This window comes from Gordonia sp. NPDC127522 (assembly GCF_042672305.1).
GTDB lineage: Bacteria > Actinomycetota > Actinomycetes > Mycobacteriales > Mycobacteriaceae > Gordonia > Gordonia hongkongensis.
Window position 1 is genome coordinate 401,721 of record NZ_JBHXVK010000003.1, and the last position, 57,671, is coordinate 459,391.

The 57,671-nt window shown below is 68.7% G+C and carries 52 protein-coding genes, 1 pseudogene and 1 riboswitch (2 of these 54 cut by a window edge); of the genes and pseudogenes, 46 read left to right on the forward strand and 7 right to left on the reverse strand.

Features of this window, described 5'->3' with window-relative positions:
* The 12 genes from ACFVHY_RS09410 to aroB form a co-directional block, all read left to right on the forward strand.
* Positions 1-2,309, forward strand: partial view of a circularly permuted type 2 ATP-grasp protein gene (locus tag ACFVHY_RS09410; protein ID WP_390271158.1) — the 3' portion only. Its footprint begins 427 nt before the window's first position; 2,309 of the gene's 2,736 nt are visible here — the last part of the coding sequence; the start codon falls outside the window, past its left edge; its stop codon occupies positions 2,307-2,309.
* Positions 2,306-3,211 (forward strand): transglutaminase N-terminal domain-containing protein, encoded by a 906-nt coding sequence (locus ACFVHY_RS09415; protein ID WP_390271161.1) that lies wholly within the window; start codon positions 2,306-2,308, stop codon positions 3,209-3,211. The genes ACFVHY_RS09410 and ACFVHY_RS09415 overlap by 4 nt, the downstream gene beginning before the upstream one ends.
* A gap of 148 nt (positions 3,212-3,359) precedes the next feature.
* Positions 3,360-4,553 carry a hypothetical protein gene (locus tag ACFVHY_RS09420; RefSeq protein WP_390271164.1) on the forward strand — a complete coding sequence of 398 codons (1,194 nt, stop codon included), beginning with the start codon at positions 3,360-3,362 and terminating at the stop codon, positions 4,551-4,553.
* A 7-nt stretch (positions 4,554-4,560) separates the two neighbouring features.
* On the forward strand, positions 4,561-5,946 hold the full coding sequence (locus tag ACFVHY_RS09425) for a replication-associated recombination protein A (protein ID WP_390271167.1): 1,386 nt from the start codon (positions 4,561-4,563) through the stop codon (positions 5,944-5,946).
* A 138-nt stretch (positions 5,947-6,084) separates the two neighbouring features.
* Positions 6,085-8,760 carry an alanine--tRNA ligase gene (gene alaS / locus ACFVHY_RS09430; protein ID WP_390271170.1) on the forward strand — a complete coding sequence of 892 codons (2,676 nt, stop codon included), beginning with the start codon at positions 6,085-6,087 and terminating at the stop codon, positions 8,758-8,760.
* Positions 8,760-9,221: a Holliday junction resolvase RuvX gene (gene ruvX, locus ACFVHY_RS09435; protein WP_390271173.1), complete on the forward strand. Its 462-nt coding sequence runs from the start codon at positions 8,760-8,762 to the stop codon at positions 9,219-9,221. Before alaS ends, ruvX begins: the two co-directional genes overlap by 1 nt.
* Positions 9,208-11,103 (forward strand): endolytic transglycosylase MltG, encoded by a 1,896-nt coding sequence (gene mltG / locus ACFVHY_RS09440; RefSeq protein ID WP_390271176.1) that lies wholly within the window; start codon positions 9,208-9,210, stop codon positions 11,101-11,103. The genes ruvX and mltG overlap by 14 nt, the downstream gene beginning before the upstream one ends.
* Before the next feature lie 14 nt (positions 11,104-11,117).
* Positions 11,118-11,987: a shikimate dehydrogenase gene (locus ACFVHY_RS09445; protein WP_390271179.1), complete on the forward strand. Its 870-nt coding sequence runs from the start codon at positions 11,118-11,120 to the stop codon at positions 11,985-11,987.
* 89 nt (positions 11,988-12,076) lie between these two features.
* Positions 12,077-12,481, forward strand: coding sequence for a prepilin peptidase (locus ACFVHY_RS09450; RefSeq protein ID WP_390271182.1), 405 nt, complete (start codon positions 12,077-12,079; stop codon positions 12,479-12,481).
* A 51-nt stretch (positions 12,482-12,532) separates the two neighbouring features.
* A complete protein-coding gene (aroC, locus tag ACFVHY_RS09455; RefSeq protein WP_390271185.1) occupies positions 12,533-13,741 on the forward strand; it encodes a chorismate synthase in 1,209 nt (402 codons plus the stop codon).
* Positions 13,738-14,295: a shikimate kinase gene (locus ACFVHY_RS09460; protein WP_390271188.1), complete on the forward strand. Its 558-nt coding sequence runs from the start codon at positions 13,738-13,740 to the stop codon at positions 14,293-14,295. Before aroC ends, ACFVHY_RS09460 begins: the two co-directional genes overlap by 4 nt.
* Before the next feature lie 17 nt (positions 14,296-14,312).
* Entirely contained in the window at positions 14,313-15,437 is a 1,125-nt protein-coding gene (gene aroB / locus ACFVHY_RS09465) for a 3-dehydroquinate synthase (RefSeq protein ID WP_390271191.1), read from the forward strand.
* 279 nt (positions 15,438-15,716) lie between these two features.
* On the opposite strand, the gene ACFVHY_RS09470 is transcribed toward aroB, so the two are convergent.
* Positions 15,717-16,247, reverse strand: a complete 531-nt coding sequence (locus tag ACFVHY_RS09470; RefSeq protein ID WP_390271194.1) for a B-4DMT family transporter — start codon at positions 16,245-16,247, stop codon at positions 15,717-15,719.
* A gap of 114 nt (positions 16,248-16,361) precedes the next feature.
* Between ACFVHY_RS09470 and ACFVHY_RS09475 the strand changes: the two genes are divergently transcribed.
* The 10 genes from ACFVHY_RS09475 to pyrF all read left to right on the forward strand — a co-directional run bounded on the left by ACFVHY_RS09475 (position 16,362) and on the right by pyrF (position 27,497).
* On the forward strand, positions 16,362-17,471 hold the full coding sequence (locus ACFVHY_RS09475; protein ID WP_390271197.1) for a M24 family metallopeptidase: 1,110 nt from the start codon (positions 16,362-16,364) through the stop codon (positions 17,469-17,471).
* Between the two features lie 21 nt (positions 17,472-17,492).
* Positions 17,493-18,056 carry an elongation factor P gene (efp, locus tag ACFVHY_RS09480; protein ID WP_058250342.1) on the forward strand — a complete coding sequence of 188 codons (564 nt, stop codon included), beginning with the start codon at positions 17,493-17,495 and terminating at the stop codon, positions 18,054-18,056.
* Between the two features lie 3 nt (positions 18,057-18,059).
* The gene (nusB, locus tag ACFVHY_RS09485; protein WP_390271200.1) at positions 18,060-18,545 is read left to right on the forward strand and encodes a transcription antitermination factor NusB; all 486 of its coding nucleotides are present in this window, start codon (positions 18,060-18,062) and stop codon (positions 18,543-18,545) included.
* A gap of 118 nt (positions 18,546-18,663) precedes the next feature.
* Positions 18,664-19,248: a bifunctional pyr operon transcriptional regulator/uracil phosphoribosyltransferase PyrR gene (gene pyrR / locus ACFVHY_RS09490; protein WP_390271203.1), complete on the forward strand. Its 585-nt coding sequence runs from the start codon at positions 18,664-18,666 to the stop codon at positions 19,246-19,248.
* Positions 19,248-20,198 (forward strand): aspartate carbamoyltransferase catalytic subunit, encoded by a 951-nt coding sequence (locus ACFVHY_RS09495; protein ID WP_390271509.1) that lies wholly within the window; start codon positions 19,248-19,250, stop codon positions 20,196-20,198. The genes pyrR and ACFVHY_RS09495 overlap by 1 nt, the downstream gene beginning before the upstream one ends.
* 31 nt (positions 20,199-20,229) lie before the next feature.
* Complete coding sequence (locus tag ACFVHY_RS09500) at positions 20,230-21,537, forward strand: dihydroorotase (protein WP_390271206.1); 1,308 nt, start codon at positions 20,230-20,232, stop codon at positions 21,535-21,537.
* A complete protein-coding gene (locus ACFVHY_RS09505) occupies positions 21,534-22,169 on the forward strand; it encodes a hypothetical protein (RefSeq protein ID WP_390271209.1) in 636 nt (211 codons plus the stop codon). Before ACFVHY_RS09500 ends, ACFVHY_RS09505 begins: the two co-directional genes overlap by 4 nt.
* Positions 22,166-23,335: a glutamine-hydrolyzing carbamoyl-phosphate synthase small subunit gene (carA, locus tag ACFVHY_RS09510; RefSeq protein WP_390271212.1), complete on the forward strand. Its 1,170-nt coding sequence runs from the start codon at positions 22,166-22,168 to the stop codon at positions 23,333-23,335. The genes ACFVHY_RS09505 and carA overlap by 4 nt, the downstream gene beginning before the upstream one ends.
* Positions 23,335-26,670, forward strand: coding sequence for a carbamoyl-phosphate synthase large subunit (carB, locus tag ACFVHY_RS09515; RefSeq protein WP_390271215.1), 3,336 nt, complete (start codon positions 23,335-23,337; stop codon positions 26,668-26,670). The genes carA and carB overlap by 1 nt, the downstream gene beginning before the upstream one ends.
* Positions 26,667-27,497: an orotidine-5'-phosphate decarboxylase gene (pyrF, locus tag ACFVHY_RS09520; protein WP_390271218.1), complete on the forward strand. Its 831-nt coding sequence runs from the start codon at positions 26,667-26,669 to the stop codon at positions 27,495-27,497. The genes carB and pyrF overlap by 4 nt, the downstream gene beginning before the upstream one ends.
* Positions 27,498-27,579: 82 nt before the next feature.
* Here pyrF and ACFVHY_RS09525 read toward each other — a convergent pair whose 3' ends face one another.
* The 3 genes from ACFVHY_RS09525 to ACFVHY_RS09535 are packed head-to-tail and all read right to left on the reverse strand — an operon-like array spanning position 27,580 to position 29,677.
* Positions 27,580-28,095, reverse strand: coding sequence for a hypothetical protein (locus tag ACFVHY_RS09525; RefSeq protein WP_390271220.1), 516 nt, complete (start codon positions 28,093-28,095; stop codon positions 27,580-27,582).
* Positions 28,096-28,147: 52 nt separating this feature from the next.
* Entirely contained in the window at positions 28,148-29,365 is a 1,218-nt protein-coding gene (locus ACFVHY_RS09530) for a DUF6973 domain-containing protein (RefSeq protein ID WP_390271223.1), read from the reverse strand.
* Positions 29,366-29,368: 3 nt separating this feature from the next.
* Complete coding sequence (locus ACFVHY_RS09535; protein WP_390271226.1) at positions 29,369-29,677, reverse strand: type VII secretion target; 309 nt, start codon at positions 29,675-29,677, stop codon at positions 29,369-29,371.
* Positions 29,678-30,229: 552 nt separating this feature from the next.
* Here ACFVHY_RS09535 and mihF point away from each other — a divergent pair.
* From mihF to ACFVHY_RS09575, 8 genes are all read left to right on the forward strand, one after another.
* Positions 30,230-30,544, forward strand: coding sequence for an integration host factor, actinobacterial type (gene mihF, locus ACFVHY_RS09540; RefSeq protein ID WP_004021989.1), 315 nt, complete (start codon positions 30,230-30,232; stop codon positions 30,542-30,544).
* A 40-nt stretch (positions 30,545-30,584) separates the two neighbouring features.
* Complete coding sequence (gene gmk, locus ACFVHY_RS09545; protein WP_390271230.1) at positions 30,585-31,214, forward strand: guanylate kinase; 630 nt, start codon at positions 30,585-30,587, stop codon at positions 31,212-31,214.
* 41 nt (positions 31,215-31,255) lie between these two features.
* Positions 31,256-31,555 (forward strand): DNA-directed RNA polymerase subunit omega, encoded by a 300-nt coding sequence (gene rpoZ, locus ACFVHY_RS09550; RefSeq protein ID WP_004021987.1) that lies wholly within the window; start codon positions 31,256-31,258, stop codon positions 31,553-31,555.
* A 12-nt stretch (positions 31,556-31,567) separates the two neighbouring features.
* Positions 31,568-32,839, forward strand: coding sequence for a bifunctional phosphopantothenoylcysteine decarboxylase/phosphopantothenate--cysteine ligase CoaBC (coaBC, locus tag ACFVHY_RS09555; RefSeq protein ID WP_390271511.1), 1,272 nt, complete (start codon positions 31,568-31,570; stop codon positions 32,837-32,839).
* 86 nt (positions 32,840-32,925) lie between these two features.
* Complete coding sequence (gene metK / locus ACFVHY_RS09560) at positions 32,926-34,134, forward strand: methionine adenosyltransferase (protein WP_165630127.1); 1,209 nt, start codon at positions 32,926-32,928, stop codon at positions 34,132-34,134.
* A 64-nt stretch (positions 34,135-34,198) separates the two neighbouring features.
* Entirely contained in the window at positions 34,199-36,175 is a 1,977-nt protein-coding gene (locus ACFVHY_RS09565) for a primosomal protein N' (protein WP_390271233.1), read from the forward strand.
* On the forward strand, positions 36,176-37,135 hold the full coding sequence (gene fmt / locus ACFVHY_RS09570) for a methionyl-tRNA formyltransferase (RefSeq protein ID WP_390271236.1): 960 nt from the start codon (positions 36,176-36,178) through the stop codon (positions 37,133-37,135).
* On the forward strand, positions 37,132-38,505 hold the full coding sequence (locus ACFVHY_RS09575; RefSeq protein WP_390271240.1) for an RsmB/NOP family class I SAM-dependent RNA methyltransferase: 1,374 nt from the start codon (positions 37,132-37,134) through the stop codon (positions 38,503-38,505). Before fmt ends, ACFVHY_RS09575 begins: the two co-directional genes overlap by 4 nt.
* A gap of 69 nt (positions 38,506-38,574) precedes the next feature.
* Here the strand turns inward: ACFVHY_RS09575 and ACFVHY_RS09580 are convergent, their stop codons facing one another.
* From ACFVHY_RS09580 to ACFVHY_RS09590, 3 genes are all read right to left on the reverse strand, one after another.
* The gene (locus tag ACFVHY_RS09580; protein WP_390271243.1) at positions 38,575-38,973 is read right to left on the reverse strand and encodes a dihydrofolate reductase family protein; all 399 of its coding nucleotides are present in this window, start codon (positions 38,971-38,973) and stop codon (positions 38,575-38,577) included.
* A 165-nt stretch (positions 38,974-39,138) separates the two neighbouring features.
* Positions 39,139-39,618, reverse strand: coding sequence for an SRPBCC domain-containing protein (locus ACFVHY_RS09585; protein ID WP_390271246.1), 480 nt, complete (start codon positions 39,616-39,618; stop codon positions 39,139-39,141).
* Complete coding sequence (locus tag ACFVHY_RS09590; protein WP_390271249.1) at positions 39,615-39,950, reverse strand: ArsR/SmtB family transcription factor; 336 nt, start codon at positions 39,948-39,950, stop codon at positions 39,615-39,617. The genes ACFVHY_RS09585 and ACFVHY_RS09590 overlap by 4 nt, the downstream gene beginning before the upstream one ends.
* 189 nt (positions 39,951-40,139) lie before the next feature.
* On the opposite strand from ACFVHY_RS09590, the pseudogene ACFVHY_RS09595 reads away from it, so the two are divergent.
* The 16 genes and pseudogenes from ACFVHY_RS09595 to tpiA form a co-directional block, all read left to right on the forward strand.
* Positions 40,140-41,401: pseudogene (locus ACFVHY_RS09595) on the forward strand (DUF222 domain-containing protein).
* Between the two features lie 95 nt (positions 41,402-41,496).
* A complete protein-coding gene (locus ACFVHY_RS09600; protein ID WP_390271252.1) occupies positions 41,497-41,805 on the forward strand; it encodes a hypothetical protein in 309 nt (102 codons plus the stop codon).
* On the forward strand, positions 41,805-44,306 hold the full coding sequence (locus ACFVHY_RS09605; RefSeq protein WP_390271255.1) for a hypothetical protein: 2,502 nt from the start codon (positions 41,805-41,807) through the stop codon (positions 44,304-44,306). The genes ACFVHY_RS09600 and ACFVHY_RS09605 overlap by 1 nt, the downstream gene beginning before the upstream one ends.
* A gap of 843 nt (positions 44,307-45,149) precedes the next feature.
* Positions 45,150-45,854: a ribulose-phosphate 3-epimerase gene (gene rpe, locus ACFVHY_RS09610; RefSeq protein WP_390271258.1), complete on the forward strand. Its 705-nt coding sequence runs from the start codon at positions 45,150-45,152 to the stop codon at positions 45,852-45,854.
* Positions 45,855-45,858: 4 nt separating this feature from the next.
* Complete coding sequence (gene ribD, locus ACFVHY_RS09615) at positions 45,859-46,884, forward strand: bifunctional diaminohydroxyphosphoribosylaminopyrimidine deaminase/5-amino-6-(5-phosphoribosylamino)uracil reductase RibD (RefSeq protein WP_390271261.1); 1,026 nt, start codon at positions 45,859-45,861, stop codon at positions 46,882-46,884.
* An 82-nt stretch (positions 46,885-46,966) separates the two neighbouring features.
* Positions 46,967-47,123: riboswitch (FMN riboswitch) on the forward strand.
* A gap of 44 nt (positions 47,124-47,167) precedes the next feature.
* Positions 47,168-47,806: a riboflavin synthase gene (locus ACFVHY_RS09620; protein WP_390271264.1), complete on the forward strand. Its 639-nt coding sequence runs from the start codon at positions 47,168-47,170 to the stop codon at positions 47,804-47,806.
* A gap of 20 nt (positions 47,807-47,826) precedes the next feature.
* Positions 47,827-49,152 carry a bifunctional 3,4-dihydroxy-2-butanone-4-phosphate synthase/GTP cyclohydrolase II gene (locus ACFVHY_RS09625; protein WP_390271268.1) on the forward strand — a complete coding sequence of 442 codons (1,326 nt, stop codon included), beginning with the start codon at positions 47,827-47,829 and terminating at the stop codon, positions 49,150-49,152.
* A complete protein-coding gene (gene ribH, locus ACFVHY_RS09630) occupies positions 49,149-49,661 on the forward strand; it encodes a 6,7-dimethyl-8-ribityllumazine synthase (protein WP_390271271.1) in 513 nt (170 codons plus the stop codon). Before ACFVHY_RS09625 ends, ribH begins: the two co-directional genes overlap by 4 nt.
* Entirely contained in the window at positions 49,658-50,146 is a 489-nt protein-coding gene (locus ACFVHY_RS09635) for a PH domain-containing protein (protein WP_390271274.1), read from the forward strand. Before ribH ends, ACFVHY_RS09635 begins: the two co-directional genes overlap by 4 nt.
* 10 nt (positions 50,147-50,156) lie before the next feature.
* Positions 50,157-52,214 (forward strand): excinuclease ABC subunit UvrC, encoded by a 2,058-nt coding sequence (gene uvrC, locus ACFVHY_RS09640; protein ID WP_390271277.1) that lies wholly within the window; start codon positions 50,157-50,159, stop codon positions 52,212-52,214.
* Positions 52,207-53,139: an RNase adapter RapZ gene (rapZ, locus tag ACFVHY_RS09645; RefSeq protein ID WP_390271280.1), complete on the forward strand. Its 933-nt coding sequence runs from the start codon at positions 52,207-52,209 to the stop codon at positions 53,137-53,139. The genes uvrC and rapZ overlap by 8 nt, the downstream gene beginning before the upstream one ends.
* Entirely contained in the window at positions 53,136-54,164 is a 1,029-nt protein-coding gene (gene yvcK, locus ACFVHY_RS09650; RefSeq protein ID WP_390271283.1) for a uridine diphosphate-N-acetylglucosamine-binding protein YvcK, read from the forward strand. Before rapZ ends, yvcK begins: the two co-directional genes overlap by 4 nt.
* A gap of 73 nt (positions 54,165-54,237) precedes the next feature.
* Positions 54,238-55,215, forward strand: coding sequence for a DNA-binding protein WhiA (gene whiA, locus ACFVHY_RS09655; RefSeq protein WP_174316851.1), 978 nt, complete (start codon positions 54,238-54,240; stop codon positions 55,213-55,215).
* Between the two features lie 159 nt (positions 55,216-55,374).
* A complete protein-coding gene (gene gap, locus ACFVHY_RS09660; protein ID WP_058250365.1) occupies positions 55,375-56,394 on the forward strand; it encodes a type I glyceraldehyde-3-phosphate dehydrogenase in 1,020 nt (339 codons plus the stop codon).
* A 33-nt stretch (positions 56,395-56,427) separates the two neighbouring features.
* Positions 56,428-57,639, forward strand: a complete 1,212-nt coding sequence (locus ACFVHY_RS09665) for a phosphoglycerate kinase (RefSeq protein ID WP_390271286.1) — start codon at positions 56,428-56,430, stop codon at positions 57,637-57,639.
* Positions 57,639-57,671, forward strand: the 5' portion of a protein-coding gene (gene tpiA, locus ACFVHY_RS09670) for a triose-phosphate isomerase (protein ID WP_390271289.1). It continues 792 nt past the right edge of the window; the window shows 33 of its 825 coding nt (coding positions 1-33); the start codon lies at positions 57,639-57,641; its stop codon lies beyond the right edge, outside the window. The genes ACFVHY_RS09665 and tpiA overlap by 1 nt, the downstream gene beginning before the upstream one ends.

Sequence of the window (57,671 nt, forward strand, 5' to 3'; positions counted from 1 at the left end):
CGATCGCGGCCGGACTCGTCGCGCCCGAGATGGTCTTCGGCCATCCCGGTTACATCCGCAAGGCCGCCCGACTGGAGGTCGCCGGGCCGCATGCGCTGTTCCTGCACGCGGTCGACATCTCGCGCACCGCCGACGGCCGGTTCGTCGCCTACCGGGACCGCACCCAGGCGCCGTCGGGGATCGGTTACGCGATCGTCGGGCGGCGGCTGATGTCGAAGACCTTCCCGCAGCTGTTCCAGGCGTGCGCACCCCGACCGATGACCACCTTCGCCGGCACGATGCGGCTGGCACTCACCGAGTACGCGCCGCCCGGGGTCGACGACCCGACGGTGGCGGTCCTCAGCCCCGGCAGCATGTCCGAGACCGCCTTCGATCAGGCCTATCTCGCGTCGGTGCTCGGCTTCCCCCTCGTCGAGGGCGCCGACCTCACCGTCCGGGACGGCGCGGTCTACATGCGCTCGCTGGGTCGCTACAAGCGGGTGGACGTGCTGCTGCGACGGGTCGACGCCGCCTACTCCGATCCGCTGGACCTGCGGACGGACTCCCAGCTCGGCGTCGCCGGGCTGGTCGAGGCGATCTCGCGCGGCACGGTGACGGTCCTCAACACCCTCGGCTCGGGGGTGCTGGAGAACCCGGCGCTGCACACCGTGCTGGAACGTCTCGCGCCCGTCCTGCTCGACGAGGACCTGCGGCTGGGTTCGGTCACCACGTACTGGGCCGGAGATCCGCTGCAGCGCAGCCTGATCCGTGATCGACTGGCCGCCCTGGTCCTGACGAACACGAGTACGGGGGAGGAGTTCATCGGCCCGTTGCTCGCCGCGACCGATCGCGCCGACCTCGCCGCCCGGATCGAGGCCCAGACGTGGCAGTGGGTGGCCCGCGAGCTCGAGGCGTTCTCGGTGGCCCCGACGATCACCCCCGGCAGCGGTTCCGGTGGACCGATCGCGACGCTGCGGGCGGCGCCGGTGTCGGTGCGCGCGTTCAGCGTGGCGCAGGGCGCCGGGTACGCGGTCATGCCGGGCGGCCTCGGGGCCGTCCTCGCCGACGGCGTCGCCGGCGCCGCCCACCACGTGGTGGCCGCCAAGGACGTCTGGGTCACCAGCACCGAGGTGGGCGGGCATGTGTCGCGGCGGTCGGAGACGCGCGGCGAGCCGGCCGGTGAGGTCGTCGCGGGCACGTCGGCGGGTCGCCCGGTGACCCGGGAGTACTCCGACGTCGCGGCCGCGGCCAGTCCGCGCGTCCTTGCGGACCTGTTCTGGCTGGGCCGCTACGGGGAGCGGACCGAGCTCGTGACCCGCCTGGCCAAGGTGTCCCGCGAGCGTTATCAGGACTTCCAGTACCGGCCGTGGATGTCGGGCACGCCGGCGGTACCGCTGCTGTTGCACGCGGTCGCCACGGTGACGGGCACCGCGCGCTACCTGGACACCGCCGACCTGCTGTTGCCGGGTTCGGACCGGCCGCCGTCACCCGATCAGGTCAACGAGGCGATCGAGAAGATCGCCGACCTGACCGTGTCGCGATCGGTGCCCGGGACCATCGCCTACTCGGTCGACCGGCTGATCAGCACGGTCCGGGCGGTCCGGGACCAGATGTCCACGAGCACCTGGATGGTGCTCGCGCCGGTCGAACGGATCATGGCGAGCACGACCCGGCTGGTCCTCCGGTCGCGCGCGGACGCCGGGGCGGGCGACGCCGCGCTGGACCTCGGACCCGATCTGGCCCGCGCCCACGACGAGATCCTGCACGGCGTCCTGGCGCTGACCGGGCTGCAGGCCGAGTCGATGGTGCACGACCCGGCCTGGATGTTCATGGACGTCGGCCGACGCATCGAACGGGCCGTCACCCTCGCCGACCTCACGCTCGCGATGTTCGCCGACGCGCAGGACACCGACGTCGAGCAGGCGCTGCTGGAGTCCTACCTGGTGGCCAACGAATCGTCGGTCATCTATCGGCGCCGCAACCGCGGGCTGTATCAGGCGGCCAGTGTCGCCGAGCTGCTGCTGTTCGACCCGACCAATCCGCGATCGATGATCTTCTGCCTCGACAAGATGAACGCCGACCTGTCGTCCGTCCCGGAGACCCTGCGGTCGGCCGGCGCCGAACGGGCCGTGCAGGACATGATCGCGGAGCTGCGCCGCGGCGACCCCGCCGACCTCGTGCGGGTCGACGCCGACCGGAGGCGCCCGGAACTCGTCGAACTGATGACGACCCTGCGCACCGGGGCGCGTGAACTCTCCGATCTGCTCACCCGGACCCGCTTCGCCACCCCGCGCCAGGCGCGACCGATCTGGGCCGGTGGGGAATCGTGAGCACGCGCGTCTACCGCGTGCTGCACCGGACGAGCTACACCTACGACGACGACGTGTCGTCCTCGTACGGGCGCTGCCATCTGACCCCACGCGACCTGCCCGGCCAGCGCGTGCACTCGACGTCGGTCGAGATCGAGCCCGAACCCGACGACCGGTCGACGGGGCTCGACGTCTACGGCAACCACGACAGCTATTTCCATGTCCGGACCGCGCACCGCGAGCTGACCGTGACCGCGCGGTCGGTCGTCGAGGTGGACCCCGTGGACCCGGGCGTTCTCCTCAGTCCGGCGGCCCGGGGTCCCTGGGAACAGGCGCGACCGTGCATGGTCGACGGGCGGGACAGCGCCCTGGCCGCCGAGTTCGTCCTCGATCTCGACCCGCCGGAGATCACCCCCGCGGTGCGCGACTATGCCGCCGGCATCTTCACCCCCGGTCGGCCGCTGGCGGAGGCGGTCATCGATCTGACGTCGCGGATCTTCACCGACTTCACCTACCGGTCCGGGTCGACGGCCATCACCACCCGGGTCGACACCGTCCTGCAGCGTCGCGAGGGCGTCTGCCAGGACTTCGCCCGGATCGCGATCGCCTGTCTGCGGTCACAGGGTCTCGCCGCGCGGTACGAGTCGGGGTATCTCGCGACCGAGCCGCCGCCCGGCAAGGAAAAGGTCTTCGGTGCCGACGCCAGTCACGCCTGGGCGGCCGTCTGGATGCCCGACGGCCGCTGGCTGTCGTTCGATCCGACCAACGACAAGCTGGTCGACGAACGCCACGTCACGCTGGCGTGGGGGCGGGATTACGACGACGTCCCGCCTCTTCGAGGGGTCATCTACACCGATTCCACGAAGAGCCGGATCGACGTGTCGGTCGACGTCCGGCCGACAGATGACCTCACCGCGGGCTGAACCGGGCACATCGGACTCGCTTGCTCGGTAAGTCGCTGTGCCACAGTGTTTTCGGCGCGCGTTTTTCGGGTTATACCGGTAACGACGTGGTACAGATGGACGAACGCGCTGTTGCGGCAACGTTGCAACGGGTAGGTTGGTTGGCGACATGACGGTCATTACGGAAAGCCGCATCACCAGCGTGGTGCGGGCGGCAGAGGCGCTGCTGTCACACCGCGCCGGATCAGCAGTGGTTCTCGACGATCCCGAGGACCTCGGCGGCAGCGGACGCACCACGGTCGTGCGGGTCCGGGTCGCCCAGAACCCCCTCAGCCTGGACCGCTCACTGGTGATCAAGGCCCTTCCCGAACACGAGGACCCACAGGCCTTCCACCGGGAGATCGCGTCGTACAAGTACGCGACCGCACTCCCGAACGAATCGCGTCCGGGGCCGCAACTCATCGCCTCCGACACCGATCTCCGCATCATGGTGCTCTCCGACCTCGGCCACGGCCGGACGATGCTCGAGTACCTGGCCGGCGTCGACCCGGTCGAGACCTCCCGTGCTGTCAGCGCCTGGGGCCAGGCACTCGGCCGGATGCACGCGGCGACGGTCGGCGGCGAGGGCGACTTCCTCGCGCTGCTGCGGCGCGGACCGTCGGGGATGCAGGGACGCGACATCCTGCGCGACGAGGCGTTGCGGTCGATCGACTCGGTGGTCGGGCACGCGGCCGCACTCGACGTCGAGGTCCCCGAGCAGGTGGTGGAGTCGTTGCGTACCGCGGCGACGCTGTTCGACGAGGGCGATCACCGCGCATTCAGTCCGTCTGATGTCGGGCCCGAGAACATCCTGCTCAACGACGACGGCGTGCAGTTCATGGACTACGAGTGGGGCGGCTTCCGCGACGCCACCCTCGACATCGCCTACGCGCTCGTGACCATCACCGCGCAGCTTCCGCCCCGGACCACTGCTCGGGCCACCGACCTCGAGGTCTCGATGGTCGACGCCTGGCGCTCGGAGGTGCACTCGATCTGGCCGGCGCTCGCCCACGAGCGGGAGATGCAGCGCAAGGTGTTGCTCGCCCGTCAGCTGTGGGTGTGGCTGTCGACGGTGTGGATGCTGCCGAGCGACCCGCTGGCTCCCACCGGCCCGGACGCGGACGTCGAGGCGCCCGACTTCGAGCCGGCCGACGTCACTGCCGCCGGCTTCACGCATGACTGGGCGTTGCACACGAACGACCCCCGCGTGATCGTCAGCCGCTGGACCGACCTCGCCGCCGCCGCGGGACGCGCGGGCGACGAGGAGATCGCGGTGTTCGCGACCGCGATGGGCGTCGCGCTGCAACGCATCTGGCGGGCCTGACACGCTCGTGGACGGACTGTTCGACCCACCCGACGATCCTCGGGCCGGCTCCGACGGGCATGGCAACGCCGGTGGTCTCACCGCGCCGCCGGCCCCGACCGCGCCCCTGGCGGTGCGCATGCGGCCGCAGACCCTCGACGAGATCGTCGGACAGCAGCACCTACTCGGCACCGGTTCGCCGCTCCGCAGACTGATCAGTGGCTCGGGCGCGGCGTCGGTGCTGCTCTACGGGCCGCCCGGAACCGGCAAGACCACCATGGCCTCGCTCATCGCGCGCGCCACCGGCGGCCGGTTCGAGGCCCTGTCCGCGCTGTCGGCGGGGGTCAAGGAGGTGCGCGCGGTCATCGACGTGGCCCGGCGCCGGCTCATCGGTGACGGCAAGAACGGCGGTCAGCAGACGGTCCTGTTCATCGACGAGGTCCATCGGTTCTCGAAGACCCAGCAGGACGCGTTGCTCGACGCCGTGGAGAACCGAATCGTGCTGCTCGTCGCGGCCACCACCGAGAACCCGTCGTTCTCGGTGGTCGCGCCGCTGTTGTCGCGGTCGCTGGTCCTGCAGCTGCGGTCGCTGACCGACGCCGACATCCGGGAGGTGCTGACCCGTGCGGTCGCCGACCCGCGTGGGCTCGACGGCAAGGTCGAGGTGACCGACGCCGCCTACGACCACCTCGTCGCGGTGTCCGGTGGGGACGCGCGCCGGGCGCTGACCGCGCTGGAGGCCAGCGCCGACGCCACCGACCGAATCGACCTCGCCGACGTGGAGACCGCGATCGACCGCGCCGCCGTCCGGTACGACCGGGACGGCGACCAGCACTACGACGTGACGAGTGCGTTCATCAAATCCATCCGGGGCTCCGACGTCGACGCCGCCGTCCACTACCTCGCCCGCATGATCGCGGCGGGGGAGGACCCGCGGTTCATCGCGCGGCGCCTCATGATCCACGCCAGCGAGGACATCGGCATGGCCGACCCGACGGCCCTGCAGACCGCGGTCGCGGCCGCTCAGGTCGTGAACCTCGTCGGGATGCCGGAGGCCAAACTGGCGCTCACACAGGCCACCATCCACCTCGCGACGGCACCGAAGTCGGCGGGCGTGGTGTCGGCGATCGGCGCGGCCCTCGCCGATGTCGGGGCGGGCAAGGCCGGCGCGGTTCCGGCCCATCTGCGTGACAGTCACTATCCCGGGGCCAAAAAGCTCGGTAGCGGTGTCGCATACCGCTATCCGCACGACGATCCCGACGGGGTTGTGCCACAACAGTATCCGCCCGACGATCTGGTCGGCCGGGACTACTATGTGCCGACCGACCACGGCCTGGAACGCGAAATCGGGCCGCGGGTCGCGAAGTTGCGATCGATCGTGCGTGGCGCGGTATCGCGGCGCCGGTCGCGCTGACCGTCCGTGTGGGCGTTTCCCCAGTGCAGAGTCCCTGCGCCCCCGGCGACTCGCCGACGGTAGGCTGGGATGTCGCGACAAACAACGGCCGCTACCACCGAACGGCTGGGACCACCAACGGCTAGGACGAAACCCACAGTGCAGACGCATGACATCCGGAAGCGCTTTCTGGACCACTTCATCAAAGCCGGGCACACCGAGGTGCCGAGCGCTTCGCTGCTCCTCGACGACCCCAATCTGTTGTTCGTCAATGCCGGCATGGTCCCGTTCAAGCCGTTCTTCCTGGGTGAGCAGACGCCGCCGTACTCGCGGGCGACCAGCGTGCAGAAGTGCGTCCGCACCCTCGACATCGACGAGGTCGGCATCACCACCCGCCACAACACCTTCTTCCAGATGGCGGGCAACTTCTCCTTCGGCGACTACTTCAAGCGTGAGGCCATCACCTTCGCCTGGACGCTGCTGACCAACAGCGTCGACGACGGCGGTTTCGGTATCGACCCGCAGAAGCTGTGGCCGACGGTCTATCTCGACGACGACGAGGCCGAGGCCATCTGGCGCGACGAGATCGGCGTGCCGGCCGAGCGCATCCAGCGACGGGGCATGAAGGACAACTACTGGTCGATGGGCGTCCCGGGCCCCTGTGGGCCGTGCTCGGAGATCTTCTACGACCGCGGACCCGAATACGGCGTCGAGGGCGGGCCGGAGGCCGACGAGGACCGCTACATCGAGATCTGGAATCTCGTCTTCATGCAGAACGTCCGCGGTCCCGGGGGCGGCAAGGACAACTACGAGATCCTGGGCCCGCTGCCCAAGCAGAACATCGACACCGGTATGGGCGTCGAGCGCGTGGCCTGCATCCTGCAGGGCGTCGACAACGTGTACGAGACCGACCTGTGCAAGCCGATCATCGACCTCGCCGCGGAACTGTCCGGACGTGCATACGGCGCCGGTTCGCATGCCGACGACGTCCGGTTCCGCGTCGTCGCCGACCACGCGCGGACCTCCGCGATGCTGATCGGCGACGGCGTCCTGCCCGGCAACGACGGCCGCGGGTACGTCCTGCGCCGCCTGCTCCGCCGGGTCGTCCGGTCGATGCGGTTACTCGGTACCGCCGACAGCCAGCCCACCATGGGCACGATCATCGGCAAGGTCATCGACCTGATGTCCCCGTCGTACCCCGAGCTGGAGACGCAGCGCCGGCACATCGTCGACGTGGCCGTGGGTGAGGAGACCTCCTTCTCCAAGACCCTGGCCGCGGGGTCGAAGCTGTTCGCCGACGCGGCGAGCGCCACCAAGAGTGCGTCGCGTACGACCATCACCGGTTCCGATGCCTTCACGCTGCACGACACCTATGGCTTCCCGATCGACCTCACCCTGGAGATGGCCGCCGAGGCCGGTCTCTCGGTGGATCAGGAGGGCTTCACCGCCCTGATGGCCGAGCAGAAGCAACGCGCCAAGGCCGACGCGACCGCCCGCAAGACCGGGCACGCCGACCTGAGCGTCTACCGGGACTTCCTCGATCGCGGGCCGACCGAGTTCACCGGCTTCGACGAGCTGGTGTCGGAGGCGCGGGTGCTCGGCCTCGTCGCCGACGGCGCACGCCTGCCGGCGGCGTCGGCCGGCCAGGAACTGACGGTCGTCCTCGACCGCACCCCGCTCTACGCCGAATCCGGTGGCCAGATGGCCGACGTCGGCACCATCACGACCGGGTCGGGAGTGCGCATGTCGGTCACCGACGTGCAGAAGGTCGGCAAGTCGGTGTGGCTGCACAAGGTCCGCATCGACGAGGGGGAGATCGAGGAGGGCGACGAGGTCCTCGCAGCGGTCGACACCGCGTGGCGTCACGGCGCCACGCAGGGCCACTCCGGTACCCACATGGTCCACGCCGCGCTGCGCGAGGTCCTCGGCCCCGGCGCGACGCAGGCCGGTTCGCTGAACCGTCCCGGTTATCTGCGCTTCGACTTCAACGCCAGCGGCCCGGTGACCGAGGCCCAGCGACGCGAGATCGAGGAGATCAGCAACGCTGCGGTCGAGGCGAACTATCAGGTCAACACGTTCGAGACGGGTCTGTCCGAGGCCAAGGCGATGGGCGCGATGGCGCTCTTCGGCGAGAACTACGGTGACGTCGTCCGCGTGGTGGAGATCGGCGGGCCGTTCTCCATGGAGCTGTGCGGCGGCACGCACGTGGCGTCGTCGTCGCAGATCGGACCCATCACGCTGATCGGGGAGTCCTCGGTCGGGTCGGGTGTCCGGCGCGTCGAGGCCTACGTCGGCATGGACTCGTTCCGGTTCCTGTCGAAGGAGCGTGCGCTGCTGGCCGGCCTGGCGTCGTCGCTCAAGGTGCCCTCGGAAGAGGTGCCCGGCCGCGTCGAGCAGCTCGTGACCAAGCTGCGTGACGCGGAGAAGGAACTCGAGCGGGTACGTGCCGAGGCGGCCCGGGCCGCAGTGTCCGGTCTCCTCGACACGGCGACGACCGTCGGTGCCACCCTCGTCGTCGAGGGACGGGTGCCGGGCCTCGACGCCAACGGGTTGCGCTCGGTGGTGACCGACCTCCGCGGCCGGGTCGCCGACCGCCAGGCGGTGATCGCGCTGTTCTCGCCGAGCGTTGACGGACCGGATGCCAAGGTGCCGTTCGTGATCGCCACCACGGCGGCTGCCCGGGACGCCGGGATCAAGGCCGGTGACCTCGTCAAGGAGGTCGCGCCGTTGGTGGGCGGTCGTGGCGGTGGCAAGCCGGACCTGGCCCAGGGCGCGGGCACCGATCCCGCGGGGATCGACGCGGCACTGACGCGAATCCGCGAGTTCGTCGCCTGATGCCGGATCCGCACACCCGGGCCGACGGTCACCAACGGACCCGCGGGCGACTCCTCGGGATCGACGTCGGGAGCGTCCGGATCGGCGTCGCCGTGTGCGACCCCGACGGCATCCTCGCCACGCCCGTCGAGACGGTGCGCCGAACACCCTCGCGCACAGACGATCTCGACCGGATCGCGGCGCTGGTCGCGGAGTACGAGGCCGTCGGCGTGGTCGTCGGGCTGCCGAAGACGCTCAAGAACACTGCGGGCGCCGCGGCCGAGACCGCGCAGGATTTCGGGGACCGTCTCGCGACCCGGATCGACCCGGTGGCCGTGCACTGGCACGACGAACGTTTCACGACGGTGACCGCACAGCAGGCACTGCACGCCAGCGGCCGGACGGTGAAGTCCTCGCGCGCGGTGATCGACCAGGCCGCGGCGGTCGCTATTCTGCAGGGGTGGTTGGATGCGCGACGGTGAGTCAGGGGAGCCTCCGGTGACCGATGATCGGCGTCGCACCCGGCACCGAGACGGCCAGGGACGCCGTGCCGAGGGCATGGATCCCGAACGTCTGCGGTACTTCACGCAGTCGGCCGACGGGTCGCCCCACACGCGGCACCGCCGCCGTCGTGCCGGTGGCGAGAATGCCGAACCGGCTCCCCGGCGGCCGGCCCCGCCGCCCGTCCCGCCCGCCGAACAGGCGCGGCCGGTGTCCGGCACGCCCGGCCCTCGCGCGACGCCGGTCCGCATCCCGCCGGGGCAGCCGCCCACCCCGCCGCCGCCGGTGGCACCACCGCGGCCCGTTCCGCCGCAGCCCGGTCCGCCGCAGCCCGGTCCATCAACGGCTGCCGGGGGTCCGGTCGAGGACGACGTCGACACCGACTTCACCATGGCCCGTCCGGCCGCTCCGGCGCCTCCGGCCCGAGGTCCTCGCCCCGACGAGTTTCGTTCTTTCCCGGACGATCACGCCGCGGAGGAGTTCACCGCTGCCGACTACGAGCCGGCGGGTCACGCGGCGGAACGCCACGACGCCGAGCTGTACGACACCGGGCGCTACGAGGCGCCGGGCATTGCGCGCCCGATCCGCGACGACGATCGCGTCGCCCGACGAGACCGGCGGTTCGACGAGCACGACGAGCACGACGACTGGTGGCCCGGCGCCGACGACACCGAGCCCGACCAGCAACAGCGCCGAACGCCGCGCCGCAAGCGCAGCCGGGGCAAGCGCCGTGCTGTCCTCGCCGTCGCGATCGTCTTCATGCTCGCGCTGATCACCGGGGTCGGCTACTACGGTGTGCGCGCCACCGGCCTGCTCGAGTCGCGCAAGGACTACACCAACGCCGCCGGTTCCGGCGATGTCGTCGTCGACATCCCGGACAACTCCACGCTCGCCGACTTCGGCCGCATCCTCGTCGACGCCGACGTGGTGGGCAGCGTGCGGGCGTTCGTCGACGCCGCCGGTGGACAGCCGATGTCCGGCGGCCTCTACAAGATGCGCACCCAGATCCCGGCCACCACGGCCGTGGAGATGCTGACCGCCGACGGCGCCGTGCACCGCGTCGGGCGGGTGGTGATCCCGCCGGGGCTGCAGCTCGATTCGAAGACCGGTATTGACGGCAAGGTCACCCCGGGCATCTTCCAGCTCATCGAGAACGCCACGTCGTTCTCGTTCAACGGGCAGCAGGAGGGGGTGACGGTCGCCGACCTCGAGAAGGCCGCCGCCGAGACCACCCCGGCCGAGCTCGGTGTGCCCGCGTGGGCCGAGCAGAACGTCGCCGAGATGACGGGCGATCACCGCCGGATCGAGGGGCTCATCGCGCCGACCACCTGGGAGCGCATCGAACCCGATCACACCGCCACGCAGATCCTGCGGGAGATGATCTCCAGCAGCGCGACGATGTTCGAACAATGGGGACTGCTCGACCGCAACAACTCCGGACTCGAGCCGTACGACACCCTGATCGCGGCGTCGATCGTCGAGCGCGAGGTCCGGCATGTCGAGGATGCGCCGAAGGTGGCGCGGGTCATCCGCAACCGCCTCGACCGCGACCAGCTGCTGCAGATGGACTCGACGCAGAACTACACCGCCGACATCACGAACATCGATGTCCACGGCGAGGCGTACAAGAACGACAACGAGTGGAACACCTACCGGTACAAGGGGTTGCCGCCCACGCCCATCGCGGCGGTCGGCGTGCCCGCCCTGGAGGCGATGCTCGACCCGGCACCGGGCGGATGGCTGTACTTCGTCACCGTCGACACCGCCGGGACCACGTTGTTCGCGAACACCTTCGAAGATCACATCCGCAACCGCCAGGTCGCCTGCCGCAACAAGCTGGTGGCCACCGGCTGCAGCCAGTGAGCAGCGGACCCGCCATGAACACCGTGCCCGCCGACGTTCGCTCACCGCACGGTGACCACCGTCGGGCCGCGGTTCTGGGGTCGCCGATCACGCACTCGCGCTCGCCGCGTGTCCATCTGGCCGCCTACCGGGCACTCGGGCTGGTCGACTGGCGGTACGACCGGATCGAGTGCACCGCCGACCGTCTGCCCGAGATCGTCTCGGGAGCCGACGCCGACTTCATCGGGTTCTCGGTCACCATGCCCAACAAACGCGCTGCCCTCGAGTTCGCCACCGAACGCACCGAACGCGCCGAACTGGTCGGGTCGGCGAACACCCTGGTGCGCGTGGCGACCGGCTGGCGCGCGGACTGCACCGACATCGACGGCGTGTCGGGAGCGCTCACCGACCTCGCGGTCGACGCGGACCTCGCCGCCGGGACCTCGCCGGTCGCCGTGGTCGTCGGAGCGGGTGGCACGGCACTTCCGACCATCATGGCGCTCGCCGAGACGGGCATCACCGACGTCACGGTGGTCGCCCGCGACGCCGGCCGGGCCGCGCCCGTCCTCGAACTGTGTGAGCGGTTGGGGGTGAACGGAGACGTCGTGCCCTTCGAACCCGCCGAGGCGCTGGCCCGCCGGTGCCGCGAGTCCGCGGTCGTCGTGTCGACGGTGCCGGCCGACGCGGCCGCGGTCCTGACGCCCGCCGTGGCGCGGGCACGCAAGGTCGTGGACGTGATCTACGACCCCTGGCCGACTCGGCTCGCGTCCGCGGTCGGCGCGGCCGGCGGAACCGTGGTCGGTGGTCTGGTCATGCTCGTCAACCAGGCTTTCCGACAGGTCGAGCAGTTCACCGGGCTGCCCGCACCCCGCGACGTGATGGTCGCGGCCCTCACCGCCGACTGATTCCGGCGGAGCTCCGACTCCGTCCACAGGACGTGCCGGTTGTGGACGCGCGAAGGGTGCCGGTCGATCACCCCCGACATGCTCGACCGATGGCCGAGTGCGTGATTTTGATCTGGCTGTCGGTCATCGCGGTGACCGACGCCGACACCTGCCGGATCCCGAACGTGCTCGTCTGGCCCGGTATCTGCGGTGCGATGGGCGCGTGCGCAGCCCACCCCGGCGCGGCGGTGGCCGCGCTCGTCGCCGCGGCCCCGTACGCGCTCGCCTTCGGGATGCGATGGTGCGGCGGAGGGGACGTCAAGCTCGCCATCGCGTGCGGTGCGCTCGCCGTACGGTGGGACGCCGCGGTGCTCGTGGTGGCGCTCGCCTCGGTCATCGCGGTGGGCACGGTGATCGGGCATCGCGTCGGTCGCCGCGGCCCCGCGGGCCGCGGGTCGCATCCGCACGGACCCGCGCTCGTCGCCGCCACGATCGTCGTCGCCGGTCTGTTGTGACGCGTGCGACGCGTGGTTCGGCGGCGCCGCCGTCGGACCGGGCTCGGCAGCATGGAACAATCGGTCACTGTGTTGCGCTGGATAACTGCCGGAGAATCCCACGGTCCCGCCCTGGTCGCCATCGTCGAGGGCATGGTGGCCGGTGTCGAGGTCACCTCGTCCGACATCGCCGGGCAACTGGCACGCCGCCGGCTCGGCTACGGCCGCGGTGCGCGGATGAAGTTCGAGGCCGACCAGGTCACCGTGCTCGGCGGGGTTCGCCACGGCCAGACCATGGGCGGCCCGGTCGCGATCGAGATCGGCAACACCGAGTGGCCCAAGTGGGAGACGGTCATGGCGGCCGACCCCGTGGATGCGGCCGAACTCGAGGGGAGCGCCCGAAACGCACCGCTGACGCGTCCTCGCCCGGGGCACGCCGACTACTCCGGCATGCTCAAGTACGGCTTCGACGACGCCCGTCCGGTGCTGGAGCGCGCGAGCGCCCGGGAGACCGCCGCGCGTGTCGCCGCGGGCACGGTCGCCCGCAACTTCCTCCGCCAGGTACTGGGCGTCGAGGTCATCTCCCATGTCATCTCCATCGGCGCGAGCGATCCCTACGTCGGGCCGCCGCCGCGGATCTCCGATCTGGAGGCGATCGACGCCAGCCCGGTCCGCGCCTTCGACGAGGCTGCCGAGAAATCCATGATCGCCGAGATCGAGGCGGCGAAGAAGGATGGCGACACCCTCGGCGGTGTGGTCGAGATCGTCGCCACGGGGGTGCCCGTCGGCCTCGGTTCGCACGTGAGCGGCGACACCCGCCTGGACGCCAAGCTGGCGGCCGCCCTGATGGGCATCCAGGCGATCAAGGGTGTGGAGGTCGGCGACGGCTTCACCACCGCCCGCCGGCGTGGCAGTGAGGCCCACGACGAGATGGTGCCCGGTGCCGACGGCGTCCTGCGATCGACCAACCGCGCGGGCGGACTCGAGGGCGGCATGACCAACGGCGAGGACCTGCGCGTCCGCATCGCGATGAAGCCGATCTCGACGGTGCCGCGTGCCCTGTCCACGATCGACATGTCGACCGGGGAGACGGCCAGCGCCATCCATCAGCGTTCCGACGTCTGTGCCGTGCCCGCGGCGGGCGTCGTCGCCGAGGCGATGGTCGCGCTCGTCGTGGCCCAGGCCGCTCTCGAGAAGTTCGGCGGCGACTCGGTGACCGAGACCGGCGCGAACCTCGCCGCCTACCGGGCTGCCGTCGACGCGCGTCCGCCCCGGGCATGACCCAGCCCCCGGTACCCCCGACCCCGACGCGTCCGACGACCGGTCGCCGCCCGGCGGCCGTACTGATCGGTTTCATGGGAGCCGGGAAGTCCACCGTCGGTCGCATGCTCGCCGACCGGCTCGGCGTCGACTTCATCGACACCGACATCGAACTCGTCCGACGCACCGGCCGCAGTATCCCGGAGATCTTCGAATCCGACGGTCTCGAGGGATTCCGGACGATCGAGGCGAACGTCGTCACCGATGTCCTGGACAACCACGGTGGGGTGGTGTCGCTCGGCGGCGGCGCGGTGACGACCGCCGGGATCCGCGAGGCATTGGCCGACCAGCGCGTCGTGTACCTGCGGGTGTCGCCCGAGCGCGGGTACGACCGCGTGTCGGGTACCGACCGTCCGCTCCTGGCGACGGCCGACCCCGCCGCTCGGTACGCCGAACTGCTCGCCGAGCGGACGCCCGTCTACGAGGCGGTGTGCACCTTCGACGTCGACGCCGACCCCGACCCCGACGCGGTGGCCGACGCCGTGGTCGTCCAACTCGCCCGTGAACTGATGTGAGGAAGCCGAGTATCACCGTGAACGAACAGGCAGCGAACGAACCCATCGCCATCCGGGTCAACGCCGGCGCACCGTACGACGTGACCATCGGCCGGGGACTCCTCGGTGAGGTGGCCGCGGCCGCGCAGGGCGCCGACCGCATCGCGATCCTGTATCAGCCGCCGCTGGCCAAGACCGCCGAACAGATCCGAGAGTATCTGGCGGACAAGGGGTTCGACGCCCATCGCGTCGAGATCCCCGACGCCGAGGCCGGCAAAGACCTGTCGGTCGCGTCGTTCTGCTGGGAGGTGTTCGGCCGGATCGGCCTCAAACGCAACGACAAGGTCATCAGCCTCGGCGGGGGAGCCGCCACCGACCTCGCCGGGTTCGTCGCGGCGACCTGGATGCGCGGCATCGGGGTCATCCACATCCCGACGACCCTGCTGGCGATGGTCGACGCCGCCGTGGGCGGCAAGACCGGCATCAACACCGAGGCGGGCAAGAACCTCGTCGGTTCGTTCCACGAACCCGACGCCGTCCTGATCGACACCGGCACGCTGGAGACCGTCCCGCGCAACGAGATCGTCGCCGGACTCGCCGAGGTTATCAAGACCGGGTTCATCGCCGATCCGACGATCCTCGACATCATCGAGGCCGACCCGGAGGCCGCTCTCGATCCGACGTCGCCGGTACTGCCCGACCTCATCCGGCGCTCGGTGCAGGTCAAGGCCGACGTGGTGTCGGCCGACCTGAAGGAGTCGTCGCTGCGCGAGATCCTCAACTACGGGCACACTCTCGGCCACGCGATCGAGCGCCGCGAGCGCTACCGCTGGCGTCACGGCGCGGCGGTGTCGGTGGGTCTCGTGTTCGCTGCCGAACTCTCGCGCCTGGCCGGCCGCCTCGACGACGCCACGGCGGATCGGCACAAGGCGATCCTGGATCTCGTGGGGCTGCCGACGACCTATGACCCGGATGCGTTCGCCGATCTCCTGCAAGGGATGGCGGGGGACAAGAAGAACCGTTCCGGCGTACTGCGTTTCGTCGTGCTCGACGGACTCGCCAAGCCGGGCCGGCTCGAAGGTCCCGACCCCGGTCTGATCGCCGCTGCCTACTCGGCGGTGGCGGGCGGCTCAGCGGAGAAGAGCACGTCGATCATGCTCTGAACCGGAGTCCTGGATGAAATCACTGCTTCCCAATCCGAAAAGCCCATAACCCCTGCTCCCTGAGGTGCGAGGAGCGCAAGCCGTCGGGACGAGCAAGCGACGGAGGAGCGCGTCGAGGTCGACGAGCCTCGAAGGGTCTTGGCGAGACGAGTTGCGAAGACCCTTCGTGACGCGCCCTCCGCAAGCTCCGGGCGCTCCTCAGGGAGCAGGGGCAGGTCGTTCTTTCGGATCAGGGGACTGAGCATTCGGCCACTCGCACGCGCGGTTCTTTCCTGAGCCTCAGCGAATGCGCTGGGTCGGCGCGTCGGCGTCGGCCTCGGTCCCGCCGTCGTGGCGATGCGAACGATCCTCGTGCACCGACCAGTCGTCGTCGGCTGCGCCCTTGTTCTGGTCGCGCCGGACGAGGAACCGGCCGATCGCCGCGCCGACGAAGGCCGGGACGAAGACGAGCAGTGCGGTGAACGACGCCCCGGCGATGAGCTCGATGAACAGGCTGGCCTGCCCGATGCCGGCCAGGACGACTGTGCCGAGGATCCAGGAGATCAGCCCGGCGAGGACGCCGGCGAGGACACCGGCTTGTAGCCAGCGCACGGTCAGATCCTCGTAGTCGTCGGGATCCGGGTTGGCGCGGGCGTCGCGGATGCCGTCGTAACCACCCCACACCAGGGCGATGAGCACGACGACCGCGATCGCGATGGTGCGCCAGATCGTCGAGTTCAGCGGCGCCTGCACCACGGCGAATCCCAGCAAGACGCGGGCGAGGACGTGAACCGCGGTCATCGTCAGACCGCGCACCAACCACGAAGACATGCGCGTCATCTTACGCACGGGGGTGGTGACAGCGGACACACCTGGTCGAAGTGGCCGGGTTTCGCGGGTCGGGCGGGTTCGCGCGGTTCGGGCGCCGGCCGTAGCGTGGCCAGGGTGCCGATCAACCATGACACCGCAGGCCGCCGCGCCCGGCTGCGAGCCGAGCTGCGTACCGCGGACGACCCGGTCTCGTTCCTCGTCGTCTCCGACCTCGTCAATGTCCGCTACCTGACCGGGTTCACCGGCTCCAACGCCGCCGTGCTGATCGACGTCGACGATCCGGCCGGCGACCGGATCGCCACCGACGGCCGGTATCTCACCCAGGTCGCCGCGCAGGTGCCCGACGTCGAGCCGATCATCGAACGCTCGGTAGCGCGCGCCCTTCTCGACCACGCCCGGGCCGCCGGGGCGGGTCGCGTCGGCTTCGAGGCCGACACCGAGACCGTGGCCGGGCACCGAGCGCTGTCCGCGGCTGTCGGGGACTCCGGGATCGAACTCGTCAGCACGACCGGTGTCGTGCAGAACCTGCGAGCGGTCAAGGAACCGGGGGAGATCGAGTTGCTCCGGGCGGCGTGCGCGATCGGGGATGCCGCACTGGCGCAGATCATCGCCGACGGCGTCCTGCGGGCCGGGACGACCGAGCGGCAGGTCGCGCGTGCCCTCGAGTGGGAGATGTATCGCCTCGGTGCCGACGGGATCGCGTTCGAGACCATCGTGGCCGCCGGCGCGCACTCGGCGATCCCGCATCACCGGCCCACCCACACGGCTCTGGCGGACGGCGATCTGGTCAAGATCGACTTCGGCTCGGTGGTCGGCGGGTATCACTCCGACATGACCAGGACCTTCGTCCTGAGGCGCGCGGCGTCGTGGCAGCGGGACCTCTACGAACTCGTCGCCACCGCACAGGCCGCCGGCCGCCGGGCCCTGACGCCAGGGGCCGACCTGCGGGCGGTCGACGCCGTGGCCCGCGACGTGATCGCCGACGCCGGCCACGGGGAGAACTACGTGCACGGTCTCGGTCACGGAGTGGGACTGGAGATCCACGAAGCGCCGGGAATCGGCAAACTCGCGGCGGGTACACTGCCATGCGGTGCTGCGGTCACCGTGGAGCCCGGTGTCTACCTACCCGGATGGGGTGGGGTCCGGATCGAGGACACATTGGTGGTCACCGACGGCGACCCCGACCTGCTGACCGCCACCGACAAGACATTCACCGTCATCTGACTGCAAGGGAACGAAAACCACATGGCATCCACCGCCGACTTCAAGAACGGCCTCGTGCTGCGCATGGACGACCAGCTCTGGCAGATCATGGAGTTCCAGCACGTCAAGCCGGGCAAGGGCCCCGCGTTCGTGCGCACCAAGATCAAGAACGTGCTGAGCGGCAAGACTGTCGACAAGACCTTCAACGCGGGCGTCAAGGTCGAGACCGCGACCGTCGACCGTCGCGACATGACCTTCCTCTACAACGACGGCACCGACTACGTGTTCATGGACGCGCAGGACTACGAGCAGTTCTCCCTGCCGCCGGCCACCGTCGGCGACGGCGCCCGCTTCCTGCTGGAGAACATGACCGTGCAGGTCTCGCTGAACGAGGGCAACCCGTTGTTCGTCGAACTGCCGGTCACGGTCGAGCTGATCGTCGCCCAGACCGATCCCGGACTCCAGGGCGACCGTTCCACCGGCGGCACCAAGCCCGCCACGCTGGAGACCGGCGCCGAGATCCAGGTTCCGCTGTTCATCAACACCGGTGACAAGCTCAAGGTCGATTCGCGCGACGGCAGCTATCTCGGCCGCGTCAACTCCTGACCTGTGAAACAACCCGGAACCCGACACAAGGCGCGGCGGCGCGCGGTGGACCTGCTCTTCGAGGCCGAGGCCAAGAAGGTCAGTCCCGCGCAGCTCGTCGCCGAACGTCGTGAATACGTCCGCTCGGACGAGAGCGTCGGCTCGATCCACGACTACACCGCGACCGTGATCCAGGGACTCGCCGAGGACCAGGGTCAGGTCGACGCGGTCATCTCGTCGTATCTGCGCGACTGGACCCTCGAACGCCTCCCGGCCGTCGACCGCGCCATCATGCGACTGGCGACGTGGGAGCTGTTCAACTCCCTCGACGTCGACACGATCGTGGTCGTCGACGAGGCGGTCGAACTGGCCAAAGAACTCTCGACCGACGACTCGCCGGCCTTCGTGAACGGCGTGCTGGCCAAGATCGCCGAGCTCGCGCCGCAGGTCCGCGCAGCGGCGTCCGCCGAACCCGGTGGGGCCACACCCGGACGGCCGGAGCCCAACTGATCCGCACCGGGTGTGGCGTACGTCGCGGGAATTCGTCGGCGTCGCCGCCCGGTGTAGAGTGTCGCGAGACAGACATCCTTTAACGATCCGTCCTGCGAGGCGGAGAAGGAGGTCGGCCTTGGCCAGCCCCGCTCCCAGGGTGCTGCTCGATGCCGCTGACGTGTCACGCACGATTGCCCGTGTCGCACACCAGGTCATCGAGAAGACTGCTCTGGACTCGCCCGACGCACCTCGCGTCGTCCTCATCGGAATCCCCACTCGCGGAACATCTCTCGCCACCCGGCTGGGTGCCAAGATCAGCGAGTTCGCGGGGGTCGACGTGCCGGTGGGTTATCTCGACATCACGCTCTACCGCGATGATCTGCGCGGAAAGCCGCACCGCCCGCTCGAGCGGACGATGGTGCCGGCCGGTGGCGTCGACAGCGCCATCGTGATCCTCGTCGACGATGTCCTCTACTCCGGACGGACGGTCCGTGCCGCGCTCGACGCACTGCGCGATCTCGGTCGCCCCGCGGCCGTGCAACTCGCGGTCCTCGTCGACCGTGGCCATCGCGAACTCCCGTTGCGCGCAGACTATGTCGGCAAGAACATCCCGACGGCGCGCGACGAGCAGGTCTCGGTCCACCTCGTCGAACACGACGGCATCGACGAGGTCGTCCTCGCTTCGGCGTCGAGTCCGGTTGCCGCGGAAAGTGATTCATGATGCGGCATCTGCTGTCGACGCAAGACCTCAGCCGTGACGATGCCACCGCCCTCCTCGACGACGCCGAACGTTTCGAGCAGGCCCTGACCGGGCGTGAGGTTCGCAAACTGCCGACGCTGCGCGGTCGGACGGTGATGACCGTGTTCTACGAGAACTCCACCCGCACCCGGGTCTCCTTCGAAGTCGCGGGCAAGTGGATGAGTGCCGACGTCATCAACGTCAGTGCTTCGAGTTCCTCTGCGGGCAAAGGGGAGTCGTTGCGCGACACGGCCAAGACCCTGCACGCGGCGGGCGCCGACGCGCTGATCGTCCGGCATCCGGCGTCGGGTGCGCCGGCCCAGATCGCCGACTGGACGACCACGCCCGACGGCGACGGTCCCGCGGTGATCAACGCCGGCGACGGAATGCACGAGCATCCCACGCAGGCGCTCCTCGACGCGCTGACCCTGCGACAGCGGCTCGGTTCGCTCGAGGGCAGGCGGATCGCGATCGTCGGCGACATCATCCACTCCCGCGTCGCTCGGTCGAACGCCCACCTGCTCTCGACGCTCGGCGCCGAGGTCGTCCTGGTGGCGCCCCCGACGCTGCTGCCGGTCGGGGTGGACCAGTGGCCGGTGAGCGTCTCGGGAAGTCTGGACGCCGAACTGCCGGCCGTCGACGCCGTCATGATGCTCCGCGTCCAGGCCGAACGCATGAACGGCGGGTTCTTCCCGAGTGCCCGCGAGTACTCGGTCCGCTTCGGGCTCAACGATCGTCGGATGGCGTTGCTGGCCGACGACGCCGTGGTCCTGCATCCCGGACCGATGTTGCGCGGCATGGAGATCGGTTACTCGGTGGCCGATTCGCCGAAGGCGACCGTGCTGGAACAGGTCCGCAACGGCGTGCACGTCCGCATGGCGGTTCTGTTCCGGCTGCTGGTCGGTTCCGATTCCGCGGGTGCCCACCTATGACCGCCCACGACATCGTGTCAGGAGATGTGAAGTGACCGCCCGCACCGGATCCGTTCTTCTCCGCGCCGTTCGTCCATACGGCGAGGGTGACCCGATCGACGTCCTCGTAGTCGACGGCATCATCAGCGAGATCGGCCACCAGGTCACCGCACCCGAGGACACCGACGTCCTCGACGGCAAGGGCGGCGTGCTGCTGCCGGGGTTCGTCGACCTCCACACCCACCTTCGGGAGCCGGGCCGCGAGGACACCGAGACCATCCGGTCGGGTTCGGCGGCCGCCGCGCTCGGCGGTTACACCGCGGTCTTCGCGATGGCCAACACCAGCCCGGTGGCCGACAACTCGACCGTCACCGACAACGTGTGGCGGTCCGGGCGTGAGGTCGGACTCGTCGACGTGTACCCGGTCGGCGCCGTGACCGTGGGTCTGGCCGGCAAGCAGCTCGCCGAGATGGGAATGATGGCCGCCGGTGCCGCCGGCGTTCGGATGTTCAGCGACGACGGCAAGTGCGTCGACGATCCGCTCCTGATGCGCCGCGCGCTCGAGTACGCGACCGGGCTCGGCGTCCTCATCGCACAGCACGCCGAGGAGCCGCGGCTGACCGTCGGTGCCGTCGCCAACGAGGGACCCACGGCCTCGCGTCTCGGTCTGGCGGGCTGGCCGCGTGCGGCCGAGGAGTCGATCGTCATCCGCGACGCCCTGCTCGCGCGCGACGCGGGGGCGCGCATCCACATCTGTCATGCCTCGACCGAGGGCACGGTCGAACTGCTGCGCTGGGCCAAGGACCAGGGGATCGCGATCACCGCAGAGGTGACGCCGCACCACCTGCTGCTCGACGACTCTGTTCTCGAAACCTACGACCCGGTCAACAAGGTGAATCCGCCGCTGCGCGAGGTCCGCGACAAAGAGGCATTGCGACAGGCGCTGGCCGAGGGGATCGTCGACTGTGTGGCAACCGACCACGCCCCGCACGCCGCGCAGGAGAAGTGCTGCGAGTTCGCCCAGGCCAAGCCCGGCATGCTCGGCCTGCAGACCGCACTGCCGATCATCGTCGAGACCCTCGTCAAGCCCGGCCTGCTGGACTGGCGCGGCGTCGCGCGTGTGATGAGCGAGCGGCCCGCGCAGATCGTCGAACTCACCGATCAGGGCCGTCCGATCGAGGTCGGCGAGCCGGCGAACCTGGCCGTCGTCGACCCGGACACGTCCTGGGTGGTGCACGGTCCCGAGCTGGCGAGCCTGTCGGCCAACACCCCGTTCGAGTCGATGACCATGCCCGCCACCGTCACCGCGACGGTGCTGCGCGGCGTGGTGACGGCCCACGACGGGCAGGTGACCCGATGACCGCGAGACCCAGGCGTGGACTGGTGCCGGCGATCCTCGGGGTGCTGGTGGTCGCCTCGGTGATCGCGTCGCTGCTCGGATACGGCAAAATCGTCTTCAACGCCTGGTTCATCGGCGTGGTCGCACTGCTCGCCCTCGGGGTGGCGTCGGTGTTCTACCTGCTGGCAACCGGGAATCGGAAGAAGACCGCGGCGCAGGCCGACGTGATCGGCACGCTTCCGACGATCCCCACCGAGCCGGGCGCGGTGCTCAGAGGTCCAGATACCGGCCTCTACCTCGGCAGTACCATCGCGCCGAGCTGGCAGAACCGGGTGACCGTCGGCGACATCGGCGACCGGGCGTCCTCGGTGCTGACCGAGTTCGAGACGGGCATCCTCATCGCGCGTCAGGGAGCCAGTGACCTCTGGATTCCCCGGGAATCGATCACCGCGGTCCGGACCGAACGCGGCATCGCGGGCAAGGTGATGACCGCCGACGGCGTCCTCGCCATCCGCTGGGTCCTGCCCAGCGGCACCGAGATCGACTCCGGGGTGCGCGCCGACGACAAAACGATCTACCCCGGCTGGGTGAACGCCTTCGCCGGGACGCATGACAGTGGACACGGGCCACAGGGACAAGGGGCACAGGAATGAACACAGCGGTCTTGGTGCTGGAGAACGGCCAGGTGTTCACCGGCCGGAGCTTCGGCGCAGTCGGCGAGACCCTTGGCGAGGCGGTGTTCTGCACCGCGATGACCGGCTATCAGGAAACCCTGACCGATCCGAGCTACCACCGGCAGATCGTGGTCGCCACGGCGCCGCAGATCGGCAACACCGGCTGGAACACCGAGGACGGCGAGAGCACGGGCAGCGCCGGGAGCACCGGAGTCGACGGTGACTCGGGCAAGATCTGGGTCGCGGGGTATGCGGTTCGCAACCCCACCCGACGCGTCTCCAACTGGCGCGCGACGACATCCCTCGAAGAGGAGCTGGACCGTCAGGGCATCGTAGGGATCGGCGGTATCGACACCCGCACCGTGGTGCGCATCCTCCGCGACCACGGTTCGATGAAGGCCGGGATCTTCTCCGGTCCGGCGCTCGCCGACACCGATGAACTCGTCGCCCGCGTGCGCAACCAGCCGGACATGAAGGGCGCCCGGCTTGCCGATGAGGTCACCACCGACAGCGGTTACGTGGTCGAACCCCTCGACCAGCACCGGTTCACGGTGGCCGCCATCGACCTGGGCATCAAGACCAATACGCCGCGAATGTTCGCCGAACGCGGCGTCCGCACCCACGTGCTGCCCGCGACCGTCGCGCTCGACGCCATCGCCGACCTCAAACCCGACGGGGTGTTCCTCTCGAACGGTCCCGGCGATCCGGCCATGGCCGACGACATCGTCGAACTCACCCGCGGCGTGCTCGGCCAGGACATCCCGCTGTTCGGCATCTGCTTCGGCAACCAGATCCTGGGCCGCGCGCTCGGCCGGTCGACCTACAAGATGAAGTTCGGTCACCGGGGCATCAACATCCCGGTCGTCGACCACGCCACCGGCAAGGTCTCGATCACCTCGCAGAATCACGGCTTCGCGCTCGAAGGCGAGGCGGGCGAGGAGTTCGACTCCGACTTCGGCCGCGCCCGGGTCAGCCATGTCTGCGCCAACGACGGCACCGTGGAGGGCGTCGAGCTGCTCTCCGGCCGCGCCTACTCGGTGCAGTACCACCCCGAGGCGGCCGCCGGTCCCCACGACGCCGCCTACCTGTTCGACAAGTTCGTCACCCTGCTCGAAGGGGACAAGTCCCAAGGAGCGAGTGCCTGATGCCGCGCCGCGAAGACATCAACCACGTCCTGGTCATCGGGTCCGGGCCGATCGTGATCGGTCAGGCCTGCGAGTTCGACTACTCCGGCACGCAGGCCTGCCGGGTCCTCAAGGCCGAGGGCCTGCGGGTCAGCCTGGTCAACTCGAACCCGGCCACGATCATGACCGATCCGGAGTTCGCCGACGCCACCTACATCGAGCCGATCACGGCCGAGTACGTGGAGAAGGTCATCGAGGCCGAGCGCGACGCCGGGCATCCCATCGATGCCGTGCTGGCGACCCTCGGCGGTCAGACCGCACTCAACACCGCTGTCGCACTGCACGATCGCGGCTCGCTGGAGAAGTACGGCATCGAGCTGATCGGCGCCGACTTCGACGCCATCCAGCGCGGCGAGGACCGGCAGATGTTCAAGGACATCGTCGAGAAGGTCGGCGGGGAGAGCGCGCGGTCCCGTGTCTGCCACACGATGGACGAGGTGCGGGACACGGTTGCCGAACTCGGGTTCCCGGTCGTCGTCCGGCCATCGTTCACCATGGGCGGTCTCGGCTCGGGAATGGCCTACGACGACGAGGACCTCGACCGGATCGCGGGCGGCGGTCTCGCCGCCTCCCCGACGGCGAACGTCCTCATCGAGGAGTCGATCCTCGGGTGGAAGGAATACGAGCTCGAGCTCATGCGCGACAACCGCGACAACGTGGTGGTCGTCTGCTCGATCGAGAACCTCGACCCGGTCGGCGTCCACACCGGCGACTCGGTGACCGTCGCCCCGGCGATGACGCTCACCGACCGCGAGTACCAGATCATGCGCGACCTCTCCATCGACATCCTGCGCGAGGTCGGCGTCGACACCGGCGGCTGCAACATCCAGTTCGCCCAGGACCCGCGCGATGGCCGCCTCGTCGTCATCGAGATGAATCCGCGTGTGTCACGGTCGTCGGCGCTCGCGTCGAAGGCCACCGGTTTCCCGATCGCCAAGATCGCCGCGAAGCTCGCCATCGGGTACAGCCTCGACGAGATCGTCAACGACATCACCAAGGAGACGCCGGCCTGCTTCGAGCCGACGCTCGACTACGTCGTGGTGAAGGCTCCGCGGTTCGCGTTCGAGAAGTTCCCGGGCGCCGACGACACGCTGACCACCACGATGAAGTCGGTGGGCGAGGCCATGAGCCTCGGTCGCAGCTTCGCCGAGGCACTCGGCAAGGTCATGCGGTCGCTGGAGACGAAGGCCGGCGGCTTCTGGGCCGAGCCCAACCGCCCCGACCCGGCGACCGTCGACCTGCCCGCACTGCTCGAGGACATCAAGACCCCGCGCGACGGCCGGTTGTACAAGTTGATGCTCGCCTTCGAGGCCGGCGCGACGATCGAGGACCTCTACGAGGCCACCGCGATCGATCCCTGGTTCCTCGCCGAGATCGGCGGGATCGCCGCGCTCGGAGCGGAGATCCGCGACGCCGACACACTGGACGAGCCGTTGCTGCGCGAGGCCAAGTCCACGGGCTTCTCCGACCGTCAGATCGCAGCTCTGCGTTCGGATTTCGCCGACGAGGCAGCCGTTCGCGCCCACCGGATCGGGCTGGGCGTGCGGCCGGTCTACAAGACCGTCGACACCTGCGCGGCCGAGTTCGAGGCGAAGACGCCGTACCACTACTCGAGCTACGAACTCGACCCCGGTGCGACCAGTGAGATCGCGCCCCAGACGGAGCGCCCCAAGGTCCTGATCCTCGGATCGGGCCCCAACCGCATCGGTCAGGGCATCGAGTTCGACTACTCGTGCGTGCACGCCGCATTGACCCTGTCCGACGCCGGATACGAGACCGTCATGGTCAACTGCAACCCGGAGACCGTGTCCACCGACTACGACACCGCCGACCGTCTCTACTTCGAGCCGCTGACGTTCGAGGACGTCCTCGAGGTCTACCACGCCGAATCGGAGTCGGGCACCGTCGAAGGTGTCATCGTCCAGCTCGGCGGCCAGACGCCGCTCGGTCTCGCGCACCGTCTGGAGGAGGCCGGGGTGCCGATCGTCGGCACCAGCCCGGCGGCCATCGACCTCGCCGAGGATCGCGGCGAGTTCGGCAAGGTGCTGACCGCCGCCGGGCTCCCGGCCCCGGCGTTCGGTACCGCGACGAGCTTCGACGAGGCCAGCGACACGGCCGCCCGCATCGGGTACCCGGTGCTCGTCCGGCCGTCGTACGTCCTCGGTGGACGCGGCATGGAGATCGTCTACGACGAGAAGTCCCTGGAGGACTACATCTCTCGCGCGACCGAGCTGACCCCGGACCACCCGGTACTGGTCGACCGGTTCCTCGAAGACGCGGTGGAGATCGACGTCGACGCCCTCTGCGACGGCGACGAGGTCTACATCGGCGGCGTGATGGAGCACATCGAAGAGGCCGGAATCCACTCCGGTGACTCGGCGTGCGCGTTGCCACCGGTCACTCTCGGCCGCGCCGACCTCGAGATGGTCCGGACCTCGACCGAGGCGCTGGCCAAGGGCATCGGCGTCAAGGGTCTGCTCAACGTCCAGTACGCGCTCAAGGACGACATCCTCTACGTTCTCGAGGCCAACCCCCGTGCGAGCCGCACGGTCCCGTTCGTCTCCAAGGCCACCGCCGTGCCCCTCGCCAAGGCGTGTGCGCGCGTCATGCTCGGCGCGTCGATCGCCGATCTGCGGGAGCAGGGCATCCTGCCCGCCACCGGCGACGGCGGAGAGGCTCCGGCGTCGGCGCCGATCTCGGTGAAGGAAGCGGTGCTGCCGTTCAACCGGTTCCGTCGCCATGACGGCAGCGGGGTCGACAACCTGCTGAGCCCCGAGATGAAGTCGACCGGTGAGGTCATGGGCATCGACGCCGACTTCGGTCGCGCATTCGCGAAGTCGCAGACCGCCGCCTACGGCTCGCTCCCGACCAGCGGCAAGATCTTCGTGTCGGTGGCCAACAAGGACAAGCGGGCGCTGATCTTCCCGGTGAAGCACCTCGCCGACCTGGGGTTCGACATCCTGGCCACCGAGGGAACCGCAGACGTGTTGCGCCGCAACGGGATCAAGTGCGAGACGGTGCGCAAGCACTTCGAGGCCGCCGAGGGGCAGCGCACGATCGTCGACATCATCCGCGCCGGCGAGGTGACGATGGTGATCAACACCCCGTATGGCAACTCGGGGCCCCGCGTCGACGGCTACGAGATCCGGAGCGCCGCGGTGTCGGTGAACATCCCGTGTATCACCACGGTGCAGGGTGCCTCGGCCGCCGTGCAGGGCATCGAGGCCGCGATGACCGGCGACATCGGGGTGCGGTCGCTGCAGAACCGGCACGCCGACCTGGCCGGCCGCTCGTGACGGACGCGTCCGGGTTCGGCGGCCGCTACACGAGGGCGGTCGCCGAGCGCGGGCGTCTGTGCGCCGGGATCGATCCCCACGCCGCGTTGCTCGAGGAGTGGGGCCTGTCGGTGGACATCGACGGGCTGTCGGCGTTCGCCGACATCTGCGTCGAGGCGCTGGGTCCGGTGGCAGCCGTCATCAAACCTCAGGTCGCGTTCTTCGAGCCGTTCGGGTCCGCGGGGTTCGCGGTACTGGAACGCGTCATCGCGGGCTGCCGCGAGGCGGGCGCCCTCGTCATCGCCGACGCCAAGCGCGGTGACATCGGTTCGACGATGGCCGCCTACGCGCAGGCCTGGTTGTCCGGGTCGTCGCCGCTGTGTGCCGACTCGGTCACCGCGTCTCCCTACCTGGGTTACGAATCCCTGCGCCCCGCACTGGATCTCGCGCGGACGGGGGAGCGCGGCGTCTTCGTGCTGGCGCGGACGTCGAACCCGGAGGGCGGCGAGCTCCAGCGGGCGCAGGTGGGGGAGCGGACGGTCGCGCAATCGATCGTCGACGCCGCGGCCGCCGAGAACACGGACGGGACCGCGACCGTCGGTCTGGTCGTCGGGGCGACACGTGAGCACGGGCTCGATCTCGCCGGCCTCCGCGGCCCGATCCTGGCCCCCGGGCTGGGTGCCCAGGGTGCGACGGCCGCCGACCTGCCGATCGTGTTCGACGGGGCCGACCCGGCCTGGGTGCTGCCCGCCAGTTCCCGCGGCGTGCTCCGAGCCGGGCCCGATGCCACCACCCTGCGCGACGCTTTCGTCCGCACCCGGGACGAGGTCGAGGCCGCGCTGGGCTGAGGTGCGGTCAGGAGTCGCGGGATCGGTAGACAACCGGCGGTCGCCAGCGCGTAGCCCGCTCCGGCGACTGCCACGACTCGGCTCACGACGTTCCGCTGTTCGTTCGCCGGAGAACCGGTGGTGTCACTGTTTGGTCTGGGGACAGACGCTCGTCGCGCCCCAGAACAGGGTTGCCGTCGGTTTCGATCACCGCGTCGTATCCCCAGCGGATCGTCTGAACGGGGTCCGGTCCGTGGAAGAAGATGTACCAGCCGTCGGAACCGCCACGATCGGGGTCGCTGCTGACGAACCCGGCGAAGCAGATACCGCTGGTTCCGGCGTAGACGTTCACGTCCTCGCTCTGGTTGTGGTCTCCGATTTTGAGAAGTCGGTCCCAACCGTCATGCCGCCAGCCGGCGCTGCGCGCGATGTCGTCGAGGGTCGGTGAGGTGTTCGTCGCGGCAGCGAATCCCTCTGCGGCCCCGATGAATGCCTCGGAAGAGCCCAATGGCTCTGCAGTGCTGTCGAGGTCGAAATGTCGCGTGCATTCGACCTGGGGGTCGTCGCCGACGCGCGGTATCGCGAGACAACCGGTCGTCGCAGCGCAGAGGGATGCCATCGCAAATGTCAGCAAACAGCGCCAGGGGCGGTGGAGTCTTGAGTTCTTCATCTCAGCGTCCGGGCATCTGAAGCGGTATGTCTGTCTTCAATGCGATACCCGTGCGGTGCTTCTCGACGTTGTCGCTCCACTCGATCTTTCCGTTCGTGTCGAGGACCAGGGTGCGGCCGTCGGCCACCGCTCGGTCCACGAGGTCTGCGAGTTCCTCCGGAGTCGCGTCTGTGTTCTCCGTGGCGATTCGTCGTCCTAGCTCGTTGTTGTAGAGATCCATCGCTTCGCGATGGGCCGGATTGCCGCCCAGGCCCTCATGAGCGGTGGCAAATCGCTCGGTCCAGTCCTTGCCGAACCGATCAGTCATCAGAGCATTCCAGTACGTATGTCGGAAGGCGTCACCGTGTCCGTCGGCTTGGGATCTCTTGGAGTCTCCGGCATTGGGATGTCGTTGCTGTGAAACGGCATCCGCCTTCGACTGGATCTGGAAGAAGTCGTAGACCGCTCGCCAACCCGTCACCGGTGTCGCCCCCATCTCGGCGAGCATGGTGACTTCCTCGGGCGTCATGAGGGTGGGCTTGAACGTGGGATCGAACCTGCGGATCGTGTCGAGCAGGTCGCCCGACGGCCACAGGCGTGCTCCGCCCTTGGATGCGTCGACCTGATACTCGCGGAGGATCTCGGCGAGCCGGGGATCGGAGTGGTGACCGGCCGCTCCTGCTTTCACGGAGTCGGGGAGTTTCTCGAGGATCCGTCGCAACCCTTCGGACCCGACCTTGTCGATCTCCTCGATGCGCCGTAGAGAACCGCGGATCTCCTTGGTGAGGTAGCTCTCCAGTGACTCCTTCTGCACGATCTTGACCTGGTAGGCCAACTTCCAGGTCTTCAGCCATTCGAGGTTCGACCTGGTCGAGTAGACCTCCCCGTCACCGGCGACGGCCAGGTCGAACTCCGAGCCGAGTGCCTCGGCCTTCTTCGACCTCACGTTCGCGATCTCGCCTTCCATCGAGGCCAAGAGTGAATCGAACTTCCCGGCCAGCGACTCGATCACGGTGGCACTGCGATCGGCAGCATCCGCGTGGGCGTTCGACGACTCCCGGGCGTCCCGTCCGCCGTCACTGCGCCAGTACTCCAGTGAGCCGTCGAAGGTCGTGGCAGCTGCTCTGGCAGTACCCCTCAAGTCGGCGGACTTCGACGTCAACCGACCGCTGACCGTCTTCGCGCTGCCGAAGTCCCACCCCAGCACCTTCTCGACGGTGTACGCGAATTCATCCGACACCGCTCAGCCTCCCGGCGTAGTCGGTACGGCGGCAGTGGACTCGATCCCGGCTGCGCCATGGCGGTCGGAGTTCTCGTAGGACTCAGCCGCCCGCATGCACAGGTCGGCATAACCTCGGTACCTGTCGGCATGGTGGTCTATCACCTTGTTCAGAGCTTTCGCCGCATCCCTGAGGTTCGCGGCGAGCTCGTTGCCCCCGGCACCACTGGAGGCGTCGACCCCGCCGTCGAGCGGCGCGAGTCTGCGTACCGTTCCGTCGACCGCACGCATCTTCTCGCCCAGTTCGCGCACCCGCGCCGGAACCACCTTCATCAACCGCCCCCGATCAGCTACTTCCCCGAAAGTCAGATCATGCTAGCCGCGTGCACCGACGACGGCGGTCAGCTGTCCCCAAGGAGGCCGTGGGGCTGCCCGCGACACGCGCGGTGCCTCGATCCGATCCCAGAATTTCCGGTCACATCACTGGTGTCACACGCGTCTCAGTCGAGGGACGTCCGGGCGGGAGGTCGTTCGCTTTGCTATCGACCACCTTGTCGCACGATGGTGCGCTGACCTGCGAGAATGCTACGAAACACGTAGTCAGCGCGGTGGGGGAGGCGCTGAATCGGTGCTGTGCTCCCGTGAACGCACACGAGGCCCTACAACATGAGAAAACGCCCCGAAAACGGGGGGTCGCACTCGCAAATGCCTGCTCACGTGGGTACGGTCGCATTCGCCGCCAACATTTTGATGGCGTCGGCCGGGTGCAGACCCGGCTGACAGGCCGGCGATGGCGATCCAGCCGCGGTCGCACGGCAACAGAGCCTCGGACGCCCCCGGGCGAACGATGCAGTCCCACTCGAGAACGAAAGACGGAGGAACCCCGTGGCCCTTCCCCAGTTGACCGATGAGCAGCGCGCCGCTGCGTTGGAGAAGGCAGCTGCCGCTCGTCGCGTCCGCGCGGAGCTCAAGGAGCGCCTCAAGCGCGGTGGCACCGATCTCCAGCAGGTGCTCAAGGATGCCGAGAACGACGAGATCCTGGGCAAGATGAAGGTCTCGGCCCTGCTCGAGGCCCTGCCCAAGGTCGGCAAGGTCAAGGCGCAGGAGATCATGACCGAGCTCGAGATCGCCCCGACCCGCCGCCTGCGTGGTCTCGGCGACCGTCAGCGCAAGGCTCTGCTCGAGAAGTTCAGCTCCTGAGCGTGAGCAACCGAACCGGATACGGCAGCGGAACGAACCCGTGGACGCGGCGGTGAACCACCGCCCGGACCACGAGGGAACCGGACGCACGAGGGGTCGACTGATCGTTTTGGTCGGCCCCTCGGCCGTCGGCAAGTCCACCGTGGTCGCGAGGGTCTGCGCCGCGGTACCCGATGTCTACTTCAGCGTCTCGGCGACAACCCGGGACCCACGGCCCGGCGAGGTCGACGGCCGCGACTACCACTTCGTGTCCGCGGGCGACTTCGACAAGATGATCGCTGCCGACGAACTCCTGGAATGGGCCGAGATCCACGGCGGGCTGCAGCGTTCGGGCACCCCCATCGCCCCCGTGCTCGCCGCTCTGGAGGCCGGCAAACCGGTTCTGGTCGAGGTCGACCTGGTCGGTGCGCGCAACGTGGTGGCCCGGCTCCCCGAGGCGATCACCGTCTTCCTCGCGCCGCCCAGCTGGGACGAACTCGTCTCCCGCCTGACCGGGCGGGCCACCGAGACGCCACAGGCGATCGAGCGCCGACTGGCCACCGCGCGCACCGAGATGGCCGCGCAGGACGAGTTCGACCACGTCATCGTGAACAGCGAAGTCGACCGCGCCGTCGATGAGTTGGTATCCTTGCTGGTCGGACCTGAACAGCCGGCCGCATCCGCGACCTGACCGGCACTTTCCGACACCCAGACCTCGACGCAGGAGTTCGTGTGAGCACCCCGACCAATTTCGACATCACCGAGATCGCCGACGCACCGGCCTACGACACGCCGCTGGGGATCACCAATCCGCCGATCGATGATCTCCTCGACCGCGCGTCGTCGAAGTACGCACTCGTCATCTACGCAGCCAAGCGTGCGCGCCAGATCAACGACTACTACAACCAGCTCGGCGACGGCATCCTCGAGTACGTCGGCCCGCTGGTCGAGCCCGGCCTCCAGGAGAAGCCGCTCTCGATCGCGATGCGTGAGATCCACTCCGACCTGCTCGAGCACACCGAGGGCGAATAGTCGTCGTCGGTGATGACCAAACCGACCGGAACCCGGCGCCGCATCCTGATCGGCGTCGGCGGCGGGATCGCGGCCTACAAGGTCTGCTCGGTGATCCGACACTTCACCGAGTCCGGTCATGACGTCCGCGTCGTGCCGACCCCGGCTGCTCTGGAGTTCGTCGGCAAGGCGACCTTCGAGGCGCTGAGCGGTAACCCCGTCTCCACGACCGTGTTCGACGACGTCGACGAGGTCGCCCACGTCCGGCTCGGGCAGGGTGCGGACCTCGTGGTCATCGCCCCGGCCACCGCCGACCTCATGGCCCGCGCCGCACAGGGCCGTGCCGACGACCTGCTGACCGCATCGCTGCTGACCGTGCGGTGCCCGGTGCTGTTCGTGCCCGCGATGCACACCGAGATGTGGGAACACCCCGCCACGCAGGCAAACATCGCAACGCTGCGGTCGCACGGCTCGGTCGTGATGACACCCGCGTCGGGCCGTCTCACCGGCACCGACTCGGGCCGCGGTCGTCTGCCGGATCCTCAGGAGATCGCCCTGGTGGGCGAGCTGTTGCTCGATCGCGCCGACGCACTCCCGTACGACCTCCACGGCGTCCGCGTCCTCATCAGTGCCGGCGGCACCCGGGAACCGCTGGACCCGGTCCGCTATCTCGGCAACCACAGCTCCGGCAAGCAGGGCTTCGCGCTGGCCCGCGCCGCGGCCCAACGCGGCGCGAGCGTCACCGTCGTCGCCGGGTCCACTGCCGACCCGGGTGACCCGGCCGGGGTCACCATAGTGCGGATCTCCACCGCCGAGCAGCTCGCCGACGAGATGACCAAGCGCGCGGCCGACGCCGATGTCGTGATCATGGCCGCCGCGGTCGCCGACTTCCGACCCGTCGCGGTCGCCGAGTCGAAGATCAAGAAGGGCGACGAGGGGCCGGCGCCGATCCACCTCACCACCAATCCCGACATCTTGCGCGGACTCGTCACCGCACGCGACGAGGGCCGCATTCCCACTGCCACCGTGATCGTCGGGTTCGCCGCCGAGACCGGCGACGAGACCGGCGGTGTCCTCGACCACGGCCGCGCCAAGCTCGCCCGCAAGGGCTGCGACCTCCTCGTCGTCAACGCCGTCGGCGACGGCAAGGCCTTCGGGACCGAGGACAACACCGGCTGGTTGCTCGCCGCCAACGGCGACGAGACCGCCTTGCCCTTCGGGTCGAAAACACTCATGTCGAGTCGGATACTTGACGAAGTGCGGCAACTGGTGCCTGATGGTCGAGGAACTCGACCGACCGATTAGGTTGGAAACATCCCCGGCCAGTCGGACTGGCCGACACCGCCAGCGGCGCGGCGACCATCGACGCGCGTAGATCTCGAGAGGATCTGATGACCACCTCGTCACGCCTGTTCACGAGCGAATCCGTCACCGAGGGACACCCCGACAAGATCTGTGACGCGATCAGCGACTCGATTCTCGACGCCATCCTCACCGACGATCCGAAGGCGCGTGTCGCGGTCGAGACCCTCGTGACGACCGGACAGGTGCACGTCGCCGGCGAGGTCACGACCACCGCCTACGCCGACATCCCCAAGATCGTTCGCGACAAGGTCCTGGAGATCGGGTACGACTCGTCGACCAAGGGCTTCGACGGCGCATCGTGCGGCGTGAACGTCGCCATAGGTGCGCAGTCCCCGGACATCGCGGGTGGCGTCTTCAACTCGCACGAGAGCCGCAGCGGCATCTCGGAGGACGAGATCGACAGCCAGGGTGCCGGCGATCAGGGCCTCATGTTCGGCTACGCCACCAACGAGACCCCGGAACTCATGCCGGTTCCCATCGCGCTGGCCCACCGCCTGTCGCGGCGCCTCACCGAGGTGCGCAAGAACGGCACGCTGCCGTACCTGCGCCCCGACGGCAAGACGCAGGTCACCATCGAATACGACGGTGACACCCCGGTCCGCCTCGACACCGTGGTCCTGTCGACGCAGCATGCCGCCGACATCGACCTCGACAATCTCCTCGCGCCGGACATCAAGAAGCAGGTCGTCGACGCGGTGCTCGCCGAGATCGATCTGCCCACCCTCGACACCACCGACTACCGTCTGCTGGTCAACCCGACCGGCAAGTTCGTCCTCGGCGGCCCGATGGGTGACGCCGGCCTGACCGGCCGCAAGATCATCGTCGACACCTACGGCGGCATGGCCCGTCACGGCGGCGGCGCGTTCTCCGGCAAGGACCCGTCGAAGGTCGACCGCAGCGCGGCCTACGCGATGCGCTGGGTGGCGAAGAACGCCGTGGCCGCGGGACTGGCGAACCGCATCGAGGTCCAGGTCGCCTACGCGATCGGCAAGGCCGCACCGGTCGGCCTGTTCGTCGAGACGTTCGGCACCGAGAACGTCGATCCGGCCGTCATCGAGCGGGTCATCACCGAGAACTTCGACCTGCGTCCGCTCGCGATCATCCGCGACCTCGACCTGCTGCGCCCGATCTACGCACCGACCGCCGCGTACGGCCACTTCGGTCGTACCGACGTCGACCTGCCGTGGGAGCGGACCGACCGCGCGGAGAAGCTGCGGGCCGCCGCGGGTCTGTAGACCCTCCGCGGAAGTACTCTCACTGACACCCAAAGGAGCACGGGTCCCGGCCGCCGAGCTGCCGGTGGCCCGTGTTCTTCCTGTTCTGGGGCTCGCTCACCTCGACCGTCCCTTCGATTACCTGATCGACGTCGACCAGGACGAGGACGCGCGGCCCGGCGTTCGTGTCCGCGTGCGATTCTCGGGTCGGCTCGTCGACGGCTACCTCCTCGAGCGCATCGAGAAGAGCGATCATCCCGGCAAGCTGGGCTGGCTCGACCGGGTCGTGTCCGCCGAGCCGGTACTGACCCCCCAGCTGGCGACGCTGTGCCGCGCGGTGGCCGATCGGTATGCGGGCACGATGGGCGACGTCGTGCGCCTGGCCATACCGCCGCGGCATGCGCGCACCGAGAAGGAGACGACGCCCGACCCGGCTGCCGTCGTCGCATCGCCTGAACTCGCCGACTGGCATCGATATGCCCTGGCCGACTCCTACGTGGAGAACCTGGCCGACGGTCATCCGCGGGCCGTCTGGCAGGCCCTACCGGGGGAGGACTGGCCGCGCCGTCTCGCCGAACTCGCCGCGGCGACCCTCGCAGCGGGACGCGGGTGCATCCTCGTCGTCCCCGATCAGCGGGATCTCGATCGGGTGTGGGCCGAGTGTGAGCCGTTGATCGGCGACCGTGGGGTCGCGCTGTCCGCCGGACTCGGACCCACCGCGCGCTACCGTCGATGGCTGGCCGTGCGCCGCGGTGCCGCGCAACTGGTGATCGGTACCCGAAGCGCGGTGTTCGCGCCGGTCAAGGACCTGGGCCTGGTCGTCGTGTGGGATGACGGCGACGACAGCATGTCCGACCCGCGCGCGCCCTACCCGCATCCCCGCGAGGTGGCGGTGCTGCGGTCGCACCACGAGCGGTGCGGCCTGCTGCTCGGCGGGTTCGCCCGGACCGCCGAGGCTCAGGCGCTGGTGGTCTCGGGCTGGGCGCACGACCTCGTTGCCGACCGCACGACGGTCCGCACCCGCAGCCCCCGTGTCCAGGCGATCTCCGACGACGACCGGCAGATCGCCCGCGACCCCATGGCCCGGTCGGCACGCATCCCCGAAGTCGCGTTCGACGCGGCGCGGTCGGCGTTCGCCGCCGATCGTCCGGTGATCTTCAGCGTCCCGCGCCGGGGTTACGTGCCGTCGCTCGCGTGCACCCGCTGCCGCGAACACGCGCGGTGCCGGGCCTGTCACGGACCGCTGCAGCTCGATGCCGACCAACGACTGAGCTGCCGATGGTGCGGACGGCCCGAACGGTCCTTCCGTTGCCCGGAGTGCGGTAACACCTCGGTGCGCGCGACGGTGACCGGTGCGCGGCGGACCGCCGAGGAGCTGGGACGTGCCTTCGCCGGCGTACCGGTGCTGACCAGCGGCGGCAACACGATCCTCGACGAGATCGAACCCGGCGCACGACTCGTCGTCGCGACGCCCGGCGCGGAGCCGGTGGCCCCGGGCGGATACGGCGCCGCGATCGTCGTCGACACCTGGGCACAGCTCGATCGGGCCGACCTGCGTGCCGAGGAGCATGCGGTCCGGCGGTGGATGGCGCTCGCCGCGATGGTGACTCCGCACGGTGACGGTGGGCGAGTGGTCATCGTCGCCGATTCGGTGCTCGCACCCGTGCAGGCGCTGATCCGTTGGGACCCGGTGGGTTTCGCCTCGATCCAGTTGCAGCAACGCGTGGAACTCGGATTCCCCCCGGCGGTGACGATGGCGTCGGTCGACGGGCCGACCGGGGTGATCACCGACTTCGTCGAGCACCTCGAGTTACCCTCCGACGCCGATGTTCTCGGCCCGGTGCCGTTGCCTCCCGGCGTCCGCCCGCCGGCCGGCAGCGCCGAGTGGGAGGCCGCCCCAGAGGACATGAACCGCGACGAGATGGATCGCATCCTGGTGCGGTTGCCGCGCAAACACGGACGGCTCCTCGCCGAGGCGCTCGTCGCGGGACAGGTGCGCCGCAACACACATCGACAGACCGGGCCGATCCGGGTGCAGATCGACCCGCCTACGATCGGATGAATGCGCATCGTTTTCGCCGGTACCCCCGAGGTCGCCGTGCCGTCGTTGCAGGCTCTCATCGACTCGCCGTCGCATGAGGTCGTCGGGGTCATCACCCGTCCCGACGCCGTGTCCGGCCGCGGCCGCAAGGTGATGCGGTCACCCGTCGGGCAACTCGCCGACGAGCATGCGCTCGAGGTGATCACCCCGCGCCGGTTGTCCGAGCCGGAGGTCGACGACGTGCTCCGGCGCTGGGCTCCCGACTGCGGGGCCGTCGTGGCCTACGGCGGCCTCGTGCCGCCCCGACTCCTGGACCTCCCGCAGCACGGCTGGATCAACCTGCACTTCTCGGTCCTGCCCGCCTGGCGCGGTGCCGCTCCGGTCCAGGCCGCCATCGCCGCCGGCGACGAGGTGACCGGGGCCAGCACGTTCCGGCTCGAGAAGGGACTCGACACCGGTCCGGTGTTCGGGGTGCTCACCGAGACCATCCGACCCACCGACACCAGCGGCGATCTGCTCGGACGTCTCGCCGATGCCGGGTCGGGACTGTTGCTGTCCACGCTCGACGGCCTCGAGGCCGGTGAACTCGCCCCCGAACCGCAGCCGGCCACGGGGGTGAGCCACGCGCCCAAGGTCGAGGTCGAGGACGCGCGGATCCGCTGGGAACTGCCGGCACACATCATCGATCGCCTGGTTCGCGCCCACACGCCCGCACCCGGACCGTGGACGAGCCTCGACGACGCGCGGATCAAGGTCGGGCCGGTGTCGGTCGCGTCGGCCGACGATCCCGGTCTGCCCGATGCGGTGCGGGACGGCGCCCTGGCGCCCGGTGCACTCGCCGTCACGAAGAAGACGGTGTTCGTCGGAACCGGTTCGCAGCCGGTCAAACTCGGCACCGTTCAGCCGCCGGGGAAGAAGCCCATGCCCGCCGCCGACTGGGCTCGTGGCGCGCGCCTGACCGACGGGACGGTCCTGGGATGAGCGGCAAGTTCCGGCAGAAGGACCTCGATCCCGCGCGCGTGGCCGCCCGCGACACCCTCCGCGCGGTACGCGAACGTGACGCGTATGCCAACCTCGTCCTGCCGAAGATGCTGCGCGACAGGAAGATCGAGGGGCGAGACGCTGCCTTCGCCACCGAGCTGGCCTACGGGGCCGCGCGGGCCCAGGGTCTACTCGACGCGGTGATCTCCTCCGCCGCGAAACGGCCGGTCGCCGACATCGACGGCACGGTGCTCGACGTCCTGCGGCTCGGCACCTATCAGCTGTTGCGGACGAGGGTCGGCGCACATGCGGCGGTCTCCACGTCGGTTGACCTGGTGCGCGCCGAGAACGGGATGGGGCCTTCCGGTTTCGTGAACGCGGTGCTGCGCAAGGTCTCCCAGAAGGACGAGGACATGTGGGTGGAGGAGCTCGCACCGTCGCCCGCGGACGATCTCGTCGGCTATCTCGCCTTCCAGTACGCACATCCGCGCTGGATCGCGGAGGTGTTCCGCGACGCTCTCGGTGGTTCGGCGGGACAGCTGCAGGCGGCACTCGCCGCCGACGACGAGCGACCGCCGGTGCATCTCGTCGCTCGTCCGGGGTTCATGACCGCCGAGGAACTCGCCCTCACCAGCGAGGGGGAGGTCGGCGACTGCTCCCCGTACTGCGTGTACCTCCAGGGTGGCGATCCCGGCGACGTCGCCGCGATCCGCGAGGGGTATGCGGGTGTCCAGGACGAGGGTAGTCAGCTGATCGCCCGTGCGGTGACCGTGGCCGAGGTCGCCGACGACGGTGGGCGATGGCTCGACATGTGCGCCGGCCCAGGCGGGAAGGCCGCACTCATAGGTTCGCTCGCCGAGATCGACGGTGCCCGGCTCGATGCGGTCGAGGTGTCCGAGCATCGCGCCGGCCTGATCCGCAAGGTTGTCTCCGACCTCCCGGTCACCATCCACGTCGCCGACGCCCGGTCCAGTGGGCTCGACGCCGGTTACGATCGCATCCTGCTGGACGCCCCGTGCTCGGGGCTGGGCTCGCTGCGCCGACGTCCCGAATCCCGCTGGCGTCGGACCACTGCCGACGTCGACGAACTCGTCGTCCTGCAGAAGGAGCTCCTCACCGAGGCGCTGCGCCTGGTGAAACCCGGTGGCATCGTGGTCTATTCGACGTGTTCGCCGCACCCGGCCGAGACGACGACGGTGGTGGCCGACGTCCTGGCGTCGACAGACGGTGTGCGCCAACTCGATGCCCGCCCGTTGGTGACGGTGGGCAAGCTCGGCCCGGACCTGTTGGGCGACGGACCCCACGTTCAACTCTGGCCGCACGTCCACGGCACCGACGCCATGTTCCTGGCGGCGTTGACGCGGGACTAGGTGCCCACCACGGAACGGGCCCCCGCGTAGTCCGCGACCGCGGCCGGCCCACCGGCTCGTACTCCAGGATCAACAGCCCCCCGGGGGAGTGGCATCGTGCCGGATCAGCCGGAATCCGAGTCCGATCCCGTTGCGTCCGAACAGCGATCGCCCGCAGCCGAGCGCGGTCGGAGCCACGACGAGGCGGAGGACGTCCACGACGCCGACCTCGAGCAGTGCGGCCGCCAGCGTCGCGCTCCCGTGCACCTGCAGTTCTCGATCGGAGTCCGTGCGTAGGCCCCGGATCGCGTCGATGGGGTCGTCGGACAGCAGGGTCGCCGGTTGCCACGCCAGTTCGGTATCGGTGAGCGACGTGCTCACCACATACTTCGGCAGCCCGTTCATCCGCGCGGTGAACGGGTCGTCGGGATCGGTGATCGCGGGCCGATCGCGGGCGAATGCCTCATAGGTGCGCCGCCCGAGAAGCAACCCGTCGGCCAGATCGAGCCACTCCGACGCCTAGCGGATGAACTGCTCGTCCATATGCGGTACCAGCCACCCGCCCCGCGCGGAATCCGTTGGAGGTGTCTTCGTCGGCGGCACCGGGACCCTGGGTGACCCCGTCGAGCGTGATGAACTCGGTGACGGTGATCTTCACTGCACGACTTCGTTTTCGACGAGTGCGGCGAGCGCAGCGGTGACCGAACCCCAGCCGTCGTAGAACCCGAGTTCCTCATGGCGGTCACGATCGGACGGACTCCGATGGCGCACGACGACGCTGTACTCGGTTCCGTCTACGTGCTCGGCCAGAGTGATCTCGGCGGTCATGGAGACCGGTGCCGGTGCGGCGGGGCGCCACGAACTGTCCACGGCATTCGTGAACACCAGGCGCTCGTGGAGATCGACGACGAGGAAGACGGCATCCATGTGCGTGACGAAAGTGGTTCCGTCGTCGCTCATCCGGGTCACGAGCCCACCGCCCGGTTCGGGCTGGAGGCGGTCGACGCGGGTGACCGTCGGAGCCGGCGTCCACCACTTGGCGAATTTCTCCGGCTGGGTCCACGCCTGCCAGATGCGTTGTCGCGGAGCGCGGATCACACGGTGAACGGTGAGGTCCAGTACGGGATCGATCATGGTGTCTCCTCGGTGTCGGTCACGAATTCTTCGAGACGGTCGGTGCGTTCGGTCCACACGGTGCGTTGGTGTTCGAGCCAGGTCGACAGACGGCGCATACGGCGCCTGTCGAGGGTGCACATCCGTGTGCGTCCGACCTTCTTGGTCAACACGAGCCCGCTGTCCTCGAGCACGCGGAGGTGCTTCATGAACGACGGCAGGGTGATGGGGAAGGGGTCGGCGAGCTCGCCGACACTCGCCGGTCCATGACCCAATCGTTCGACGACCGCGCGGCGCGTCGGATCTGACAGAGCGCCGAAGATCTCGTCGAGTGCGACCGAACTGTACGCCATATGGCTAAGTGTTGCAGGTCCCATCGCTTAACTCAATGGCTAAGTGAAAATCTGGCGTCGGCCTTGTGGAAAGTGGACCTTCATGTGCTACTTTCCGGTACCATCGAATGTATGTACGACAAAGCTTCGGGCGCAACTGGTCTCTTGGCTACCGAGCATCTACGGTCCATCGTGGGTGGGCTGTCGGCAATGCCCGTGGGTCTCGACGAGGCGGAGTCGGTGGATCGGCTCACTCTTCTCGAGGAGATCAAGTCGGCATGCACGGCGGCCCAGGTGCGTGAGACCGCGAATCTCGACGCGCTGCGCGCAGCCGACGAAGCCGCACGGAACGTACCGGAGCGCCGGCGCGGTCGCGGACTCGCCGCCGAGATCGGTCTGGCGCGCAAGGTCTCGCCCCGAAAGGAAAGCCAGTGCCTCGGATTCGCCCGCGCCCTGGCGCACGAGATGCCCCATACGATGGCGGCATTGACTTCCGGTGTGCTCACCGAGTGGCGGGCCACGATCCTGGTACGTGAAAAACCGCCTATCTGACACGTGAAGCGCGTGAGGAGATCGACCGCCGGATCTGCGGTGATCCCGCGGCGCTGGTGGGGGTGTCCGATCGCGAGATCGAAGCACTGGCCAAACGCCACGCCTACGAGTTGGAGCCCGAAGCGGTGGTGGCTCGTAAATCGAAGGCCGAGAAGGACCGCCGCGTCAGCGTGCGACCCGCGCCGGATCTGATGACGCAACTGTCGGTGCTGCTGCCGATGGCGGAGGGGATCGCGGTGTATGCCGCGTTGAAGAAGCACGCCGACTCAGTGGTCGGACAGGACGACCGAAATCATGCGCAGGTCATGACCGACACCCTGGTCGAACGCGTCACCGGGCGCGCTGTCGCGGAGCCGACACCGATCGCGCTCAATGTCGTTCTGTCCGACCGGTCCTTGTTCGGCCTAGACGATTCGGCCGCCGACCTCCACGGATACGGACCGATCCCGGCGACGGTCGCGCGGCTGCTGGTGGCCGATTCGGTGTCGCCCGAGGGGGAGACCGCCTCGGCGCTGCGGAAGATGTACGCGAGACCGTCCGATGGCGCGCTGGTGGCGATGGAGTCACGGGCACGAGCTTTCCCAACCGCTCTCGCCCAGTTCATCCGGATGCGTGACCAACGGTGCCGGACTCCCTACTGCGGTGCACCGATCGTCGAGATCGACCACGCCACACCGCATCGGCGCCACGGCCCGACGAGCGCGGTCAACGCTGATGGAACCTGCGTCCTGCACAACCGCGCCAAGGAGGCCCCCGGTTGGTTCTACGACGTGAAGATGGTCGACGGCGTCCGCGTCATCGACGTGATCACCCCGACCGCGCGACGACACCGCAGTGTCGCTCCACCCGCGATCGGGCATCAACCGCCAGGACGCAGCGGCGTCGAAACCAGCCTGATCCAGATACTCGCAGCGTCGTGATTGTGGATGACGAACGCACAGTCCGGTGATGCTGTACTAGGTTGTTCGTCGTGGCGGTCCGCCACGTCGTTGTCGGTGCAAACTCGGGGGTTTGTATGGCTGAGCGGTTCGGTGTCGAAGAGCTGGGTGTCATCACCGACGTGGGCGATGCGCTTGCTCGATGCTCCTCGGAGGCGCGAGCCCTGTGGAGTGGGAGGTCCGCCTTCGACGATGCTTCGGGGGCGATGCCGGCGTCGGCCATCGGTGCTGCGTGCGCCGGCAAAGACGACACCGTCCGTTCACTGCTGGGCCGCGCGGCGGCGAGGATGGACCAGGTGTCGCAGACCTGCTACCAGGCCGCCGGTGACGTTGCTGATACCGAGGAGTCCCTGGCCAGCGGCTTCCGTGCCATCAGCGAGTTCTGATGTCGCGACCATCGCGGTCCGTCGTCAACGGCTGGGACCTGATGTCTCTGGATGCTGCCGCCACTGCGCTCGACGCGGTCGTCGATGACCTGAGCGATCTCACCCAGAGGATGGCCGAAGCGCCGATGAAAGCGGGCGACTCCAAAGGGTGGGTGGGGGACTCCCAGCGGGGTTGTGAGACGCGCACCGACTCCGATCGAACCGAGATCAACAAACTCGGGGCCGACATCACCCGCGCCGCGACTGTGCTCCGGGATACGTCGTCTGCGATCAGTCCGAATCGCACCACCGCGCTGATTCGAGCGCTCGGACTGGAACGAGACGAGTTCAGCGTTGCCGACGACTGGACGGTACGAGACACCCGAAACTATGCGGCCGAGCTCACGGGCGTGGAGGCCGGAAGCGCGACGGAGCGCTCGATTCTCCACGCCCAGGCCGCCCGAGCGGAGGAGGCGACGACCGCGACCCTCTCGCTGCAGTCCCTGGCCGATCAGATGGGCGAGGACGATCGCAACGGGGCGAGAGTTCTCGCGGCAGCGTTTGGCGATGCCGAAGGTAATGCGCCACTCGCGTCGAGCTACTCGCCCGGACAGGCGAGCATCGATGTCCAGGCCATCATGTGTGGTACCGCCACGAAGGAGCAGAAAGATCGGTTCTTCCGTGCGACCAGCCTGACCGCGGAACAGCGGGCCGCGTTGGCCCGCGGGGACTTCGCGGAGATTTCGAAGGAGCAGTTCGATTACCTGAAAGCGATCTACACACCGAGTTGGGGTGGCGGACCCGAAGGGCAGCCGCTGTCTCTTGATGCGCTGAAGTCGTTCGGCGACAGATACAACGGCGCAGAGCGAGAGAACCTCAAACGAGGTCTCGGCGACGGCGTCTATCTGCTGGGGAACCCGAACCTGCGGACCAGACAGACCGATTCGAATTCGATCGCCGAGGTCTTGGGTACGAGCACGCCAGTCGTGGCAGGAGGATTGAACCAACTCCCAGCGCCGATACGGGACCTTCTGAGTGGTCCGGCAGCGTCGAAGGCGAGCATCTCCAACGATCCGTCTGGCGTAGACGGTAGCCGGATGATCGATGTCACCCGGCTCGGCTCTGTTGACGACTTCAACGACCTCATGGATGTCCTGGAGCACCGGTCAGAGGACTCGGGTCTCGCCTCGTACGGGTCGCAATCTGTTCAGCTGGGCAGCGATGTCGACAGGGCTCTCATCGCGCGCGCCAGTGAGATCGCGGCGGGCGACGAGAATGAGCGTCTCGTCTCGAAGCAGGACGGCACCATAGCCGACTCGTCCGTGGAATCCCTGTTGAACCGAATGCTCGGAGTTGCAGGGTCGGACCATATCGCTGTCCACGACGCGGTAATGTCGGCAACCGGCAATCCGTCTGACAACTCGATGCCGAAGACGTTCGACCTCGACGGCAACGAACGATCATTCAAGGACGCGGAAGCGCTCAAACACCTCCTGACCTTCGACTGGACAGACGGCGCGGGGAAGCATGCTGACGGGATCAACAAGCTGTTCGACTGGATGCCGGGTGCTGCCTACGCCCCTGAAGGCAGCTCCCCGGAGGCAGTGCTCGAAAGCCAACGAGCCGGCAACATCTCGACTGCGCTCGCCCAGTATTTCGGCGACAACAAAGATGCGCTGATCGACATCGGCGATCGGAAACCGGCTCTGGGTGAGCTCAACCCCGAGCTGACCCGGACGCTGGCTTCTGCGATCGGCTCCCACACGGCCGTCTTGGCAGGCGCGGATCCCGACCTGTTCCACACGCACGGTGTATCAAAAGTCGATACGAGCGATTTGAAGTCGACCTTCGAAATACTGAACTCGGATGCAATGGCGGGAAGGATCGTCAACTCCTTGACCGCCTTGCAGATTGATGTGATGCAACAGGAGTTCGGTAAGAACCCACACGACTATGGACTCGGCGAAGTCACCGGACGTTTGGAAGGAGCGATGATCGGTGGACTGGACGCGCACATCGAGGAGACGAAGATCGACGGCAGGCACTTGGCTGCCCACGACGCGGCGGTCGCCGGTGCCATGTTCGACAGCGCGAAGTCGCTTCTCACCGCGGTTCCCGGTCTCGATCCAGCTGTCAAGCTGCTCATCGATACCGCGGCGCCTCAGGTGAAGCTGGATCTGGCCGGGCTACCGACTGATCCGGACACGATCAAGGCCGACCCAGAAATCCAGCAGCTACGCAAAGACATGTTCGACGACGAGATCAACCCCAATGCGAAGTATGTCCAGATTCTCCGAGGGTATTTCGAAAGCCATCCGGAACTCGCGGATGATCCTGAGTTTCAGATCCTGTACTCGCCGGGGAGCAACCCAGAGTTTGGCGAGATGAAGCGTTCCGGCGTGATGGCCGACGGTGCCGACGAAAGTCGAGCTGCGACCTTCATCCAACAGAGGCTGCTGTCAGACATCAACTCATTCGCGCTTCGGCACAACGAGAATATGGAAGATGCTTACAAGCGTTAGGGGTGACATGGGGCGTTCGCCGAGACTTCGTCTGGTCTGTGTGTCGGCGTTGCTTCTTACGGCGTTGTTCGTTGCCGGCTGTGGTTCGCCACCGTCACCTGCCGAGCAGCCGACGAGTGGTTCTCCGGCGGCACCGCCTGGGAAGCGGCTACCCCCTGATTTGAATATGTCCTTCCGCTGGAGTCCGACAAGTGTCCTTGACCTCACCAGTTCGGAGGGGACGTTTGTTCGCGCGTACACGGAGTCATTCGAACTTTCGTTTGAGGGGCAGTCGATGGACTGGGGATATCCAGGTTTCGCGGCGGCATCGCCACCAGACACCGACGAGCGAATCCGTCTGGTGGCGGGGAACAGTCAGACAAGTCGAGTGGTAAATACGCTCTCTTTGTTTCCCCTTCGGCGCGAAGACACGGCTGACCGAAGTCGATTGACGATATGCCGCAGCGAGCTGCTGTCGATCGAGCAAAAATCGGACGGTGGTGGTGTCGAGTGGCGCAACAATCGATTTCCATGGGGCGCTCCGGTAACGATCGAATTCGTGCGCACGGGACAGAGGATGCCACCCGCTGAGCAGCACGGCCCTCAGACCACGCCCCTAACGTCGATGTTCGGCAGCTGGAAGGTCTCGTACTTCGACCGCTTGGGGCTTGGTCCGGAGAACCGCGCCGATATCGTCGCGTGCAACGCCTTACCCCCGAACCCCGACCTTCCGAGAGTCGGGGTCGAGACGGGACCCGAGCCGTGGCCGGTACTGCCCCCGTCTCCTGGCTGGCCGGCGAACGGCGTCTGAGACGCCGACACGCTTTCGTCCGTAGCGGAACCCGCGTCCTACACTTGTCGACCATGTGCACCGCCGGTACCGCGCCCATGATCGCCCCGTCCATCCTGTCCGCGGACTTCGCGAATCTCGCGGCCGAGGCCGCTGCGGTGGCGCACCCGGGCGAGACCCGCGCCGACTGGTTGCACGTCGACGTCATGGACGCACACTTCGTGCCGAACCTGACCCTGGGTCTCCCGATCGTCGAGAGCCTGTTGAAGGCCACCGACATCCCGCTCGACTGCCACCTGATGATCGAGAATCCGGAGCGGTGGGCACCGCCGTACGCCGAGGCCGGAGCACACAACGTCACCTTCCATGCCGAGGCCACCGAGAACCCGATCGGCGTCGCCCGCGACATCCGCGCCGCCGGGGCCAAGGCGGGCCTGTCGATCAAGCCCGGTACCGCGCTCGAGCCGTACCTGGAGATCCTGCGCGACTTCGACACCCTGCTGATCATGAGCGTCGAACCGGGCTTCGGCGGTCAGAAGTTCATCCCCGAGGTCCTCGAAAAGGCCCGCGCCATCCGGAAATTCATCGACGCCGAAGACCTGCGGCTCCTCGTCGAGATCGACGGCGGCATCAACGCCGACACCATCGAGGAGGCCGCAGAGGCCGGCATCGACTGCTTCGTCGCCGGTTCGGCCGTCTACGGCGCCGACGATCCCGGACAGGCCGTCGCCGCACTCCGCGAGTCGGCCGCCGCCGCACGGGCACAGACCCAGGCCTGATCCGATGGACATCGCCGCCGCCATGGAACGCGCCATCAGCGCGTCCCGGGAGGCGATGGGGATCAGCTCACCGAACCCGCCCGTCGGCGCGGTCATCCTCGCCGCCGACGGCACCGTCGCCGGCATCGGCGCGACCCAACCGCCGGGCGGGCCGCATGCCGAGGTGATGGCACTGCGAGCTGCGGGCGAGTCGGCGCGAGGCGGCGCCGCGATCGTCACCCTCGAACCGTGCAACCACACCGGCCGGACCGGCCCGTGCGCGCAGGCACTCATCGACGCCGGGATCGCCGAAGTCCATTTCGCGGTGAGCGACCCGAATCCCGTCGCCGCCGGTGGTGCCGAGACGCTTCGGGCCGCGGGCGTCGGGGTGACCGGGGGAGTCGCGGCCGGCGCCGTCGAGGACGGGCCGCTGCGGCCATGGCTCACGCGTCAGCGTCTCGGTCGTCCGCACGTCACCGCGAAGATCGCGTCGGGCATCGACGGGCGGATCGCGGCGCCGGACGGCACCAGCCAGTGGATCACCGGTGCGCGGGCCCGCGAACACGCGCACTCACAGCGTGCCCGGATCGACGCCATCGTGATCGGCACCGGCACCGCGCTGGCCGACAACCCCACTCTCACCGCGCGCACCGCCGACGGGGCGCTTCATCCGCACCAACCCGCGCGCGTCGTCCTCGGTCACCGCGACATCCCGGCCGACGCCCGGCTCCGGGATCCGGTCGGCGGACCGCTGGTCCGCGTCGAGTCCCACGACCCCGCCGACGTCCTCGCCGCGCTGCCCGACGCGCTGTGGGTGCTGGTCGAAGGTGGGCCGCACATCCTGGGGGCGTTCTTCGGGGCCGGACTCGTCGACGAGGTACACGCCTACGTCGCCCCTCTGGTCCTTGGCGCCGGCCGCAGTTCGGTCGAGATCCCAGGGGTGACCACCCTCACCGACGGCCTGCGGTTCACCACGACGTCGGTGACCCGGCTCGGGGAGGACGTCCTCGTCACACTGTCGCGACCGTCGACCACCCCGCGCGACAACTGAGCGACACGACATGCCCCCGACGCTTTTCGCTCACCGGAATCGCAATGCGACTGACATCCCGGGCCGTGCTAGCGTCGATGTCACCAGTTCTCGGGGCGGGGTGGAAATCCCCACCGGCGGTGATGAGGGTGCGGTGGATCCGCATCGTCCAGCCCGCGAGCGCCTGCCACCAGGCAGGGACAGCAGATTCGGTGCGAATCCGAAGCCGACGGTCACAGTCCGGATGCGAGAGAACAGGCGACACGAGGCCGCCCTGTCTGCTCCGAGCGAGCAGGAGGAGTGCGTGTTCACCGGAATCGTGGAAGAACTCGGCGTCATCGCCGACCGCGAGGATCTCTCCGACGCCGCCCGATTCACCGTCCGCGGGCCCGTGGTCACCGCCGACGCCGGTCACGGCGACTCCATCGCCGTCAACGGCGTGTGTCTGACGGTCGTCGACCTCCGTCCCGGTGAGTTCACCGTCGACGTGATGGGCGAGACGCTGCGCCGCAGTTCGCTGTCCGACCTCGCCGCCGGGAGCACCGTCAACCTCGAACGCGCCATGCCCGCGAACGGGCGCTTCGGCGGCCACATCGTGCAGGGGCACGTCGACGGCACCGGCACCATCGCCGCGGTCAGCCCGTCGGAGAACTGGACGGTCGTACGAATCGCCGTGCCCGCGGCGCTCACCCGGTACCTCGTCGAGAAGGGGTCGATCACCGTCGACGGGGTGTCCCTCACCGTGTCCGCGGTCGGCGGGTCCGGCGACGACTCCTGGTTCGAGATCTCCCTGATCCCGACGACCCTCAACGAGACCAACCTCGGCGCCGCCCGACCCGGCACCGTCGTCAACCTCGAAGTCGACGTCATCGCGAAATACGTCGAGCGCCTTCACCTGGGTTCGGACACGACTGGTACTCCTGATGTAGCGGGGGCGAAATGAGCACAACGAGTGAGGTTCTGATGAGCGAGTCACCGCGTGAGGGGAACGACGCGACGGCAACCGAGGGTGGCGCCGTCACCTTCGACACGATCGAGCGCGCCATCGCCGACATCGCCGCCGGCAAGGCGGTCGTCGTGGTCGACGACGAAGATCGCGAGAACGAGGGCGACCTGATCTTCGCCGCCGAGAAGGCGACCCCCGAACTCGTGGCCTTCATGGTGCGCTACACCTCGGGCTACCTGTGCGTCCCGCTCGACGGCGACGCCTGCGACCGGCTCGGCCTGCCGCCGATGTACTCGATGAACCAGGACAAGCACGGCACCGCCTACACCGTGACCGTCGACGCCCGTGAAGGCATCGGTACCGGTATCAGTGCTGCCGACCGCGCCACGACGATGCGCCTGCTTGCCGACCCCGATGCCACCGCGGCCGATTTCACCCGACCCGGCCACGTGGTCCCGCTGCGGGCGAAGGAAGGCGGCGTGCTGCGCCGTCCGGGGCACACCGAGGCCGCGGTCGACCTGGCCCGCCTCGCCGACCTGGCCCCGGCCGGGGTGATCTGCGAGATCGTGAGCCAGAAGGACGTCGGCTCGATGGCGCAGACCGACGAGCTGCGCGTGTTCGCCGACGAGCATGACCTCGCCCTGATCTCGATCGCCGACCTCATCGCCTGGCGCCGGCGCCACGAGAAGCATGTGGTCCGCGTCGCCGACGCTCGCATCCCCACCCGACACGGTGATTTCCGCGCGGTCGGGTATTCCAGCGTCTACGACGACGTCGAACACGTCGCGCTCGTCAAAGGTGACATCACCGGCGGCGACGCCGACGGGCACGACGTTCTCGTGCGGGTGCACTCGGAGTGCCTGACGGGTGACGTCTTCGGTTCGCTGCGCTGCGACTGCGGTCCACAACTCGACGCCGCGATGGAGATGGTGGCCGACGAGGGCCGCGGGATCATCCTGTACATGCGCGGGCACGAGGGTCGCGGGATCGGGCTGTTGCACAAACTGCAGGCCTACCAGCTGCAGGACGCGGGGTCCGACACCGTCGACGCCAACCTGGAACTGGGGCTGCCCGCCGATTCGCGGGACTACGGACTCGGTGCCCAGATCCTCGTAGACCTCGGCGTACGGTCGATGCGTCTGCTGACCAACAACCCCGCCAAGCGCGTGGGGCTCGACGGATACGGTCTGCACATCGTCGACCGGGTCCCGATGCCGGTGCGCGCCAACGCCGAGAACCTGCGGTACCTGCGTACCAAGCGCGACCGGATGGGCCACGATCTGATCGGGCTCGACGATCACGTCCAGCCCACCGACGGAGCCTCCGAAGGAGCACCCGCATGAGCGGCCACGGAGAGCCGACCCTCGAACTCGCCGACGCCGGCTCGCTGCGCCTGGCGATCGTCTCGTCGCAGTGGCACGAGGTCGTCTGCGGCGCGCTGCTCGACGGCGCCATCCGGGCCGCGCGCGACAACGGCGTCGCCGACCCGACCATCGTTCAGGTGGCCGGTGCCATCGAGCTGCCCGTCATCGTGCAGGCACTGGCGCGGACACACGACGCGGTCGTCGCGCTGGGCGTCGTGATCAAGGGCGAGACACCGCATTTCGAGTACGTGTGTGACGCGGTGACCGCCGGTCTGACACGGGTGTCGCTCGACGAGTCGACCCCGGTCGGCAACGGAGTCCTGACCGTGCTCACCGAGGACCAGGCGATCGCACGGGCCGGACTCCCGGGCTCGACAGAGGACAAGGGCGCACAGGCGACGGTTGCCGCGCTGGCGTCGGCGCTGACCCTGCGCGCGCTCGCGCGTGGCGAAACCCTCCCGGTGGCGGTCGGAGGAGCATCGGCGTGAGTTCCGCCGACACCCCGCCGACCGACTCCGCCGGCTGGGACCTGGTCTACCGGCCCCGCAACCTGCCGCGGTGGGCCATCGCCGCCGCCGTCGTGGTGATGGCCATCCACATCACGTTCGGTCTGCTGCTCACGATCGACGACGTCGGAGTCCGCAATCTCGGCGGTTCCGACCAGATCGCGATCATCCTCATCGGTGCGCTCATCTCCGCGGCCATTTTGCTGTTCACCCGCCCGCGACTGCGCGTCGGAGCCGCCGGCGTCGAGGTGCGCAACCTGGTGTCGGCGCGGCTCTTCGAATGGGACCGTGTTCTCGGTCTCACCTACCCGGAGCAGGGTTTCGGGGCGTGGCTGCTCTTCCCGGCCGACGAACACATCACCGTCCTGGCCGTTCAGGCCGGTGACGGTCAGCGCGCCATCGACGCGATGGGTCGATTCCGCGAGCTCGAGGAGCGCTACCGCGGGACTGTCCGGCCCGGACACTAGCCTGGAACACGTGGCCGACCCGACTACCTACCGACCCGCCCCGGGGTCCATCCCGACCGATCCCGGGGTGTACAAGTTCCGCGACGAGCATCGTCGTGTCATCTACGTGGGCAAGGCCAAGAACCTCCGGTCCAGGCTGACGTCGTACTTCGCCGACATCGCCTCGCTGCACCCCCGCACCCGTCAGATGGTGACGACGGCCGCCTCCGTCGAGTGGACGGTGGTCGGCACCGAGGTCGAGGCGCTGCAGCTCGAATACAACTGGATCAAGGAATTCGACCCGCGCTTCAACGTCCGCTACCGCGACGACAAGAGCTACCCGATGCTCGCGGTCACCCTGAACGAGGAGTATCCGCGCCTGTTCGTGTACCGGGGTCCGCGCCGGCGCGGCGTGCGCTACTTCGGTCCATACGCGCACGCGTGGGCGATCCGCGAGACGGTCGACCTGCTGACCCGGGTCTTCCCGGCCCGAACCTGTTCGGCCGGTGTGTTCAAACGGCACCGGCAGATCGACCGCCCGTGTCTGCTCGGCTACATCGACAAGTGCTCCGCCCCCTGCGTGGGGCGGGTGGACGCCGAGGAACACCGGGAGATCGTCGAGGACTTCTGCGATTTCCTCGCCGGCCGCACCGACCTGATGATCCGCAAGATGGAACGGGACATGAACGTCGCGGCCGAGGAACTCGACTTCGAGCGTGCCGCACGGTTGCGTGACGACATCGGTGCGATGCGACGCGCCATGGAGAAGCAGGCGGTCGTGCTCGGCGACGGCACCACCGCCGACGTGATCGCGCTCGCCGGCGATCAGCTCGAGGTGTCGGTCCAGGTCTTCCACGTCCGCGACGGACGGGTGCGCGGCCAGCGCGGATGGGTGGTCGAGCGCAGCGACAACGGTACCGACGGCGATGTGGTGGGGGAGTTCATCACCCAGTTCTACGGCGCCCAGGTCGATTTCGACGCCACCGTCGACGTCGGGACCGACCGGGCACACGGAGAGTCGATACCCCGTGAGGTGCTGGTGCCGGAGTTGCCGTCCGACGCCGAGGAGCTCGAGGAGTGGCTGTCCGGTCTCCGCGGCAGCCGGGTGCGGTTGCGGGTGCCCCAGCGGGGCGACAAGAAGGCGCTGTTCGAGACCGTCGCCCGCAATGCCGGCGAAGCCCTTGCGCAGCACAAACTCCGACGCGCGGGCGATCTCACGACCCGATCGGCGGCGCTCACCGAGTTGCAGGAGTCGCTACTGCTCGATCAGGCGCCGCTGCGCATCGAGTGCGTCGACATCTCGCACGTGCAGGGCACCGACGTGGTCGCCTCCCTCGTGGTCTTCGAAGACGGTCTGCCGCGCAAGTCCGACTACCGGCACTACTCGATCCGGCACGCCGCCGGCGAGGGCCGATCCGACGACGTCGCGTCCATCGCCGAGGTCACCCGACGCCGGTTCCTGCGCCACCGCACCGACCGCGATGCGCCGCCGCCGGTGTCCGGTGAGATCAGCGCGGCGGCCGACACCACGGCGCAGCCGCGGAAGTTCGCCTACCCGCCGAACCTCTTCGTCGTCGACGGCGGTGCGCCCCAGGTGCACGCCGCCGCGGCGGTTCTCGACGAACTCGGCATCACCGACGTCTCGGTGATCGGGCTCGCCAAACGCCTCGAGGAGGTGTGGGTGCCCGGCGACGACGACCCGATGATCCTGCCGCGCAACAGCCAGGCACTGTTCCTGTTGCAACGGGTGCGCGACGAGGCCCATCGGTTCGCCATCACGTTCCACCGCAGCAAGCGCAGCAAGCGCATGACCGAGTCGGTGCTCGACGGGGTCCCCGGCCTCGGCCGAACCCGCCGCACCGCGCTGGTGACCCACTTCGGTTCGGTTGCGCGCCTGCGCGAGGCATCGTTGGATGAGATATCCCAGGTGCCCGGGATCGGCCTCACCACGGCGCGGGCGGTCCAGACCGCGCTCTCCGGCGAGGCGGCGGCGCCCGACCAGACCCCGAACCCGGCCCCGATCCCGGAGCGGGCCGAGAAGGAGATGACGGTGGCGACCGGTGACGCGGGACGAGGTGCCGATGAGTGACCACACCGAAGTGCAGAGCGCGGCGATCGCCGAGGCGAAGAACACGGACTTCACCGTCCTGTTCGTGACGGGGATGTCCGGCGCGGGACGCTCCACCGCGGCGAACGTGCTCGAGGACGACGGCTGGTACGTCGCCGACAACGTGCCTCCCTCGCTGATCTCGACGATGGTCGGGATGGTCCGTGAAGACGATCCGGCGATCACCCGGCTCGCCATGGTGTTGCGCGCGTCCGACGCCAACCTCGCCCATCAGCTCGAACAGCTGCGGGACCGCCTCGAAGGGTCCGGGATCCGGACCCGGCTCCTCTACCTCGACGCCAGTGATCAGGTGCTGGTCCGCCGTTTCGAGCAGGTTCGTCGCCGACATCCGTTGCAGGGCAAGGAAACTCTCGTCGAGGGGATCGCCCGCGAACGGGCGATCCTCGCCCCGATCAAGAACGTGGCCGATCTGGTGGTGGAGACGTCGGCGCTGACGGCGGCCAAACTGCGCGCGATCGTCGAGGGCGTCGCGCCGGGCGACACCGAACCGCGGCTGTCGATCGCGGTGCAGTCGTTCGGCTTCAAGTACGGTCTGCCCATCGATTCCGATCTCGTCGCCGACGTCCGCTTCCTGCCCAATCCGCACTGGATCGATGAACTGCGCGATCACAACGGCCGGGAGGCGCCGGTCCGCGACTACGTCCTCGGCCAGCCCGACGCCGACGGATTCCTCGACCTCTACATCGGCCTGGTCTCCATCGTCGGCCGCGGTTACCTGCGAGAAGGCAAGCGCTACATGACCATCAGCGTCGGCTGCACCGGCGGCAAGCACCGCAGCGTCGCCATCGCCGAGGAGCTGTCGGCTCGGCTGCGCCGCGCCGTCGACGACGCCGGGCACGCGTCCTATGACGTCCGGGTCATGCATCGTGATCTGGGGCGCGAATGAGTTCCCGGGAACCCCGGATCGTCGCCCTCGGCGGCGGTCACGGCCTGTACGCGACGCTGACCGCGATGCGTTATCTGAGCGCCGACATCACCGCGGTGGTCACCGTCGCCGATGACGGGGGATCGTCGGGACGGCTGCGCGCCGAACTCGGACTCATCCCACCCGGTGACCTGCGAATGGCGCTCGCCGCGTTGATGAGTACGCCCGACGGGTTGCCGGACCCACAGGCCGCCGACGACCCGGCGGCCCGCCGCCGGCACGAGCTGTGGGCCGAGGTGCTCCAGCACCGCTTCGGTGGTCGTGGGGCGCTCGCCGGGCATCCCATCGGCAATCTGCTCCTCGCCGGACTCACCGAGGTGCTCGGCGACACCGTGGGAGCCCTCGCCGAGTTGCGGGAGATCTTCGGCATCACGGGGCACGTGCTGCCGATGTCGACCGTGCCCCTCGACATCGAGGCCGACGTCTCGGGACTCGAGGCCGATCCACGCATCAGTCGCGAGATCAGGGGACAGGTCGCGGTGGCCACCACGCCCGGCAAGGTGCGCCGCGTCCGGCTGTTGCCCGGCGACCCGCCGGCCTGCGAATCGGCGCTCACCGCAATCGAATCGGCCGACCTGCTGATGCTGGGGCCGGGCTCCTGGTTCTCGAGCGTGATCCCGCACGTGCTCGTGCCCGAACAGTTGAAGGCCTTGCAGCGCAGCAGCGCTCGCAAGGTGCTGGTGGTCAATCTGGCCCCCGAGCCGGGGGAGACCCCGGGGTTCTCGGTCGAGCGACACCTCCATGTCCTGCACGCCCATGCGAACACCTTCCGCGTCGACCACGTCCTCGTGGATGCGTCGTCGGTGCCCGCGGGACGGGAACGCGATCACCTCGTGCGTGCGGCCGGATTGTTCGGCGCGGAGCTGAATGTCGGAGACGTCGCGGTGCCGGGCCGGCAAGTCCATGACCCGGCGAAAGTCGCCGCCGTGGTGAACGAACTGTGCGAAGGTGAACTGACCCGTTACTCTGACCGAGCGGACGCCTGATTCGGGCGATGTCTCCGCGATTTTCACTCGAGGGACGTGTGGTCTGTTGACAGGAGGACAGGTACCGGTGGCGATGACGGCGGCGGTGAAGGACGAACTCAGTCGCCTGTCGGTGACTCAGGTGAGTTGCCGGAGAGCCGAGGTGTCCGCGCTGCTGCGTTTCGCCGGCGGTCTGCACATCGTCGCGGGCCGCGTGGTGGTCGAGGCCGAGGTGGACATGGGCAACGTGGCGCGCCGGTTGCGCCGCGAGATCCACGACCTCTACGGCTACGCCTCGGACGTCCACGTCCTGCGCGGTGGCGGGCTGCGGAAGTCGGCGCGCTACATCGTGCGGATCACCAAGGACGGCGAAGGCCTGGCACGACAGACCGGGCTGCTCGACCTGCGCGGACGCCCGGTGCGCGGCCTGCCCGCCCAGGTCGTCGGCGGTAGTGTCGCCGACGCCGAGGCCGCCTGGCGCGGAGCGTTTCTCGCGCACGGGTCGCTCACCGAACCAGGCCGGTCGTCGGCCCTGGAGGTCAGCTGTCCCGGGCCGGAGGCGGCGCTCGCCCTCGTCGGCGCGGCGCGACGTCTCGGTGTCACGGCCAAGGCCCGCGAGGTCCGCGGAGCCGACCGCGTCGTCATCCGCGACGGCGAGGCCATCGGGGCGTTGCTGACCCGGATGGGGGCCCACGACACGAGGCTCGTGTGGGAGGAACGCCGGATGCGGCGCGAGGTGCGCGCCACCGCCAACCGCCTGGCCAATTTCGACGACGCCAATCTGCGTCGATCGGCGCGTGCGGCGGTCGCCGCCGCGGCCCGCGTGGAACGCGCGCTGGACATCCTCGGCGACGAGGTGCCCGACCATCTGATCGCGGCCGGACAGCTCCGGATCACCCACCGGCAGGCGTCGCTGGAGGAGCTCGGTCAGCTCGCCGACCCGCCGATGACCAAGGACGCCGTCGCCGGGCGTATCCGCCGCCTGCTGTCGATGGCCGACAAGAAGGCCCGCCAGGACGGCATCCCCGACACCGAATCCGCGGTGACCTCCGAGCTGCTCGACGAGGCCTGACACGGACCTGCGGTGTGCCGAGCAGAGGGTCGCCTACTAGGCTGGTGGCGACGTGGGCGGAGGCGTGACCACTCAGGTGTGCTTCGCTGACCGCTCACGCGCGGCCAGACCGGGCTTGACCACCAGGCCCGACCATGAATACCGCTAAGGAGCACAACTGTGACTGTTCGGGTAGGCGTCAACGGATTCGGCCGGATCGGCCGCAACTTCTTCCGTGCCGTCGAAGCGCAAAAAGCGCTGGGCACCACCGACATCGAGATCGTCGCGGTCAACGACCTGACCGACAACGCGACCCTCGCGCACCTGCTGAAGTTCGACTCCATCCTCGGTCGCCTGTCCGACGACGTCACCCTCGAGGGCGACGACACCATCGTCGTCGGTGAGCAGAAGATCAAGGCCCTCGAGGTCAAGGAAGGTCCGGCCGCCATCCCGTGGGGCGACCTGGGCGTCGACGTGGTCGTCGAGTCGACCGGCATCTTCACCGCCCGCGCCAAGGCTCAGGGACACCTCGATGCCGGCGCCAAGAAGGTCATCATCTCCGCGCCCGCCTCGGACGAGGACATCACCATCGTGATGGGCGTCAACGACGACAAGTACGACGGCAGCCAGAACATCATCTCGAACGCCTCGTGCACCACCAACTGCCTCGGCCCGCTGGCCAAGGTCCTCAACGACGAGTTCGGCATCGTCAAGGGCCTCATGACCACGATCCACGCCTACACCCAGGACCAGAACCTGCAGGACGGCCCGCACAAGGACCTGCGTCGCGCGCGCGCCGCCGCCATCAACATCGTGCCGACCTCGACCGGTGCCGCCAAGGCCATCGGCCTGGTGCTCCCGGAGCTGAAGGGCAAGCTCGACGGCTACGCGCTGCGTGTCCCGATCCCCACCGGTTCGGTCACCGACCTCACCGCCCAGCTGTCGAAGACCGCCACCGCCGAGCAGATCAACGCCGCGCTCAAGGCCGCTGCCGACGGTCCGCTCAAGGGCATCCTGAAGTACTACGACGCGCCGATCGTCTCGTCCGACATCGTCACCGACCCGCACAGCTCGCTGTTCGACGCCGGCCTGACCAAGGTGATCGACGACCAGGCCAAGGTCGTGTCCTGGTACGACAACGAGTGGGGCTACTCCAACCGCCTCGTCGACCTCATCGGTCTCGTCGGCAAGTCGCTCTGACCCACCCCCAACGACTTTAGGAGTCAACGCCTCATGGGTGTTCCCACTCTGAAAGACCTTCTGGACGAAGGTGTTTCGGGCAGGGGTGTGCTGGTCCGGTCGGATTTCAACGTCCCGCTCGACGGGTCGACGATCACCGATCCGGGTCGCATCCTCGCGTCCCTGCCGACGCTCAACGCGCTCATCGACGCCGGCGCCAAGGTGATCATCACCGCGCACCTGGGTCGTCCGAAGGGCGAGCCGGATCCGAAGTTCTCGCTGGCGCCGGTGGCCGCCCGCCTCGGGGAGGAACTCGGCCGCAACGTGCAGCTCGCCGGTGACGTCGTCGGCACCGACGCGCTGGCCCGCGCGGAAGGACTCACCGACGGCGACGTCCTGCTGCTGGAGAACATCCGCTTCGATCCGCGGGAGACCTCCAAGGACGATGCCGAGCGCGAGGCGCTCGCCAAGGCGCTGGTCGAGCTCGTCGGCGACGACGGCGCGTTCGTCTCCGACGGCTTCGGAGTGGTGCACCGCAAGCAGGCCTCGGTCTACGACGTCGCCAAGCTGCTCCCGCACTACGCGGGCGAGCTGGTGGCGGCCGAGGTCGACGTGCTGTCCAAGCTCACCGACGAGGTGACGCGACCCTACGCCGTCGTCCTCGGCGGATCGAAGGTGTCGGACAAGCTCGGTGTCATCGAGGCGTTGGCCCCCAAGGTCGACACCCTGGTCATCGGCGGCGGTATGGCGTTCACCTTCCTTGCCGCACAAGGGCATTCGGTGGGATCCTCGTTGCTGCAGGAAGATCAGATCGACGTCTGCAAGAGCCTGCTCGAGCGGTTCGGTGACGTCATCCACCTGCCGGTCGACGTCGTGGTGGCCGACAAGTTCGCCGCCGACGCCGAATCGGACACGGTGGCCTCGGACGCCATTCCCGACGGCTGGATGGGTCTGGACATCGGACCGGAATCGGTGAAGCGGTTCGCCGCGGTCCTCTCCGGCGCCAAGACCATTTTCTGGAACGGCCCGTCGGGTGTGTTCGAGTTCGAGAAGTTCTCGTCGGGCACCCGCGGTGTCGCCGAGGCGATCGCCGGTGCGACGGGCAACGGTGCGTTCACCGTGGTCGGTGGCGGCGACTCGGCCGCCGCGGTCCGCACCCTGGGTCTGCCGGACTCCGACTTCTCGCACATCTCCACCGGAGGTGGCGCATCGCTGGAGTACCTCGAAGGCAAGGAACTCCCCGGACTGAAGGTGCTGGAGAGCTGATGGCGACTGTTGACAATGGGCCCGCTCGCTTC

Bases quoted from the DNA above. Each gene is read 5' to 3' on its own strand.
- aroC (WP_390271185.1), top strand. From the start codon at position 12,533: ATGGAACAATCGGTCACTGTGTTGCGCTGGATAACTGCCGGAGAATCC.
- ACFVHY_RS09605 (WP_390271255.1), top strand. From the start codon at position 41,805: ATGTCGCGACCATCGCGGTCCGTCGTCAACGGCTGGGACCTGATGTCT.
- ribD (WP_390271261.1), top strand. From the start codon at position 45,859: ATGGACATCGCCGCCGCCATGGAACGCGCCATCAGCGCGTCCCGGGAG.
- ACFVHY_RS09575 (WP_390271240.1), top strand. From the start codon at position 37,132: ATGAGCGGCAAGTTCCGGCAGAAGGACCTCGATCCCGCGCGCGTGGCC.
- ACFVHY_RS09665 (WP_390271286.1), top strand. From the start codon at position 56,428: ATGGGTGTTCCCACTCTGAAAGACCTTCTGGACGAAGGTGTTTCGGGC.
- ACFVHY_RS09585 (WP_390271246.1), bottom strand. From the start codon at position 39,618: ATGATCGATCCCGTACTGGACCTCACCGTTCACCGTGTGATCCGCGCT.
- carA (WP_390271212.1), top strand. From the start codon at position 22,166: ATGAACACAGCGGTCTTGGTGCTGGAGAACGGCCAGGTGTTCACCGGC.
- ACFVHY_RS09495 (WP_390271509.1), top strand. From the start codon at position 19,248: ATGCGGCATCTGCTGTCGACGCAAGACCTCAGCCGTGACGATGCCACC.
- ACFVHY_RS09445 (WP_390271179.1), top strand. From the start codon at position 11,118: ATGAACACCGTGCCCGCCGACGTTCGCTCACCGCACGGTGACCACCGT.
- carB (WP_390271215.1), top strand. From the start codon at position 23,335: ATGCCGCGCCGCGAAGACATCAACCACGTCCTGGTCATCGGGTCCGGG.
- ACFVHY_RS09590 (WP_390271249.1), bottom strand. From the start codon at position 39,950: ATGGCGTACAGTTCGGTCGCACTCGACGAGATCTTCGGCGCTCTGTCA.
- ACFVHY_RS09505 (WP_390271209.1), top strand. From the start codon at position 21,534: ATGACCGCGAGACCCAGGCGTGGACTGGTGCCGGCGATCCTCGGGGTG.
- whiA (WP_174316851.1), top strand. From the start codon at position 54,238: ATGACGGCGGCGGTGAAGGACGAACTCAGTCGCCTGTCGGTGACTCAG.
- ACFVHY_RS09625 (WP_390271268.1), top strand. From the start codon at position 47,827: ATGAGCGAGTCACCGCGTGAGGGGAACGACGCGACGGCAACCGAGGGT.
- yvcK (WP_390271283.1), top strand. From the start codon at position 53,136: ATGAGTTCCCGGGAACCCCGGATCGTCGCCCTCGGCGGCGGTCACGGC.
- ACFVHY_RS09525 (WP_390271220.1), bottom strand. From the start codon at position 28,095: ATGGCATCCCTCTGCGCTGCGACGACCGGTTGTCTCGCGATACCGCGC.
- metK (WP_165630127.1), top strand. From the start codon at position 32,926: ATGACCACCTCGTCACGCCTGTTCACGAGCGAATCCGTCACCGAGGGA.
- efp (WP_058250342.1), top strand. From the start codon at position 17,493: ATGGCATCCACCGCCGACTTCAAGAACGGCCTCGTGCTGCGCATGGAC.
- ruvX (WP_390271173.1), top strand. From the start codon at position 8,760: ATGCCGGATCCGCACACCCGGGCCGACGGTCACCAACGGACCCGCGGG.
- mltG (WP_390271176.1), top strand. From the start codon at position 9,208: ATGCGCGACGGTGAGTCAGGGGAGCCTCCGGTGACCGATGATCGGCGT.
- ACFVHY_RS09470 (WP_390271194.1), bottom strand. From the start codon at position 16,247: ATGTCTTCGTGGTTGGTGCGCGGTCTGACGATGACCGCGGTTCACGTC.
- ACFVHY_RS09535 (WP_390271226.1), bottom strand. From the start codon at position 29,677: ATGAAGGTGGTTCCGGCGCGGGTGCGCGAACTGGGCGAGAAGATGCGT.
- ACFVHY_RS09420 (WP_390271164.1), top strand. From the start codon at position 3,360: ATGACGGTCATTACGGAAAGCCGCATCACCAGCGTGGTGCGGGCGGCA.
- rapZ (WP_390271280.1), top strand. From the start codon at position 52,207: ATGAGTGACCACACCGAAGTGCAGAGCGCGGCGATCGCCGAGGCGAAG.
- ACFVHY_RS09600 (WP_390271252.1), top strand. From the start codon at position 41,497: ATGGCTGAGCGGTTCGGTGTCGAAGAGCTGGGTGTCATCACCGACGTG.
- fmt (WP_390271236.1), top strand. From the start codon at position 36,176: ATGCGCATCGTTTTCGCCGGTACCCCCGAGGTCGCCGTGCCGTCGTTG.
- rpe (WP_390271258.1), top strand. From the start codon at position 45,150: ATGTGCACCGCCGGTACCGCGCCCATGATCGCCCCGTCCATCCTGTCC.
- ACFVHY_RS09450 (WP_390271182.1), top strand. From the start codon at position 12,077: ATGGCCGAGTGCGTGATTTTGATCTGGCTGTCGGTCATCGCGGTGACC.
- ribH (WP_390271271.1), top strand. From the start codon at position 49,149: ATGAGCGGCCACGGAGAGCCGACCCTCGAACTCGCCGACGCCGGCTCG.
- coaBC (WP_390271511.1), top strand. From the start codon at position 31,568: ATGACCAAACCGACCGGAACCCGGCGCCGCATCCTGATCGGCGTCGGC.
- ACFVHY_RS09460 (WP_390271188.1), top strand. From the start codon at position 13,738: ATGACCCAGCCCCCGGTACCCCCGACCCCGACGCGTCCGACGACCGGT.